The 57,671-nt window shown below is 44.1% G+C and carries 56 protein-coding genes and 1 pseudogene (2 of these 57 cut by a window edge); 18 read left to right on the top strand and 39 right to left on the bottom strand.

What is annotated here, in order from left to right; genetic code table 11:
• Positions 1–675, bottom strand: the 5' portion of a protein-coding gene (locus DFP75_RS16310; RefSeq protein ID WP_110577109.1) for a peptide ABC transporter substrate-binding protein. 936 nt of this gene lie to the left of the window's left edge; the window shows 675 of its 1,611 coding nt (coding positions 1–675); the start codon lies at positions 673–675; the stop codon falls past the left edge of the window.
• Between the two features lie 318 nt (positions 676–993).
• Here DFP75_RS16310 and cysZ point away from each other — a divergent pair, with 318 nt between their 5' ends.
• Together cysZ and DFP75_RS16300 are read left to right on the top strand one after the other, a co-directional pair.
• Positions 994–1,773 carry a sulfate transporter CysZ gene (cysZ, locus tag DFP75_RS16305; RefSeq protein WP_110577108.1) on the top strand — a complete coding sequence of 260 codons (780 nt, stop codon included), beginning with the start codon at positions 994–996 and terminating at the stop codon, positions 1,771–1,773.
• Positions 1,773–2,618 carry a response regulator gene (locus DFP75_RS16300; protein WP_110577107.1) on the top strand — a complete coding sequence of 282 codons (846 nt, stop codon included), beginning with the start codon at positions 1,773–1,775 and terminating at the stop codon, positions 2,616–2,618. The genes cysZ and DFP75_RS16300 overlap by 1 nt, the downstream gene beginning before the upstream one ends.
• 126 nt (positions 2,619–2,744) lie before the next feature.
• Here DFP75_RS16300 and phoR read toward each other — a convergent pair whose 3' ends face one another.
• From phoR to DFP75_RS16255, 9 genes are all read right to left on the bottom strand, one after another.
• Positions 2,745–4,091, bottom strand: a complete 1,347-nt coding sequence (gene phoR, locus DFP75_RS16295) for a phosphate regulon sensor histidine kinase PhoR (protein WP_110577106.1) — start codon at positions 4,089–4,091, stop codon at positions 2,745–2,747.
• Positions 4,088–4,783, bottom strand: a complete 696-nt coding sequence (gene phoB / locus DFP75_RS16290; protein ID WP_110577134.1) for a phosphate regulon transcriptional regulator PhoB — start codon at positions 4,781–4,783, stop codon at positions 4,088–4,090. Before phoB ends, phoR begins: the two co-directional genes overlap by 4 nt.
• 84 nt (positions 4,784–4,867) lie before the next feature.
• Positions 4,868–5,722, bottom strand: a complete 855-nt coding sequence (gene ubiA, locus DFP75_RS16285; protein ID WP_110577105.1) for a 4-hydroxybenzoate octaprenyltransferase — start codon at positions 5,720–5,722, stop codon at positions 4,868–4,870.
• Positions 5,719–6,294, bottom strand: a complete 576-nt coding sequence (locus DFP75_RS16280) for a chorismate--pyruvate lyase family protein (RefSeq protein ID WP_245927078.1) — start codon at positions 6,292–6,294, stop codon at positions 5,719–5,721. Before DFP75_RS16280 ends, ubiA begins: the two co-directional genes overlap by 4 nt.
• 6 nt (positions 6,295–6,300) lie before the next feature.
• Complete coding sequence (locus tag DFP75_RS16275; RefSeq protein WP_110577104.1) at positions 6,301–7,569, bottom strand: HDOD domain-containing protein; 1,269 nt, start codon at positions 7,567–7,569, stop codon at positions 6,301–6,303.
• Between the two features lie 98 nt (positions 7,570–7,667).
• Entirely contained in the window at positions 7,668–8,447 is a 780-nt protein-coding gene (locus DFP75_RS16270; RefSeq protein ID WP_110577103.1) for an amino acid ABC transporter ATP-binding protein, read from the bottom strand.
• Positions 8,448–8,469: 22 nt separating this feature from the next.
• Positions 8,470–9,570 (bottom strand): amino acid ABC transporter permease, encoded by a 1,101-nt coding sequence (locus DFP75_RS16265; RefSeq protein WP_110577102.1) that lies wholly within the window; start codon positions 9,568–9,570, stop codon positions 8,470–8,472.
• Positions 9,571–9,580: 10 nt separating this feature from the next.
• A complete protein-coding gene (locus DFP75_RS16260) occupies positions 9,581–10,756 on the bottom strand; it encodes an amino acid ABC transporter permease (RefSeq protein WP_110577101.1) in 1,176 nt (391 codons plus the stop codon).
• 102 nt (positions 10,757–10,858) lie between these two features.
• Entirely contained in the window at positions 10,859–11,884 is a 1,026-nt protein-coding gene (locus DFP75_RS16255) for an amino acid ABC transporter substrate-binding protein (protein WP_110577132.1), read from the bottom strand.
• Positions 11,885–12,439: 555 nt separating this feature from the next.
• Here DFP75_RS16255 and lrp point away from each other — a divergent pair.
• Positions 12,440–12,916, top strand: coding sequence for a leucine-responsive transcriptional regulator Lrp (gene lrp / locus DFP75_RS16250; protein WP_110577100.1), 477 nt, complete (start codon positions 12,440–12,442; stop codon positions 12,914–12,916).
• A 39-nt stretch (positions 12,917–12,955) separates the two neighbouring features.
• Here lrp and recG read toward each other — a convergent pair whose 3' ends face one another.
• Entirely contained in the window at positions 12,956–15,037 is a 2,082-nt protein-coding gene (recG, locus tag DFP75_RS16245) for an ATP-dependent DNA helicase RecG (protein WP_110577099.1), read from the bottom strand.
• A 9-nt stretch (positions 15,038–15,046) separates the two neighbouring features.
• Positions 15,047–15,952 (bottom strand): hydrogen peroxide-inducible genes activator, encoded by a 906-nt coding sequence (locus DFP75_RS16240; protein ID WP_110577098.1) that lies wholly within the window; start codon positions 15,950–15,952, stop codon positions 15,047–15,049.
• 110 nt (positions 15,953–16,062) lie between these two features.
• Between DFP75_RS16240 and DFP75_RS16235 the strand changes: the two genes are divergently transcribed.
• Positions 16,063–16,911 (top strand): NAD-dependent epimerase/dehydratase family protein, encoded by an 849-nt coding sequence (locus DFP75_RS16235; protein ID WP_110577097.1) that lies wholly within the window; start codon positions 16,063–16,065, stop codon positions 16,909–16,911.
• A 75-nt stretch (positions 16,912–16,986) separates the two neighbouring features.
• Here DFP75_RS16235 and DFP75_RS16230 read toward each other — a convergent pair whose 3' ends face one another.
• From DFP75_RS16230 to DFP75_RS16210, 5 genes are all read right to left on the bottom strand, one after another.
• The gene (locus DFP75_RS16230; protein WP_012072047.1) at positions 16,987–17,373 is read right to left on the bottom strand and encodes a RidA family protein; all 387 of its coding nucleotides are present in this window, start codon (positions 17,371–17,373) and stop codon (positions 16,987–16,989) included.
• A gap of 54 nt (positions 17,374–17,427) precedes the next feature.
• Complete coding sequence (locus tag DFP75_RS16225; protein WP_110577096.1) at positions 17,428–19,545, bottom strand: RelA/SpoT family protein; 2,118 nt, start codon at positions 19,543–19,545, stop codon at positions 17,428–17,430.
• A gap of 62 nt (positions 19,546–19,607) precedes the next feature.
• Entirely contained in the window at positions 19,608–19,832 is a 225-nt protein-coding gene (gene rpoZ / locus DFP75_RS16220) for a DNA-directed RNA polymerase subunit omega (protein ID WP_110577095.1), read from the bottom strand.
• A 57-nt stretch (positions 19,833–19,889) separates the two neighbouring features.
• A complete protein-coding gene (gene gmk, locus DFP75_RS16215; protein WP_110577094.1) occupies positions 19,890–20,513 on the bottom strand; it encodes a guanylate kinase in 624 nt (207 codons plus the stop codon).
• A gap of 470 nt (positions 20,514–20,983) precedes the next feature.
• Complete coding sequence (locus DFP75_RS16210; RefSeq protein WP_110577093.1) at positions 20,984–22,186, bottom strand: MFS transporter; 1,203 nt, start codon at positions 22,184–22,186, stop codon at positions 20,984–20,986.
• 96 nt (positions 22,187–22,282) lie between these two features.
• On the opposite strand from DFP75_RS16210, the gene DFP75_RS16205 reads away from it, so the two are divergent.
• Complete coding sequence (locus tag DFP75_RS16205) at positions 22,283–23,092, top strand: AraC family transcriptional regulator (protein ID WP_245927077.1); 810 nt, start codon at positions 22,283–22,285, stop codon at positions 23,090–23,092.
• Positions 23,093–23,115: 23 nt separating this feature from the next.
• Here the strand turns inward: DFP75_RS16205 and DFP75_RS16200 are convergent, their stop codons facing one another.
• The 3 genes from DFP75_RS16200 to DFP75_RS16190 all read right to left on the bottom strand — a co-directional run bounded on the left by DFP75_RS16200 (position 23,116) and on the right by DFP75_RS16190 (position 25,131).
• On the bottom strand, positions 23,116–23,730 hold the full coding sequence (locus tag DFP75_RS16200; RefSeq protein WP_110577091.1) for a LysE family translocator: 615 nt from the start codon (positions 23,728–23,730) through the stop codon (positions 23,116–23,118).
• A gap of 74 nt (positions 23,731–23,804) precedes the next feature.
• Entirely contained in the window at positions 23,805–24,734 is a 930-nt protein-coding gene (locus DFP75_RS16195; protein WP_110577090.1) for a LysR family transcriptional regulator, read from the bottom strand.
• A 79-nt stretch (positions 24,735–24,813) separates the two neighbouring features.
• The gene (locus DFP75_RS16190; protein WP_110577089.1) at positions 24,814–25,131 is read right to left on the bottom strand and encodes a DMT family transporter; all 318 of its coding nucleotides are present in this window, start codon (positions 25,129–25,131) and stop codon (positions 24,814–24,816) included.
• A 107-nt stretch (positions 25,132–25,238) separates the two neighbouring features.
• Between DFP75_RS16190 and DFP75_RS16185 the strand changes: the two genes are divergently transcribed.
• Positions 25,239–26,132, top strand: a complete 894-nt coding sequence (locus DFP75_RS16185) for a LysR family transcriptional regulator (RefSeq protein ID WP_110577131.1) — start codon at positions 25,239–25,241, stop codon at positions 26,130–26,132.
• Positions 26,133–26,197: 65 nt separating this feature from the next.
• On the opposite strand, the gene DFP75_RS18720 is transcribed toward DFP75_RS16185, so the two are convergent.
• Entirely contained in the window at positions 26,198–26,332 is a 135-nt protein-coding gene (locus tag DFP75_RS18720) for an entericidin EcnAB (RefSeq protein WP_110577088.1), read from the bottom strand.
• A 316-nt stretch (positions 26,333–26,648) separates the two neighbouring features.
• Between DFP75_RS18720 and DFP75_RS16175 the strand changes: the two genes are divergently transcribed.
• Positions 26,649–27,476 carry an ion transporter gene (locus DFP75_RS16175; protein ID WP_110577087.1) on the top strand — a complete coding sequence of 276 codons (828 nt, stop codon included), beginning with the start codon at positions 26,649–26,651 and terminating at the stop codon, positions 27,474–27,476.
• A 57-nt stretch (positions 27,477–27,533) separates the two neighbouring features.
• Here the strand turns inward: DFP75_RS16175 and phnE (DFP75_RS16170) are convergent, their stop codons facing one another.
• The 4 genes from phnE (DFP75_RS16170) to phnD are packed head-to-tail and all read right to left on the bottom strand — an operon-like array spanning position 27,534 to position 30,863.
• On the bottom strand, positions 27,534–28,343 hold the full coding sequence (gene phnE / locus DFP75_RS16170) for a phosphonate ABC transporter, permease protein PhnE (RefSeq protein ID WP_110577086.1): 810 nt from the start codon (positions 28,341–28,343) through the stop codon (positions 27,534–27,536).
• Entirely contained in the window at positions 28,331–29,119 is a 789-nt protein-coding gene (gene phnE, locus DFP75_RS16165; RefSeq protein ID WP_110577085.1) for a phosphonate ABC transporter, permease protein PhnE, read from the bottom strand. Before phnE (DFP75_RS16165) ends, phnE (DFP75_RS16170) begins: the two co-directional genes overlap by 13 nt.
• Positions 29,119–29,913 (bottom strand): phosphonate ABC transporter ATP-binding protein, encoded by a 795-nt coding sequence (gene phnC, locus DFP75_RS16160; protein WP_110577084.1) that lies wholly within the window; start codon positions 29,911–29,913, stop codon positions 29,119–29,121. Before phnC ends, phnE (DFP75_RS16165) begins: the two co-directional genes overlap by 1 nt.
• Positions 29,914–29,921: 8 nt before the next feature.
• Positions 29,922–30,863: a phosphate/phosphite/phosphonate ABC transporter substrate-binding protein gene (gene phnD / locus DFP75_RS16155; RefSeq protein WP_110577083.1), complete on the bottom strand. Its 942-nt coding sequence runs from the start codon at positions 30,861–30,863 to the stop codon at positions 29,922–29,924.
• Between the two features lie 260 nt (positions 30,864–31,123).
• Here phnD and DFP75_RS16150 point away from each other — a divergent pair, with 260 nt between their 5' ends.
• A complete protein-coding gene (locus DFP75_RS16150) occupies positions 31,124–32,554 on the top strand; it encodes an amidohydrolase (RefSeq protein ID WP_110577082.1) in 1,431 nt (476 codons plus the stop codon).
• Positions 32,555–32,943: 389 nt separating this feature from the next.
• The gene (locus DFP75_RS16145; protein WP_110577081.1) at positions 32,944–33,243 is read left to right on the top strand and encodes a hypothetical protein; all 300 of its coding nucleotides are present in this window, start codon (positions 32,944–32,946) and stop codon (positions 33,241–33,243) included.
• A gap of 217 nt (positions 33,244–33,460) precedes the next feature.
• Here the strand turns inward: DFP75_RS16145 and DFP75_RS16140 are convergent.
• Positions 33,461–33,607 (bottom strand): annotated as a pseudogene (locus DFP75_RS16140) (AAA family ATPase); the annotation flags it as partial.
• A 534-nt stretch (positions 33,608–34,141) separates the two neighbouring features.
• Here DFP75_RS16140 and DFP75_RS18465 point away from each other — a divergent pair.
• Positions 34,142–34,306 carry a hypothetical protein gene (locus DFP75_RS18465; protein WP_181417044.1) on the top strand — a complete coding sequence of 55 codons (165 nt, stop codon included), beginning with the start codon at positions 34,142–34,144 and terminating at the stop codon, positions 34,304–34,306.
• Between the two features lie 47 nt (positions 34,307–34,353).
• On the top strand, positions 34,354–34,560 hold the full coding sequence (locus DFP75_RS16130; RefSeq protein ID WP_110577079.1) for a hypothetical protein: 207 nt from the start codon (positions 34,354–34,356) through the stop codon (positions 34,558–34,560).
• 343 nt (positions 34,561–34,903) lie between these two features.
• Here DFP75_RS16130 and DFP75_RS16125 read toward each other — a convergent pair whose 3' ends face one another.
• From DFP75_RS16125 to DFP75_RS16095, 7 genes are all read right to left on the bottom strand, one after another.
• Positions 34,904–36,199: an McrC family protein gene (locus tag DFP75_RS16125; protein ID WP_110577078.1), complete on the bottom strand. Its 1,296-nt coding sequence runs from the start codon at positions 36,197–36,199 to the stop codon at positions 34,904–34,906.
• Positions 36,196–37,764 carry an McrB family protein gene (locus DFP75_RS16120; RefSeq protein ID WP_110577077.1) on the bottom strand — a complete coding sequence of 523 codons (1,569 nt, stop codon included), beginning with the start codon at positions 37,762–37,764 and terminating at the stop codon, positions 36,196–36,198. Before DFP75_RS16120 ends, DFP75_RS16125 begins: the two co-directional genes overlap by 4 nt.
• A gap of 9 nt (positions 37,765–37,773) precedes the next feature.
• Positions 37,774–38,892 carry a DNA cytosine methyltransferase gene (locus DFP75_RS16115; RefSeq protein ID WP_110577076.1) on the bottom strand — a complete coding sequence of 373 codons (1,119 nt, stop codon included), beginning with the start codon at positions 38,890–38,892 and terminating at the stop codon, positions 37,774–37,776.
• Positions 38,893–38,930: 38 nt separating this feature from the next.
• A complete protein-coding gene (locus tag DFP75_RS16110; RefSeq protein ID WP_220032649.1) occupies positions 38,931–39,125 on the bottom strand; it encodes a plasmid-related protein in 195 nt (64 codons plus the stop codon).
• A gap of 618 nt (positions 39,126–39,743) precedes the next feature.
• The gene (locus tag DFP75_RS16105) at positions 39,744–41,072 is read right to left on the bottom strand and encodes an ATP-binding protein (RefSeq protein WP_110577075.1); all 1,329 of its coding nucleotides are present in this window, start codon (positions 41,070–41,072) and stop codon (positions 39,744–39,746) included.
• A gap of 117 nt (positions 41,073–41,189) precedes the next feature.
• The gene (locus tag DFP75_RS16100; RefSeq protein ID WP_110577074.1) at positions 41,190–42,428 is read right to left on the bottom strand and encodes a type II toxin-antitoxin system HipA family toxin; all 1,239 of its coding nucleotides are present in this window, start codon (positions 42,426–42,428) and stop codon (positions 41,190–41,192) included.
• A gap of 12 nt (positions 42,429–42,440) precedes the next feature.
• Complete coding sequence (locus DFP75_RS16095; protein ID WP_110577073.1) at positions 42,441–42,755, bottom strand: helix-turn-helix domain-containing protein; 315 nt, start codon at positions 42,753–42,755, stop codon at positions 42,441–42,443.
• Between the two features lie 598 nt (positions 42,756–43,353).
• Here DFP75_RS16095 and DFP75_RS16085 point away from each other — a divergent pair.
• A complete protein-coding gene (locus DFP75_RS16085; RefSeq protein ID WP_425451241.1) occupies positions 43,354–43,677 on the top strand; it encodes a helix-turn-helix domain-containing protein in 324 nt (107 codons plus the stop codon).
• A complete protein-coding gene (locus DFP75_RS16080; RefSeq protein WP_110577070.1) occupies positions 43,667–45,016 on the top strand; it encodes a type II toxin-antitoxin system HipA family toxin in 1,350 nt (449 codons plus the stop codon). Before DFP75_RS16085 ends, DFP75_RS16080 begins: the two co-directional genes overlap by 11 nt.
• 47 nt (positions 45,017–45,063) lie before the next feature.
• Here the strand turns inward: DFP75_RS16080 and DFP75_RS16075 are convergent, their stop codons facing one another.
• Positions 45,064–45,669 (bottom strand): LysE family translocator, encoded by a 606-nt coding sequence (locus DFP75_RS16075; RefSeq protein WP_110577069.1) that lies wholly within the window; start codon positions 45,667–45,669, stop codon positions 45,064–45,066.
• 114 nt (positions 45,670–45,783) lie between these two features.
• Here DFP75_RS16075 and DFP75_RS16070 point away from each other — a divergent pair, with 114 nt between their 5' ends.
• Positions 45,784–46,758: a GlxA family transcriptional regulator gene (locus DFP75_RS16070; protein WP_110577068.1), complete on the top strand. Its 975-nt coding sequence runs from the start codon at positions 45,784–45,786 to the stop codon at positions 46,756–46,758.
• Between the two features lie 47 nt (positions 46,759–46,805).
• Here the strand turns inward: DFP75_RS16070 and DFP75_RS16065 are convergent, their stop codons facing one another.
• The gene (locus DFP75_RS16065) at positions 46,806–47,672 is read right to left on the bottom strand and encodes a YicC/YloC family endoribonuclease (protein WP_110577067.1); all 867 of its coding nucleotides are present in this window, start codon (positions 47,670–47,672) and stop codon (positions 46,806–46,808) included.
• A 213-nt stretch (positions 47,673–47,885) separates the two neighbouring features.
• Here DFP75_RS16065 and rph point away from each other — a divergent pair, with 213 nt between their 5' ends.
• From rph to DFP75_RS16045, 4 genes are all read left to right on the top strand, one after another.
• A complete protein-coding gene (gene rph / locus DFP75_RS16060; RefSeq protein WP_110577066.1) occupies positions 47,886–48,605 on the top strand; it encodes a ribonuclease PH in 720 nt (239 codons plus the stop codon).
• A 274-nt stretch (positions 48,606–48,879) separates the two neighbouring features.
• Entirely contained in the window at positions 48,880–49,671 is a 792-nt protein-coding gene (locus DFP75_RS16055) for a substrate-binding periplasmic protein (protein ID WP_110577065.1), read from the top strand.
• An 18-nt stretch (positions 49,672–49,689) separates the two neighbouring features.
• Entirely contained in the window at positions 49,690–52,104 is a 2,415-nt protein-coding gene (locus DFP75_RS16050) for a putative bifunctional diguanylate cyclase/phosphodiesterase (protein WP_110577064.1), read from the top strand.
• Positions 52,105–52,229: 125 nt separating this feature from the next.
• Positions 52,230–52,763, top strand: a complete 534-nt coding sequence (locus tag DFP75_RS16045; protein ID WP_245927076.1) for a hypothetical protein — start codon at positions 52,230–52,232, stop codon at positions 52,761–52,763.
• A 92-nt stretch (positions 52,764–52,855) separates the two neighbouring features.
• Here DFP75_RS16045 and ushA read toward each other — a convergent pair whose 3' ends face one another.
• The 4 genes from ushA to DFP75_RS16025 all read right to left on the bottom strand — a co-directional run.
• A complete protein-coding gene (gene ushA / locus DFP75_RS16040; RefSeq protein ID WP_110577063.1) occupies positions 52,856–54,463 on the bottom strand; it encodes a bifunctional UDP-sugar hydrolase/5'-nucleotidase UshA in 1,608 nt (535 codons plus the stop codon).
• Positions 54,464–54,714: 251 nt separating this feature from the next.
• Positions 54,715–55,824: an ABC transporter ATP-binding protein gene (locus tag DFP75_RS16035; RefSeq protein WP_110577062.1), complete on the bottom strand. Its 1,110-nt coding sequence runs from the start codon at positions 55,822–55,824 to the stop codon at positions 54,715–54,717.
• 99 nt (positions 55,825–55,923) lie between these two features.
• Complete coding sequence (locus tag DFP75_RS16030) at positions 55,924–56,808, bottom strand: carbohydrate ABC transporter permease (protein WP_110577061.1); 885 nt, start codon at positions 56,806–56,808, stop codon at positions 55,924–55,926.
• Positions 56,801–57,671, bottom strand: partial view of a carbohydrate ABC transporter permease gene (locus DFP75_RS16025; protein ID WP_175404971.1) — the 3' portion only. Its footprint extends 59 nt past the window's final position; the window shows 871 of its 930 coding nt (coding positions 60–930); its start codon lies beyond the right edge, outside the window; it ends in the stop codon at positions 56,801–56,803. Before DFP75_RS16025 ends, DFP75_RS16030 begins: the two co-directional genes overlap by 8 nt.

The raw sequence follows: 57,671 nt of genomic DNA, 5'->3' as shown, positions 1-57,671 counted from the left end.
CATTTTTTCGTTGACGATCCACTCGTCCATTTTGTACGCGCCGTTAGACACCATGTGTTCTGGTTTCGTCCAGTCATCACCCCATTTTTCGACCACTTTTTTAGGTACTGGGAACATAGTCTGGTGAGAGGTCATTTTCACAAAGTAAGGCACAGGGCGCTCAAGTGATACTTGGAATGTGTGGTCGTCTAGTGCTTTGACGCCAAGAGTGGAAGGATCCGCTTCACCAGCAATGATTTTCGATGCGTTTGTAATCGCAGGAATTTCCATGAACCATGCGTATGGAGACGCCAATTTAGGGTCTACAGCACGTGTGAAAGCGTAAACAAAATCTTCGGCTGTTACAGGGTCACCGTTAGACCATTTTGCATCTTTACGTAGGTGGAAAGTGTATTGCGTGTTGTCTGCGTTTACATCGTAGCTTTCAGCTACACCAGGAATTTGGTTGCCATCGCCATCTTGGTTATACAAACCTTCAAAAAGATCTTTTGAGCGAATAGAAGCTGGCGTACCTTCCATTTTTTGTGGGTCCATGGTGCTAGGCTCTGAACCACCACCACGAACCAATTCTTGTTTAGCGGCTAATTCGACGCCAGCGGGTACCTCTGCAGCCTGAGCTTGCAGAGCGAAAAGAGAAGTAGCCATGATGGCACTGGCGAGCAATGTCTTTTTCATTGGAATGTGTCCCTATATTGTTAGTTAACTTTTGAGTGCTTTTTTATAGTTAGACGCTTACCAGCACTGGTGAATAGTCGTCTTAAGGTTGCATAGTTCACCAATTTACAAAAGGTCACAATCGAAATTGCGTATCAGCCCATACGTCTAATAAATGTAAATTTTGGATAATCGTTATGGAAACGAGGCTCGAAATGTAAAAGGGGCTTGAATGCTATAAGGGTTGAGCTTATTGCTAACAGCATTGTGGAGCCACGAAAGCCCTCGTGGTACTCTGTGGCTCTTTAAATAAATTAGATGAAAGGTTAGTTCGCCATCGTGATTACTCATCCATTTAAAGCCGCAGGGGCTTTTTTAAAAGCATTCCCTTTGGTTCTGTCAAAAGAGTTAAGAGTGTTTATATTGGTTCCACTGCTGGCAAATTTTGTGCTGATGGGATTACTTTATATGGTGGCTTTTAGTTATTTTCAGTCCTTAATGGACTCCGCTATGAGCTATTTGCCCGAGTGGGTCTCGTTTCTAAATTGGCTGTTTTACATTATCTTTGGGGCCATTATTAGTGTGTTGCTGTTTTACAGTTTTTCGGTTGGGGTAAATATTTTAGCCGCGCCTTTTATGGCGTTTCTGGCCGAAAAAGTGGAAGAAAAAGAAACAGGTAAAGTCTTTGATGAGGCGCTTAACACCAGTGTTATTGTGTCCATAATTGGCCGTAGTTTGCAGCGTGAGTGTCAGAAAATACTGTACTTTTTACCTCGCTTTGTTCTGTTGCTGTTATTGTCTTTTATTCCTATTGTTAATGTTATAGCGCCTGTATTACTGTTGTTATTCTCGGCTTGGATGCTGTCTTTGCAATATATGGATTATGCGTTTGATAATAATAAAGTGAAATTCCACGATATGAGAATGGCATTACGTGCCAAGCCTTTATTATGCTGGACGTTTGGCGGGATTGTTATGGTGTCTTTGACCATTCCGTTTTTAAATTTATTTATGATGCCGATAGCTGTTGTGGCGGCCACGTTATTGTGGATTTCGGTTTTCAGATCACAGCACGGTGATTATTCTGCCTTGTTAGATCGCACTAATGGAACCTTGTGATGTCTTTAAAAATATTGGTTGTTGATGATGCCTCTTTTACTCGTGATTTGATCCGACGGACATTGCGAAAGCAGTTTCCTGCGGTCGAAATTGAAGAAGCGGTAAACGGAAAAAAAGCCCAGCAAATGTTAACCAAAACGCAATTTGATATTGTTTTGTGTGATTGGGAAATGCCTGAAATGACAGGGGTTGAGCTTTTAAAATGGTGCCGCGAGCAACCAAAATATAAGAAAGAAGATGTTCCCTTCGTGATGATCACCAGCCGTGGTGATAAAAGCCATGTGGTGGAGGCCGTTCAGTCTGGTGTAACGGATTACCTTGGTAAGCCGTTTTCTAGTGAGCAGTTGATTAATAAAGTCATTTCAGCGGCGAAGAAACATGGTATTGAGCGCAAACTGGCGTCACAAAAGCCACGTGAATCCGCGGCGCCCGGCGGCGTGAGTTCAGCGTCACTTGATGTCTTGATGGGAGCGGGTAAAGCGTCTAGTCCTGTACAAGCGACCAAGTTTACCAATCCTGATGTGCCTGCAGTGTCAGTGAAAGATGTGAAAATTCCGACCTTGGTGCGTTTTGAGAGTAAACAATTCCGTTGCATGGTTATTCAGTTCAGTAAGACGGAAGCCACGATGTTTATTAAAAGCGATGACATTGTGCCGCAGGTTTTGGGCCAAGCCGTATTGGATTTGGAATTTGGTGGGAAAGTTAATCGGTTGAACTATTATATTCAATCCGTGGCAACCACTGAGAAAAAACACGATTCGACCTTTTTGACGGTAACCTTAAGTTTGATCGACCAAGACAGCGAAAAAGAAACCTTCATTAGTCAGTTGTTTGATAGTTTATAACTCCTCACTTACAGCACCCTCCATTACTATTATCGCCATTTCCGCCTTTGCGGAAATGGCCTACGAACAAACCCTATTGTTATCTAACGAAACAGCGATGCCTCGCTTTTGGGGTGGGTGGATCATTTACTTTGTGAAATCTTGGTTTTCGTCTGTTGTAATCGCAATAGCTGCCGTGACGGCATCATTGCGGGTTCGGTTAGCAGGGAAGTGACACGAGAAGGTACTGCCAAGCCCTGGTTGGCTGCGAACCTGTAGCTTGGCTTCATGATGCAAAAGAACATGCTTCACAATTGCGAGACCTAAGCCTGTGCCGCCTGTTTTGGATCCTCGCCCTTTATCCACCCTAAAAAAGCGCTCAGTAAGTCTTGGAATGTATCTAGGGTCAATGCCGATTCCGCTATCTTGTACCGAGAATACGCCATTAAATTCGCTTGATTCCCACTTAATGGTAATGGCTCCGCCATCGGGTGAATATTTAATAGCGTTGACGACAAGATTCGAAAATGCGCTGTACAGCTCTTTATAGGAACCGTATAAATGTGCTTCTTCAGGGATGTTCACAGACAGTGAATGCGAGTCTTTGAGGATAGGTCCCATAGCACTGGTGATAGAGCTTATGATGCTGGATACTTTGTGCCATTGATTTTCTTCACGCTTGTCGTTGCTTTCTAAGCGTGAAAGCAACAACAGATCTTCGATAAGCTGTTCCATACGTTCTGACTGCTCAGACATATTGACGATGCCTTTCTGCATACTCACTGGCAAGCTATCACGAAACATATCGAGGGTTTCTAAATACCCTTTAATTACGGTCAGTGGCGTTTTTAATTCATGGGACGCGTTGGCGACAAAGTCTTTACGCATCTGTTCTAGTAAGTGCAAACGCGTGACATCGCGAACAAAAATTAAGTGATCATTTTTGTCATACAAAGTGGTTTGAATTTCTAAATACACACCGTCTTTGGCGGGAGATTTGATGATTAAAGGCTCTCCGAAACGCTTTTGACTAAAGTAACGGAAGAAATCTGGGTTGCGGACAATGTTGGTAATGACTTGGCCACGGTCTGTGTGACGAATTAAGCCAAGGAAATGCCCCGCAGAATTGTTCCACCATTCTAAATTGCCTTGATTGTCTGCCATGATCACGCCTTCTTTTAAGGCCGTGGTCGAGCTTTCAATGCGTGTTAATGCTTGGCGCATGCGACGTTTAGATTTACGTTGTTTTTTCTGCAGACGATAGACTGCATCAAACACATCCCCCCAAATGCCACTGGCTTCTGGGGGCGCTGCACGCCCTGAATACCGTAACCAATTATGGAATTGATAAAGCTGATACAGCTGCCAATACAAAGACGCCAAAACATACAGCAGCAAAACACCTAACAATTGCCCAATGATGAGGCCGATGACAACGCAGGCTGCTAACCCTGCTAGCCAACTAAGAATAGTGTTTCGCCAAATGGTTTTCATACGGACCTTTTTGCTGAAAAGCGGTAGCCTGTTCCTCGTACAGTTTGTATCAAGAAATCATGGGTACTACCAATGGCTTTGCGTAAGCGACGGATATGGACGTCTACCGTACGCTCTTCAACGTACACGTTACCACCCCATACCTGATCTAATAATTGTGCTCTAGAATAAGCGCGCTCTTGGTGAGTCATTAAGAATTTGAGCAAACGGTATTCTGTTGGCCCCATTTCCAAAGGGCGACTACCAATGGTGACACGTTGGCTGATTGGGTCAAGCGTTAGACCTTCGATTTCGATCGGTTCATCAACACCCTGTGGTGTTGCGCGACGCAATACGGCTTTTAGGCGTGCGACCAACTCTCTTGGTGAAAAAGGCTTGGTAATATAATCATCGGCACCGACTTCTAGGCCTTGTATTTTATTATCTTCTTCGCCTTTCGCCGTCAGAATAATGACGGGAATTTCAGCCGTGGTTGTATCTTTTTTCAAGCGGCGTGTTAATTCGATACCGCTGCCGCCAGGCATCATCCAATCGACAAGCACTAGGTCTGGTCGATGATCCACAATGATCTCATGGGCTTGCTGGATATTTTCGGCTTCCAAATACTCGTAGCCCGCCATTTCAAGGGCGATGGCTATCATTTCGCGTATGGAAGATTCATCATCAATAATTAATACTTTTTTACCGGTCACAGGATTCATCCTCATCTCAGGAACGGTTTTATTAAAGCGATCAATTGTGACAATTCGGTTACATTGTCACAACTTTGCCACATATTACATTAAATAGCTTAGTACTAGGCCAATAAAGACGCAGTATCCAATGCGGTTATTGTCTAAGAAAGAACGAAAGCAAGCTTGCCTATCGCGCTCTTTTGCTTGTTTAAATTGTTGATAGAACAATCCAACACAGACAACAAGGGACACAAAGTATAACCAATGTAGCCCAGCGAGTAGGCCAATCCAAGTCAATAAAGACAAGGTTAGTCCTTGTAGGCAAACAATGACGAATAAATCATAGCGACCAAACAAAATCGCAGTAGATTTAATACCCACTTTTAGGTCATCCGGACGGTCTGTCATTGCATAATAGGTGTCGTAAGCGATTGTCCAAAAGCAGTTTGCGACAAACAGCATCCATAGCTCGGGATCGGTTAAATCGCCTCCCTGAGCGCTGTAGGCCATGGGAATGGCCCATGAAAAGGCTAAGCCAAGAAATAACTGTGGCAGATGTGTGTAGCGCTTCATAAACGGGTACAGAGCAGCCAGACCCAAGCCTGCAAACGACAATAGAATCGTTCTTAGGTCAGTAAAGAGGACCAAGATAAAACTCAAAATAGACAAAGCACTGAAGAGGAGAAGTGCTTCTTTTTCAGACACTCGCCCCGACGGTAACGGGCGGTTTTTCGTACGTTCAACATGACCGTCGACCTTCCTATCAGCGTAGTCGTTAATCACACAACCTGCTGAACGCATACTAAAAACACCTAAGACAAAAATAATCACCAGATGCCACTGCGGCATGCCGTCGGCGGCCAGCCATAAAGCCCATAATGTGGGCCACATGAGTAAAAATGAGCCAATAGGGCGGTTGAATCGTGTTAATTCTGCGTAGTCTTTAAGTTTGTTCATACTATTCCAAACGGTGATTTTAGCTGGTGTATTTCATCAAAAAAAGCTTCATTAACCAATATCCCAGGACCAAATTGGTGGAAGACAGAGCGCCGCGCCCAGAGTGATTGGGGCTGGTTTGGAAACATATGCTTCGGTAATTGAGTGACTTCGATAGCGCTCCGCTTGAGCTGCCTATGTTGGAACAAATAGCCGCCTAATGGCTTGTTTTGTAAATGTTTTACTTGTCGCCAATGTCCTTTCAAGGACTTTGCAGGAATAACTGAGCGAGCATAAATCACGGCGATTCCGTCAACCTTGAGCAGTACTGTGCGAATACGTGCTGCGTCTCTTGGGCTGAGTTTTAGGCGCTTTCGTTCTCTTACTGTTGGCGTTCCCCAAGCGTCATCAAGGACTTCAACAGTTAATGCTCCCACGCTGTGTAGTTTTGCGGTAAGGGAGTCTTGTGTGATCAGCCAAGGCCAAAGCTTTTTCGGCACTTTCATTTTATTAATTTGATGTACTGGAGACCAGCGATAGTCAAACTGTTGTGCGGCAGATGGGTTCATTACCGCCTGAGGCATCTTCGTCATATGAGATTAGGCGTTCATTTTGTTGATTAAGGCGACCATCTTATGCAACTCGGCAGACTTCTGATAAATCGCATCACGGCAGTCTTCTGCTTCTTCCAGCGTCAATCCGATTTCGACTAATACCGATGGCTCTATGGGATTGTTATGGCGTAGCTGATTAGAGACAAAAAGTAATTTCGCTAATATCGCGTGTTCTCCATAGTAGTGAGGCTTTTTACTGTATCTTATCGCCATCCAAATGTTGTCCGGTAGACTCCAGTAACGCAGTAGCCAAGAACCCAGTTGCTCTTTGGTGAAATGCAAAATTTGCATCTCAACCAGTTCAGACGGCAAGTGTGCATTTGCTTCTTGGTAGCGTGAAAGAATGGAAAAGTGTGGTGGTAAAATAGTGCTAATGCCCAAGTAGCCAAAGTTATGTAACAAGCCGGCAAGATAAGCATGGCCAAGTTTAGGGCGATTTTGCATCGGCATGGCTTTCACCAATGACTCCATCAATACAGCATTGGACACGGAGTCTAGCCAAAAGTCTTCATAGTGACGTGGGCCGTCTTCAGGTGGTTGAAAGCCATTCCCCATGGATAAGCCAAGCGCTAGGTTCATCACCATGTCGTAGCCTAATACGCGTATGATGGCATCTTCTACGGACTCTATAGAACCTGGAGCACCATAGTAGGGTGATGATGCCCAGCTAATAACTTGAGCTGCCAAGCTTGGATCGAGGGCAATGACATCACACAACTCATCCGTTCCCGCGGATTGATCAGTAGAAAGGCGGATAATTCGGTGAGAGGACGCGGGTAAAGGCGGAATTTCTAATGTTTCTTCAATACGTTGTTTAAGACGGATGGACTGAAACCGGCCAAGCGCCTGAAGAATTTGTTCTTCATCGTGCTCGTGATTATCAACAGGGCGGTTGATGAGTGAGGTATCAATAGAAATAGCTTCAAAACGATTAAGAGGGCCCGAAAACATCGACTCTAATTCAGCGGATGTAATGTCGTGATAGGCACCATCCACTTTTGTACGAATCGAAAATACGGCCTCTTTTAACATGCTTGCTTCTAAAATGGTGGTCACACTGTTTGGTTTAATCAGTGGGTCACCAGAGCTGTGGTAATGATTAACCGGCTCAAAACGGCGTTTCGTCAGCCGTGATACCGCGGATATATCCAGCATATTGCTCTCAGGGAAAATAACCTGCAAACGACCAGTGTGATCGGCTAGATGTACTACGCGTAATCTAGGGGTTGTTTTAGGGTTGATGGAAGCGCCCATGTATTTTCCTGTAGTGAAGACCTATATAAAAAAAGCCCCTATAAAAGGGGCTTTGTGAATATAACAGATTTTAAGTTCTAGTTCTGAATAGTAAGTGATTAGTGATTCAGAATTTGACTTAAGAACATCTGAGTACGGTCGTGCTGAGGGTTGTCGAAGAATTCGTGAGGCTTATTCGCTTCTACGATTTCGCCAGCATCCATGAACACAACACGGTCAGCGACGGTTTTAGCGAAGCCCATTTCGTGTGTTACACACACCATGGTCATGCCTTCCTCAGCCAACTGAACCATTACGTCCAATACTTCTTTGATCATCTCAGGGTCAAGTGCAGACGTTGGCTCATCGAACAACATGATACGAGGCTGCATGCACAAGCCACGAGCAATTGCCACACGTTGTTGCTGACCACCAGATAACTGACCTGGGTATTTCAATGCTTGGTTAGCGATTTTGACTCGCTCCAAGTAATGCATCGCCATTTCTTCAGCTTCTTTCTTAGGTGTTTTACGAACCCAGATAGGTGCCAATGTTAGGTTTTCTAAAATGGTCAGATGAGGGAACAAATTAAAGTGCTGAAACACCATCCCCACGTCTTTACGAATCGCTTCGATGTTTTTCAGGTTGTTATTCATCTCAACGCCATCAACCAGAATGGTGCCTTTTTGGTGTTCTTCTAGGCGGTTGATACAACGCGTCATAGTTGACTTACCAGAACCAGAAGGACCACATACAACGATTCGTTCGCCTTTCTTGATGCTGAAGTTGATGTTTTTAAGTACGTGAAAATCACCGTACCACTTGTTTACATCGTTAAATTCGATGATTGCTTCTTCGCCCTGCGCTAGCTGGGCACGAGCCATGTTTGTATCTGTCATAATAAAGACCTTTAATTCTTAACTAATTTCGCTTGTGCCCAGTTTCTAACTTACGCTCGAGAGCCATACTATAACGAGACATACCAAAGCAGATAGCCCAATAGACAAAACCTGCAAAGGCATAACCTTCGACAGTCGTTCCTAACCAGTTTGCATCATGGTTAGCGGCTTGAATTCGACCTAAGAAGTCAAACATACCAACGATATAGACTAAGGTTGTGTCTTTAAACAAAGCAATGAAAGAGTTCACTATTCCAGGGATTACCAGTTTTAGTGCCTGCGGCAAAATAACCAGAATCATAGATTGCCAATAGGTTAAGCCCATCGCATCTGCGGCTTCATACTGGCCTTTAGGGATCGCTTGTAGACCACCACGAACCACCTCAGCCATATACGCAGCAGAGAACAAAGTGATACCAATCAACACACGTAATAGTTTGTTAAAGTTCAAGCCTTCAGGCAGGAATAACGGAATCATTACGGATGCCATAAACAAAATAGTGATCAATGGTACAGCACGAATCGTTTCGATGAAGACCACACACACAGATTTTGCTATTGGCATGTCTGAGCGTCGACCAAGAGCCAATACCACCCCTAATGGGAAGGAGGCAACGATACCAATGACCCCAAGCAGCACAGTAAGAAACAAGCCGCCCCACAAAGAGGTTTCTACAACTTCTAAGCCAAAGATGCCACCAGCGAACAAGAAGTAAGCGACGATGGGATAAGCAAAGATAATGGCGATAGAAAGGTACAGCTTATTGATCGTTTTAATGGCAAAAGCACCCACCATAACGATTAACAGAATAACGGCTAAATTAATGCGCCATGTTTCTGCTTCAGGGTATAACCCGTACATAAACTGGTCAAAATAGACGACAACAAATGCCCAACAAGCACCGCCACCAGTACAAGCGGCTTTTGAAGTCCCTTCCCATGTTGCATTGATGAAACCCCACTCAATGACAGGTGGAATAAGCAAATACAACAGGTACAAGCTAAAAAGAGTGAGGAATATATTCAGCGGGGACGAAAATAAATTCTGACGTACCCATGCCACAGGACCAACCGATGTAACTGGTGGTGGGAGGCTTGGTGATGGTTTAAAGATAATAGCCATGATCTGCCTCCTAGCGCTCAATTAATGACATTTTGCTGTTGTACCAGTTCATGAATACCGAAATCGATAGACTCAATGAACCGTAAACCAACATACAAAGACCGATGGTTTCAATCGCCTGACCTGTTTGGTTGAGCGTCGTACCCATGACCACTGCAACCAACTCTGGGTAAGCGATAGCGGCACCCAACGAAGAGTTCTTCGCCAAATTCAAATATTGGCTAGTGAGTGGCGGGATAATGACTCGCAATGCTTGAGGCAATACGATCAGTCGCTGAGTGAGGTTGTCACGAAGGCCCAAAGAGCGAGCTGCTTCGGTTTGTCCCCAGTTAACAGACAATATGCCAGCTCGCACGATTTCAGCAATAAATGCCCCTGTGTAAGTAGATAGAGCAACTAACACAGCTACGAACTCAGGTGGAAGAACCATACCGCCCGTTACGTTAAAGCGACTTTTTTGCGGTAGGTCGAACTCTATCGGAAACCCAGAAACGGCCAAAAATAGAAATGTCACACCAACAATAACGCCAAGAGACGACCAGTAAGCAGGGAACCATAGCCCTGTTCTTGTCTGGCGCTTTTTCGCCCAAATAATCAAGCCAATGGAAGCTACAATCGACAAAACAAAGCCGAAAATTACCAAGCCAAAGCCATCTTGAGCGATTGGGTTAGGTGAATAAATGCCGCGTTTATTTAATAGGAAATCGGCAAATTCATAACTATTTCGTGGTGCTGGCAATGCCGCGAGTACAGCAAAATACCAGAAGAACATTTGCAGTAGTAATGGAATATTACGCAATGTTTCGATGTAGACAGTGGCTAAACGTGCCACTAGCCAGTTTTTGGATAATCGAGCTAGCCCCATTATTACGCCAATAATGGTGGCTAAGATAATCCCTAATAGGGAAATAACAAAAGTATTGATTAAGGCAACAAAAAACGCTCGCCCGTAGGTATTCGCCTCAGTGTATTCAATTAGGTGGATAAGAATTGGAAAGCCAGCTGGTTCATTGAAAAATGAGAAACCAGTTGAAATTCCACGGTTATCGAGGTTGGACTGAAGGTTACTGAATAAGTAATAACCCGCAAAGACCACCATCACTAGTAGCACAATTTGAAATATTAAAGCGCGATTACCCGCGTCATTCAAAAAGCTGTTATTGCTTGGAGTTGTTTTATCGCTCATCTTGTTTCAGGCAATGGAATGCTCGTCAGATGTGTAAGAAAGGGGGGAGAAACCCAGCGGCATTTGCCGCTGGGTAAATACCCAAGCAGGTTGCTTTAGGTATTAGCGAACTGGTGGCGCATACATGATGCCGCCAGCTTCAGTCCATAGTGCGTTAAGGCCACGTGGCAGATCTACAGGAGTAGATGGACCTACGTTACGCTCAAACACTTCACCGTAGTTACCTACGTTAGCGATAATGTTGTAAGCCCAATCCGCTGGAAGACCAAGTTGTGCACCCATGTCACCTTCAACACCTAGTAGACGCTTGATACCTGGGTCATTTGTTTCACTTTTGACCTTAGCAACGTTTTTAGATGAGATATTCATTTCTTCAGCGTTAACTTGAACAAACATTGACCAAGTTACGATGTCTTTCCATTGGTTGTCGCCGTGACGAACAACAGGGCCAAGTGGCTCTTTAGAAATAGTTTCTGGAAGAATTAAGTGAGCAGAAGGATTTGCAAGTTTAGTACGGTGAGCCGCTAGACCAGATTTATCTGTTGTGTAAACGTCACAACGGCCTTGGTCGTATGCAGATAGTGCTTCGTCTGCTTTTTGTACAACAACTGGCACATAAGACAATTTGTTTTTACGGAAGAAATCCGCCATGTTCAATTCTGTTGTTGTACCTTGTTCTGTACAAACCGTTGCACCGTCAAGGTCCAACGCAGAAGTAACACCTAGATCTTTACGAACCATGAAGCCTTGACCGTCATAGAAGTTCACTGCTGTGAAGTCTAAACCCAAAGACGCATCACGCGTGTAAGTCCAAGTTGTGTTACGAGCAAGGATATCAATTTCGCCAGATTGTAGGGCGGTGAAACGCTCTTTAGCAGAAAGAGGAGTGAATTTAACTTTTTGATCATCGCCAAAGATTGCAGAAGCAACAGCGCGACAAGCATCCACATCTATACCTGACCAGTTGCCTTTATCATCGGCATTGGAGAATCCTGGAACACCATTACTAACACCACACTGAATAAATCCTTTTGACTTAACGTCGTCAAGTGTTGCGGCAGCAGCACCGGTGCTTATGGTTGCTGCGATTGCAGCAGTCGAAAGTAGCTTACAAACATTCGATTTCATTATATTGAGCCTCCCAGGCGTTTTTTTATATATGTTGTTATCTTGCTGAAATTTACCGTTCAGAGTGTTACGTCTGTGATTAAAACGAAGCAAACTTGATGCCAACATGTAATTATTCTTGTTGTTAGGTATATGCAGATGATTCCTCTACAAGATCATCACATGCCCCTATAGAATTACTCTTTTGAGGCGTAGTCAAGGATAAACTGTAAGAAAATAGCTAGGAGATGCTTATTTTTTACACCTTTTGCACTGCTAAATCGCGGTATTTATAAAAATGTAAACAAGGCATTTTTCTGATGGATGCTAGAGAATTCAGGGCTTCCCATAACGTGAGTTGTGTTTTATTGCTCACTTATGGGGCGTTAACAGTGAGTTTGTAAAGAATTATTACGCTGAATGATTTTTTTGCATCATTTTGGTGCTTTGATGAAATCTACTGTGCTTCGTTTAAATACCCACATGTAATATATTGAATAAAGCACTTTCCATAATTTGTAATCTGCATGGTAGACTTAGTCATAAATTGAAGTCATGTAAGGAGATCCATATCAGATGGATAACTCAGCAAAGCCACTCGATCGCTTAGATAAAAAAATTCTTCGAGAATTACAAATTAACGGCCGTCTATCCAATGTAGAGCTGGCAAGTCGCGTAGGACTTAGTGCAACACCTTGTTTGGAGCGAGTGCGTCGGCTTGAGCGTAATGGCTACATTACGGGCTACTGTGCCTTAGTTAACCCTAAAAAAGTAGACGCTGGACTACTGGTGTTTGTTGAAATTCGTCTTAAAACAACGTCTCCAGAAGGGTTTAATGAATTCAAAGCCGCGGTAACGGAAATTCCAGAAATACTAGAATGTCATCTTATTGCTGGGGATTTTGAATACCTTCTTAAAGCACGAGTATCGAACATGGATTCGTATCGCCTTTTGCTTGGTGAAACGTTATTGACGCTACCGCATGTTCGCGAATCTCGTACCTACGTTGCGATGGAAGAAGTCAAAAATACCACGGTTGTTAATATCCCTTAATGTTATCCACATTGAAGATGCGGATAAGTGTGCACATCTTTAGACGTTCAAATACTGATCGTGGTTAGGTAGCCAGCGTGATAACAATGGCGAAACACGCTCAGGGTAGTGGCGGTACAATTGTGCTGCGGCTTTTTGAACGTCATCAAGCAAGTTTTTATCACGTTGTAAATCGGCTACTTTAAATTCCCAAAGCCCAGTTTGTCTGGTGCCAAGTAATTCCCCTGGCCCTCGTAACTCAAGATCTTTTTCGGCGATTTTAAAACCATCACTGGTCTCTCGCATGGTGGCAAGCCTTTCTTTACCCTGTTGTCCTAATGGCGCTTTATAAAGTAGCACGCAATGGCTGGCGGTTTGCCCTCGACCCACACGACCACGTAACTGGTGAAGCTGAGCAAGGCCAAGACGTTCAGGGTTTTCTATTACCATTAAGCTGGAATTAGGCACATCCACACCCACTTCAATTACCGTGGTGGCAACCAATAACTGAATGTCTCCGGCCTTGAATCTGGCCATAATATCGGCTTTCTCTTGCGCTTTAAGTCGCCCATGTACCAAGCCAATGGATAAGCCGCCGAGTTGTTCCTGCAGCAAAATAGCGGTGTCTTCTGCAGCTTGGCATTGCAAGGCCTCTGATTCTTCAATCAAGGTACACACCCAATAAGCTTGCTTTCCTTCTTCACAGGCGCTTTTCACTCGATCAATGACTTCTTGGCGTCGCTGATCCGATACCACAATCGTGTTTACTGGGGTTCGTCCAGGTGGCAGTTCATCAATGATGGAGCAATCTAAATCAGCATAGGCGGACATGGCCAACGTTCTGGGGATCGGTGTGGCGGTCATGATCAGTTGGTGAGGCTGGAAGCCATGCTTCATGCCTTTTTCTCGTAATGCCATACGTTGGTGCACGCCAAAGCGGTGCTGCTCATCAATAATGGCAAGCGCTAGGCGATCAAATTCGACAGTGTCCTGAAATAAGGCATGAGTGCCAACGACAATTTGCGCAGCACCTGAAGCAATATCAGCAAGCTCTTTTTCGCGGGTTTTCCCTTTAAGTTTGCCTATCATCCACGCGACTTTTAAACCGAGAGGCTCAAACCATTGGCTGAAATTAATATAATGTTGTTCAGCGAGAATTTCTGTGGGGGCCATGATGGCAACTTGATAGCCAGCCTGTACAACAGAGGCGGCCGCTAATGCAGCGACCAAGGTTTTCCCTGATCCTACGTCGCCTTGCACCAAACGTAGCATAGGATGCCCTGAACCGAGATCTTTAAGGATTTCCTGAAACACGCGATTCTGCGCATTGGTTGGCGAAAAGGGCAATTGCTGTAATAGTCTTTGGCTGAGTTCGCCTGCGGTTTGTACTTGGATCGCTGTATCTTGTTTGGCTTTCACCCGTTTACCAATCAGAGAAAGTTGATGCGCCATAAGCTCTTCAAAGGACAGGCGATACTGAGCGGGATGGCTTCCTGAGCGTAACAGTTCTAAGTTCGCTTCTCTGGATGGGTGATGAAGAAAGTGAATGGCGTCGCTTAGTGGTGGCAAACTGAATTGGGTGCGAATTTCGTCAGGCAGCCATTCTTGTAGATTGTAGGGCGTTAAACGCTCTAATGCTTGCTCACACAGCTGGCGAATCTTGGTTTGCGTTAAGCCATCTGTGAGTGGATAGATAGGCGTAAGCTGAGCTGTTTCTTCCTGTGTTTCGTTGTCACCTATTACCTTGTATTCAGGGTGATAGATTTCAAAGCCTGTGCTGCCGCGACGGATTTCACCAAAGCAACGCAACCGTTTACCGGACTCTAGCTGCTTCTTTTGCGCTGCGGAAAAATGGAAAAAACGTAAGCAAAGCGTGCCTGTATTGTCTTTTATTCGGCACAGTAAACTGCGTCGTTTGCCCATTTTTATTTCACAGCCGGTAATTTGGCCTTCGACGACAGCTTCGTCACCGAAGCGTAGATGTCCAATTGGCACAACGCGCGTTCTGTCTTGATAGCGAATGGGTAAATGAAACAGCAAATCTTGTACTGTATTCAAATGCAACTTGGCTAGCTTTTCAGCCATCGCATCGCCAACGCCTTTAAGCTCTCGAACGTCCTGTGAGTCTAGTCCATCGATCATTCAGAGGCTCTATAACTTTAAGTGCTTGCTAGCATCGCGGATGGATTGGCTTAATGCTTCAATGGCCTTAGGGCGAGGGAAGCTAGCACGCCATGCCAACGCAACGGTACGCTTTGGCGCAGGCTCGGTAAAAGGCCGAACTTCTAGTAAATCGTTATTAATATTGGTGACAGCGGACTTTGGTAACACTGTGACTCCCAAGCCTGACGCAACCATGTAACGTATGGTTTCTAATGAGCTGCCATTAACGATGGTTCGACCGTCACCGTATTCCCCTTCGTTTACTAGAGGGCAAGCTTCTAATACTTGCTCACTAAAGCAGTGGCCTTTACCCAGCAGCAGCAAGTTATCGGTAGAAAGCTGATCGGTCTCAATGTGCGACAGTTTTGTCCACGGATGAGTCTTTGGCATCAGCACAACAAACTCTTCTTCGTAAATTGGTTGAGTGACGACATCTGGCTCGCGGAAGGGGAGCGCGACAATAATGGCGTCTAACTCGCCATTACGCAGCTTAGGGCGTAAGTTTTCGGTGAGGTCTTCTTCGATGGACAATGGCATATTAGAGGCGGCATTATGCAAAGAAGGAATCATAGCTGGGAACAAATACGGCGCGATGGTAAAAATAGCGCCGACTCTTAGAGGGCCTTTAAGTTGATTCTTTCCTGATGCCGCCAACTCTTTGATCATGTTGGCTTGATCCAGTACTCGCTTGGCCTGAGTAATGATTTGCTCGCCTAAAGGTGTGATGTACACGGAGCTTTTGCTGCGCTCAAAAATAGCGGTGCCGAGTTCTTCTTCAAGCTTTTTCACCGCAACACTTAACGTTGGTTGCGATACATAGCAGCGATCGGCAGCACGGCCAAAATGTTTTTCATCCGCTAGCATTACAATGTATTTCAATTCCGTTAATGTCATAGCACACCTTTCACCTTGGCTGATTCATTGTTAATAACTATGATAATACATAATTTGATAAAGTATACTCGAAAGCAAAAAATTCTGTCTAAGCACCCAGGAGAAAATATATGGCAAAAATTTTGATCGCTGGCTGCGGGGATCTAGGTTCAGGTGTGGCCACTGAGTTGGTAGCACAAGGTCATAGTGTCATTGGGATTCGTCGCACCTTGTCGGACTTTCCTGCTGGCGTTGAAGGTATTACGGGTGATTTGGCGGAAATGTCTGATGACAGGCTGCCTGATGATGTGGATGTGGTGTTTTTAATCATGACACCAAACGGGCGCACAGAAAGCGCCTATCGTAGGGCCTACTTCGACACGGCCCAAACATTGATCCGTCATTACAAAGACGTTGCCAAACCACCTAAGGTGTTTTTCGTCTCTAGCACTAGCGTCTATGGGCAAAGCCAAGGTGAGTGGGTGGATGAAACCACGCCAGCACAACCGACATCCGCCACGGCTAAGGTGTTACTCGAAACGGAACAATCGCTAGCGGCGGTATTTTCTAGTATATCTGTACGTTGCTCTGGTATTTATGGCTCAGGGCGTTATCGGTTGTTAGAAACCGTATTAAGCGAAAAAGAGTGGGGAGCTAACAGCTGGACCAACCGCATTCATCGGGACGATGTGGTGACAGCGTTGGTGTTACTGGCAAACTGTGCGTTAAGCGAAAAAAATGTGCCAGCGCACGTAATAGTGACCGATCAAACGCCTGTTTCTATGTGGGAAGTGAAGTTGTGGCTGGCAACTTGCCTTGGCGCTAAAGTTGCTGTGAGCAGCGGTGAAGGCTTTGTTCCGACTTCAGGTAAGCGCCTTCAAGGCCAGTTCCTTTTATCACAAGGTTGGCGACTGCAGTACCCAAGTTATGTAGCGGGTTATCATGGGCTTTTAGAAGAGTTTCGCGCTTTGCGTAAATGAGCAGCGTTAAGAATATAGCACTATAAAAAAAAGAGGCCGAAGCCTCTTTTTTTTATAGTGATCACAGCGAAGATCTTAGTCTTCCAATACCATGATGCCTTCGATTTCCACTTGAACGCCTTTTGGTAAAGCGCGAACGCCCATTGCCGCACGAGCTGGGTAAGGCTGTTTTACGAATTGAGTCATCACTTCGTTTACTGTCGCGAAATTACCTAAGTCAGTCATGAAAATGTTAAATTTCACAACGTTTTCTAAAGAACCGCCAGCGGCTTCACACACTGCCTGTAGGTTTTTGAAAACTTGTGTTGTCTGTTCAACGATGTCTTCGCTGATGATTTCCATGGTTTCAGGAACCAGAGGGATTTGGCCAGACAAATACACAGTATTACCAGCACGTACGGCTTGAGAATATGGACCGATAGCGGCTGGTGCGTTTTCAGTGTGAATCACTTGCTTTGACATAAATACGTATCCTATTTTCTAGACGGTGATAAACAAAAGATAAATCGAGGTCGACTAGCGTCCTACAATGGTTTCGCGAGAGACTTTCTCGACACAACGAACCGCTTTTATACGACGCATAACATCCGCCAAGCCTACGCGACTAGAGATGGTGATGCTTAACCGTAAACGACTTACTCGGCCTCGTTCAATAATATCAAGGTTAGATACTTGGAAGTCAGTATCGCTGATTGAGCTAGCGATTTTCGCCACAGCACCGCGTTCATTGATGTAGGTAACAATCAGGCTAATGTGCAGCTCTTCTTCAATCTCTTTGCCCCATGCCATATGAATAAAGCGTTCAGGGTTGGACAAATGGTCTTGAACGTTCGGGCAATTAAGGTGGTGAATGATGATGCCTTTATCCACTTGCACATAACCCACAATTGGGTCGCCAGGAATAGGGGCGCAGCATTTGGCATAAGAAATAAGCATGCCTTCAGAGCCATTCACTTTAAAGGACTTCGGCGTAACGAGCGTGTCTTCATCAATGTTTGGGAAGAGCTCGCGAGCCACCAAATAGCCAACATGACGACCTTTACCAATAGACTCTAATAAGTCATCTAGAGAAGCCAGCTGGTGGGTTGCTAATACTTGCGCAATTTGCTCTGTGGTTAGTTCTTCAATATTGGTTTTAAACGCATTTAAAGAGCGAGTTAACAGACGGTGCCCAATCGATATGGCATTTTCTCTCTGTTTGTCTTTTAAGTAATGGCGGATGTTGGTGCGTGCTTTACCCGTAATGGCGAAACTTAACCAAGCAACGTTCGGCTGCGCATTTTTCGCTGTAATGATTTCAACTGTCTGTCCGCTTTCTAGTTGTGTGCTGAGTGGAGCAAGACGACGGTTTATTCGACACGAGATACAGGTATTGCCGATTTCTGTGTGGACGCCATAAGCAAAATCGACAGGTGTTGCGCCAGAAGGCAATTCAATGATCTGGCCGTTCGGTGTAAAGACGTATACTTCGTCTGGGAATAAATCACTTTTCACGTTATCAACAAATTCGACGGGGTTACGTGCTTTTTGTTGAATTTCTAATAGGCTTTTCACCCATTTAGTCGCCCGATCATGATTGCTTGGCATGTTAGACGAGCCACTGACTTTATAAGCCCAATGAGCTGCAATGCCGTTATTCGCCACTAGGTCCATTTCTTCGGTGCGTATTTGAACTTCCATCGGAATGCCGTTGGTGCCTAATACTGTGGTGTGAAGAGATTGGTAACCGTTGGATTTTGGAACCGCGATATAGTCTTTGAAACGACCTTCAATCGGTTTGAAGATAGCGTGAATGACACCAAGAATTCGATAACAGCTATCATGACGATCTGTCACGATGCGTACGCCCATCACGTCCATGATTTCATCTAAGGAGCGGCGTTTCTTGTCCATCTTCTGATAGATGCTGTAAATGTGTTTTTCTCGAACGCTGATGCTGGCTTCAATGTAATCTGCTGCCAGTTCGGATCGGATCGTGTCTTCAAGCTTTTGTGTGTCTTTGATGCGCTGTTGGCCATATTTTTTATGGATGGCTTTTTGCAGCATGCGAGCACGCATTGGGTAGTAGGCTTGGAAGGCAAGGGATTCTAAAGCAACCCGAACGTTGTACATGCCCAGACGATTTGCAATCGGAGCATAAATGTCTAATGTTTCGCGGGCAATACGGCGCTTTTTGTGGGCCGGCATGGCATCAAGAGTTCGCATATTGTGTAAACGGTCAGCCAACTTCACCAAAATGACACGAATATCATCGGCCATGGCCATGGCCATTTTTTGGAAGTTATGGGCTTGTTTTTCGACTTGGCTATTGAATTCCAAATGGGTAAGTTTACTTACGCCATCGACTAACCCCGCTACGCCTTCACCAAATTGTTCGGTGAGCGCTTCACGGCTGATGCCTGTGTCTTCAATAACGTCATGCAGTAATGCCGCTGTCAGTCCATCACAATCCATTCGAAGTTCCGACAGAATTTCGGCGACAGCGAGAGGATGGGTGACATAGGGCTCGCCACTTTTACGCTTTTGCCCATCGTGGGCTTGCTCGGCGTAATAGTAAGCGCGTTTTACTTTGGCTATTTGCTCATAGGGCAAATACTGACTGAGAGTCAGTGCTAAATCTTCAATGGTATACATCGCTCACCTCACTAGGCCGAACAGAAAGTGCGATGGATGTGATATGAGCGACACCATAGAGATTAAAACTCGTGTAATGGACGCTTTTGTTGATCAACATTATGCAAATTGATCAAGTTCTCAGCAATTTCACGAAGTGCAACTACAGTCACTTTATCGCCTTCTAAAGGCACTTTTGCGTCTTCGCCGCCAGTAGCAAGTTGACGAGCGCGTTTTGAAGCGACCATCACTAGTTCAAAGCGGTTATCAACGTTTTCTAAACAATCTTCTACGGTAACTCGAGCCATTTTGACCTCTGTGTTCGGTTATCTATTTTTCCAAGGGTAATTCTACTTAACGGCTTCTTATAATGACAAGAGATCATTTATAAGATTGCCATGTTTTTCACGCATTACTGTGGTTTTCGAGCGCATTGCGGTGAAAATCGACTGTAATTGCGAAAGCGCCGTATCAAAGTCATCATTTACGATAGTAAAATCGTATTCATCGTAGTGTGACATTTCGTTTATCGCTTTACTCATACGTCTTTGAATCACGTCGTCAGAGTCGGTTCCTCTTCCGCGCAAACGTTCTTCTAACGCCTGCAAAGAAGGAGGGAGAATAAAGACGCCAATTGCTTCCGGATAAAGTTGACGAACTTGGCGAGCGCCTTGCCAATCGATTTCTAAAATGACATCTAAACCTTGTTCCAGCATGCTGAAAACAGAGTTTTTTGACGTGCCGTAATAGTTATCAAACACTTGAGCATGTTCGAAAAACGCGTCTTCGGCAATCATATCTAAAAAGTCTTCGACGTCAGTGAAATAGTACTCTCTGCCATGCTCTTCGCCTTTTCTCGCTTCGCGCGTGGTATGAGAAATGGAAATTCGCACATTGGTGTCTTGACTTAGCAACGCCTTATACAAGGTCGATTTACCCGCACCAGATGGCGCTGATAAGATGAATAAATTGCCTTTATGTTTGTCCATAGGGTTCTTTTAATCCGCCTGTCGATGTCTTTTCAACGTTTTACTATACCACAAACATTTGCTTTAAATGTCTGATATTGCCTTATCGGATTTTATCGAAAAATTCATGTTTTTATGTGCTTTGTGAAAAATTCTTCTATGACAAAAAACTTTCCATTTAGGGAGGCTTTCTTAAAGGGTATGTGAATAGGTCATTACCACGAGACAATCATTCTAAGACTTTAAGTCTAACAATGTCACATTAACTTACCTATATTAGCAGCGAATTTAAAAGTTCTAGTGTGGGGGGTAAGGTAATTAATATTTGAAGTGGTTAGCTTAATGACGAATAAGGCTAAAGAAATCCCCTGAAATGTATCGAACTCAAAATGGTAATCAGTGGCTCTTTGCTCTAAAAAGCCATATTAACCATTCCCTTGGAGCAAAAGATCGTAGAAGAAGAGTCTTAATTCTACGATCTTCCGGGGAATTTAATGGTTAGGCTTAGGGCTTGCCATCCAGCCTAATGCCATCCAAATGACGCCAATGCTCAGCATGACATAAAGTGGCGCAGTCCAGGATTGGTGCCAATCGTAAAGCGCACCAATCAACACCGGACCAATGGCCGCAAGTGTATAACCAATTAATTGTGCCATACCAGACAGGGCCGCCGCTTGCTTTGGACTATTCGTTCGCAAACTGACGAATGACAAACCTAAAATAAAGCCCATACTAACGCCGAAACCAAAAGATACGGACCAAACACCAGACCAACTAGGGATGAACAAAAAGCCAGCTAAGCTTAACGTTGTTAATCCAGTGGCAAACAAACATAAGCGCCTATGGCTGCCTAAACGATGAATGAAGGGGGCCAAAATAAGCGATGGAATCGCGCCTGCTAATTGCAAGTAACCTTGGTATAAACCTGCGGTTGAATCGGTATAGCCATTATTCATTAGAATTGCAGGAACCCAAGCCACAACCACATAATTGACCAAGGAATTGACCGCCAAAAAACTTGCTACTTGCCATGCAGTGACAGAGCGCCAAACGGACGTTGATATTTCAACGTTACCAGTTTGCGGTGGTTGATGCTGGGTTATTTTGCAGCTAAACCAGACTGCCAGAGGCAACAGAATCAACAAACTCTGACAGGCCAGAGCAAACGACCAACCACTCATTGGCAGATCAAAGCTGGGCTGTTCGGCATATAAACTCAACGGCACAGCAAGGCTCGACATCAAAAAGCCGCCGATACTCATCATCAGCACATAAATGGCCGTGAGCTGAACCACATAATTTGGGAACTCACGTTTTAGCAAACTTGGTAGCAAAACATTACCAATGGCAATCCCAGCGCCAATAAATATCGCGCCCACATACAAACTACCGATTGAACCAAAAGCGCGAATGATCATGCCAATGGCGATCAATCCAACGCCTGATGCCAAGATCCGCTCAATGCGAAAGTGGCGAGTTAGCCAAGACGCCACCGGTGCAAAAAAACCAAAGGCCAACAATGGCAAGCTAGTGAGCAAGCCAGATTGGGAGCTGCTTAAATGGAGATCTGCACTGATTCTATCTAATAATGGCGGCAAGCCTGTCACTGGCCCGCGCAAACTCAGCGCCACCAAGAAAATGAACAAGAGTAAAAAGGCTGCGTCGTGTTGCGCTAATTTTTGTAATCGTTTCATGGTGTCCGTTTCGAAAAAGAGGTTTTCTGGAAATATTGTCGGTTCGCTATTATATGGGTTACTCTGCTTGCTGAATTAAGCGACTTGGACAATAAATTGCGAAATACAGACAAAAGCATTTTTGAGACACTGACAGACCTTTGTTTTGCGGATCATTATCCGCATCGCGTTCTTGTCTTGCGCTCGCAATCCGTTCCACATAGCGAGGAAACACCTTGGCATAAACATCAAAAAGGCCAACTTGTGTTACCGCTCACGGGCGTTGTCACTAGCTTTATCGATGACAAAATGTGGCTTGTGCCGCCTCGTTGCGCCGTTTGGATTCCCAGTAATGAAATGCATCGTAACCAGATCTCGCCCAATGCCGATGTCTGCATGCTGTTTGTCGATGGTCGTGATTTACCTTTGCCAGAGACGGCTTGTACCTTGACGGTTACGCCCTTTGTGCGGGAGCTAATATTACATCTGCATTCGCAACAGCGTTATGAAGAAACCGACCCAGCGACAGATCGACTTGTTGATGTCTTGATTGATCAGCTCATTCAGCTGGAACGGGAAGAGTTTGATTTTCCCATACCTGACGAGCCAACATTGAATCGTCTCGCACTTGAGCTGATTGCCAGACCGAATGAAAAGCGCACATTAGGTGAATGGGCAAGCGATTTTGCCATGAGCGAACGTACGTTGGCGCGAATGATTAAGCGCCATGTACAACTGACTTTTGGTCAATGGCGGAGTCAGTTGCACATTGTCCTTGCCCTGCAAAAATTGGCGATCAACTTGCCTATCCAAACCATCTCTGAAGAGCTGGGCTACGATTCCGTCAGCGCTTTTATCACCTTCTTTAAAAAAGCACTGGGCAAATCCCCAAGGCAATATCGAATTGAACGTTGGGGCAAGGAATGACACAGCGCCTCATCGTGGTGGGCTTAGACCGTCTTCAGAATATACAGCGCCAAGAAAATTAATGACAAGCCAGATAGACGATCAATCCACATGGCTTTGCTGCGCAATTTTTCCAAGAAATGCACATTCGATAACAGGCATGCTATCAAGGTGTACCAAAGACCATCCACCAGCCAAGGTGTTGCTACCATAAGCATTTTTCCACTGACCTGATGGACTTCGGCAACAAAAGGGCTGAATAGCGCGGCAAAAAACAAGGCTATTTTAGGGCTTAAAATCGAGACCAGAAAACCTTCTTTGGCTGACTGAAACACACTAACGCGAGTGCCGGATTCCAGTTTGGCCGCAATGCCACCTTTGGAACGCAGAGCATTCACACCAAGGTAAGCCAAATACGCCGCCCCCGCGTAACTGATGATATTAAATAGCAAAGGCAACTGATGGAAAATCACCGCCAAGCCAAGCATAGACAGCAATGCGTACAAGCCAATGCCCGTTGCGTGCGCCCAAGACGTAGCCAAACCGTTTGCTCGACCACCCGCTAAACTGTGTTTAATGACCATCGCGAGACTTGGCCCTGGTGAGATGGCGCCAAGTAAACAAATGGTGAATAGGGAAAACCAAATAGACAGTGACATACGCTTGCTCCTTAATGATGGAAGCAGATTAGCAAGCCCTTAGTATTATATGAAATCATATTTTCTCATGATGGCTATGATTTTGCGTCATAACCAATGGAGTAAGTGGCTTCTGACATTACCTGCAAAACAAGGCTTCTGATCCATAGGTGAGAAGGGTCGTTGTCGTATTTAGCATGCCATAAGAGCCAGTACTTATGACGTGGTGTAGTGATGGGAAGGGGTTTATAGGTAAGCGAGAAGTGCTTTTTTAAGTTTCGGGCAATGTGCTCTGGAATCACCATGAGGTGCTGACTTTGACACAGCGATTGCGCCGCCGCATAGAAAAATGGCACTTTTAGCGCAAAACGGCGCTGCTTTTGTAGATTGGCCAATGCTTCATCCACGTAACTGTCTTTGTCGCCACCACCGATCACTTTAATATGCGCGTAAGCGAGTAGATCGGTCACACTTAAAGAGTCTTGCTTAGCCAAAGGGTGGGCACGGCTCATTACGCAAACTGGGACGTCTTCACCTATTTGAATAGAAGACACACCTTCTGGTTGTGTCGGAGACATGCTTGATGCCAATTGAATATCCGAGGTAGCAAGTTGAGGCAATAAATCCGGCTGCCACAAACGATACTGTATGGATACATTGGGGGCTTGTACCGCCAAGGCTTCGAAAATATTGGGCAAAATATACTGCGCCACATAATCGCTGGAAGAGAGCACAAATTCCCCATGCCACTTTTCCGGATCGAATGCTTCTTCCACCAGTAAATCATCCAACTCCAGAAACCAATGCGCTAACTTTGCTTGCAGCTGCAATGCTTTGGGTGTGGGAATCAAGGTATTGCCTTCGCGAATGAGCAATGGATCGGCAAATAAGCTTCGTAGTTGACTGAGTTGGCGGCTCACCGCCGATTGCGTCAGATTCAATTTATCGGCCGCGTGGCTAACATGACGCTCCTCTAGCAACACCTTTAAGGAACGCAACAAATTTAGGTTAACACGGTGGATCATCTCGATAGGCTCACAGGCTGAAGAGTGGTCAGCTTATTTTTCGGCTTTACTCACCATAACGCAAGGTGAATTGCCCAACTTAATGGGCAAACTTTAACACCACCACGCCAAGGATAATCAGCAGTACGCCCATGTAGCGAAGCAAGGATGTCGGATCGCCATAAAACCAAATACCTAGCAGAAACGTACCAGATGCACCGATTCCTGTCCAAACCGCATAGGCGGTTCCCATGGGAATTTCTTTCTGTGCCAACCAAAGCAAGGTACCACTGACCGCCATAAAGAAAATGGCAATAGAAATCCCCAACAGTTTTGATCCTCCTGATTGCGCCATCTTTAGCCCAACAGGCCAACCGATTTCTGTTAATCCTGCCAGTAGCAAATACAACCAACTCATTTCCATTACTCCATACTAAAAATATTCGCATTCATGTGGGCGAAGTTGCTTTTTATAGTATCGATATTTATGATGATAAAAAGTTATTAACTATCGATATTTTTCATATGTTAAGTCTTGAACAAATTAATATGTTGGTGTTGTCCGCTGAATTAGGGTCTTTTTCAGCGTGCGCGAGAAAACTAGGCAAGGTTCAGTCCGCCGTGAGCCACGGCATCAGCAGCTTAGAAATAGACTTGGGGGTTGAACTGTTTGATCGCACCTCTCGCAGTCCAAAGCTAACATCAGAAGGGGAGCGCTTAATTCGCAGTGCGAAAGCGCTTTTAGCCCAGTCCCATGAGTTTGAAAAAATTGCCGAATCCATTCATCGACGCGAAGAAAGTGCGCTCACCATTGCCATTGATGATGCGTTAATCGCCCCTCATGTGTCGTCGATATTTGCGCTATTTGCTCAGCAATTTCCTTATGTCCAGCTAGACATCGTATCCCTTGCTTCTCCCGATATTACCGAAGCCGTGGCGAATGGTAATATTGATATGGGGATTATGTTTTCAGAGGTAGAAGCGAACAAGCAAGTTGATTTCTGCTACGTGGGCGGTGTGGACTTTATTGCTGTTTGCCACTGTGACTTTCCTTTGGCAGAGCTGAGCTTATTGTCGGAATCTGACCTTGCACCCTATCGGCAAATAGCCGTTCGTGGTTTTTTTAAAAAAGAGTCGCAAGCCTTAATCAGCATGACGCCAAACGCATGGTGGTGTACAAGTAACTACGCGGTTTTAGAGTTGATACAACAAAAAATAGGTTGGGCGTATTTGCCCTTATCCTTGGTTCAACCATTCATCGAAACCGGTGATATTCATAAAATCGACGTGACTTTTGACCACAAGCCTTGGTCTGTTCCTGTGGATTTGGTCTCCAAAAAAGGCGCGAACCGCGGCCCCGCTTACCAATGGTTATTTGATGCTTGTAAAAATGCGTTTTCTGCGGACCTTTGTATGTGAAAAAGCCCGCTTTTACATAGCGTAAAAGCGGGCTTTAAAATACGGTCATGACTTATAAAAGTGACTTATTCAGTCGCTTCATGAATCGTTTCTTTCGTGCTGTTGTACGCTTTTGAGGAGTCTTCTTTCACGCCTTCCCAAGTATTTGCGCAGCCAGCTAATGCAAGTGTTACCGCAATGACTAATAATGGAAACTTCATGTTCAAACCTCTTTTTGTTTGGAGTTTTTACAGAGTAACAAAAAGCTTTGTAAAGGGTAATCCACTATTTTGATTTAACTTAGGATAAGGCGTTTTAACGTTCTACTGACCAGTTTGACTGAATATCACGAGGATATTTCTTTGATCAGTAGACTGTTTTTGTGTGTGCTTGGTATCAAAAGATTAAGCAAAAGCGGGCAGTCATAATCCTCTAATTGCCTAATTTGTTTACATCAAAATAGATTGATCTTCTTTGGCCTTGCCATAGAATGGCATCCATTTACTCCCTGTTTAGAATGTTTAAATTGAGGTGATCATGTCCAGTACACTGTTTGTGCCTGCGAATTCAATTCGTCAGCGTTTAAAGGTGTTTATTGAAAACATCACGGTACAGCGTATTTTGCTGGCATTTATTTTAGTTAATGCGGTGATTCTAGGGTTAGAAACCTCGTCAGATATCATGGCTGCTGTTGGTCCGTTTTTAATCGCCTTGGACAAAGTTATATTGGCGGTGTTTGTGGTGGAGTTAACCATCCGTTTATTTGTGCATCGCTTGGCTTTTTTCAAAGACGGCTGGAATGTGTTCGACTTCATTGTGGTGGGCATCGCGCTGGTTCCGGCGAGTGGGCCTTTCGCTGTATTGCGTTCACTCAGAGTATTGCGAGTGTTGCGTGTTCTGACTTTTGTCCCATCGATGAAGAAAATAGTCGGAGCTTTGATTAAATCCCTGAATGGCATGTTATCTATCGCTATGGTGCTGGGGCTTGTGTATTACGTGGCTGCGGTCATGGTGACTAAGTTGTTTGGTGAGGCGTTTCCTGAATGGTTTGGCAGCCTAGGTGCTTCGCTGTATACCTTGTTCCAAGTAATGACTCTAGAAAGCTGGTCAATGGGGATTGCGCGGCCTGTCATGGAAGCTTTCCCTTATGCTTGGGCGTTTTTTATTCCATTCATTCTGATCGCCACTTTTACCATGCTTAACCTCTTCATTGCCGTTATCGTCAATGCTGTACAGACCATGCATGATGATGAACACAAAGACGAGATGGATGAAGAAAAAGCGACTCAAAAACAGCTAATGGAGCAAATGCAGCAGCTCCAGCAAGAATTACAGGCACTGCGTCGCGATATGAATAAATCGTAGGAACGAAAAGGAACCCATTTGCACCATTAGGCCGTGAGATCTAATGGTGCTTTTGGTTTAGATAAGTAAGCTGCGTACTTTTGCCGAGAAGTATTCCGATACGACCACGGTGGCAAGGATCACAAGGATGATCAGCGTCACTTGAGGCCACGCCAAAGTATTCAGTGACGAAGACAAGAACAGGCCGATGCCGCCCGCGCCAACAAGCCCTAAAATCGTCGATTCACGAATATTAATATCCCAACGGAAAATCGCGATGCTCAAAAAGGCTGGCAATATCTGCGGGATGATCGCGTAATTGATCACCTGAAAGCGTGATGCGCCCGTGGATTCGATGGCTTCTACGCTGGTGCCATTGGTTTCTTCAATGCTTTCATAAAGCAGCTTGGCGACAAAGCCAATAGAACGTAAACCGATGGCAATGATGCCCGCCAAAATCCCAGGCCCTAAGATAGACACCAGCAGCAATGCCCAAATCAAGGAATTGATAGAGCGCGATGCCGCGATGATAAACAGCGCCACAGGGCGAACAAACCTAGTTGATGGTGTGGTGTTTCTGGCGGCCAAAAAAGCAACGGGAAACGCCAGTATCACACCAAGCAATGTCCCCAACGTGGCGATATTGAGCGTGTCCCACAAGGCTTCATACAGCTGATTGATATAAAGCCAGTTTGGCGGAAACATGCGGCTAAGAAGATCTGCGCCTTGCTCGGGAGCATCGTAGACAAATATCCACATGGTTTCTTCGTTCATCACCTGCCAGCAGTAAACGGTTAGCAACACAGTGATAAACCAGAACCCCCAGACGATCCGCGCGTGGCGACGGTTATTGCTATGCCAAAGCGTCGATTGATCTAACTGACCCATTTTCTAATCCATCCTGATAAATATTCGCACGCCATAACAATGACAATAATGATAAGAAGAATGGCGCCTGCGGAATCGTATTCGTAGCGATCGATAGCGGTGTTCAAAGTCGCGCCTATGCCACCCGCACCGACGATGCCGATAACCGCCGATTCACGAAAGTTGATATCAAAACGATAGAAAGACAGACCAATCATACGCGGCATAACTTGCGGCCAAATTGCCATGTGAACGCGCTGCAACCAAGAGGCGCCAGTGGCACTGATGGCTTCTAACTGCTTGCGGTCAATGCCTTCGATTTCTTCGGCCAGCAACTTACCAAGAAAGCCGATGGTGGCATAAGTCAGCGTTAGGAAGCCGGCAAACGCACCGAAGCCAAACAAGGCAACAAGGAATATCGCCACAATGATTTCTTGCATAGAGCGCGACAAAGCAATGAAAGCGCGGCAAAACAAATAAATCGGCTTAGGCGAAATATTGCGAGCGGCGCCAACGCCAAAGGGCAGCGAGAGCAAAACACCCACCACGGTGGATGTTACCGTCATCGTCAGGCTTTCTAAAATGCCTGCGTAGATGTCTTTTGCTCGGCTGGTAAAGTCGGGCTGTAAAAAGCCAGAAAGAAATTTAGCGCCACGATCTAACCCTTCGTAAGCGCGCATCCAGTTCACCTCGACACTGCCAATACCAACGACTAAATAGGCGATAAATATTGCCCAAAGCGCTAAGCGCCAGCGCTTATTTGGGACGAGGTAATGCGGCCTTTGCCAAGTGCGCATTAAGCCACCTCCGCCTGTTCAAGCTCTTCCACATCATCCTGAGGCGTAGGGTGCCAGTCTTCGTCACCATAAATGCGTGTCAGCACTTCTTCGGTCAGCTCGTCTGGTTTGCCATCAAAGACGACCTCGCCCCCTTGAAGACCGATAATACGATCCACAAATTGCTGAGCTAATGGAACATCGTGAATGTTGATGATCGCCGGTAAACCGTTTTCACGGCAGATGGACTGGATTAGTCGCATGATTTGACGTGAGGTTTTCGGGTCTAAACTGGCCGTTGGTTCATCGACCAGAAGAAGGCGTGGATCCTGCGCGAGGGCACGAGCAATACCAACACGTTGGCGCTGCCCACCGGACAGTTCATCCGCACGTTTGTTGGCGTGATCGATTAAGCCAACACGGTCTAAATATTCAAAGGCATTGTCTATGTCGTTGCTCGGGAACTTACGCAAGAAGCTGCGCCAAAACGGCAAGTAACCCAAGCGACCAGATAACACGTTTTCCATCACGCTTAATCGTTCGACCAGTGCATATTCTTGGAAGATCATGCCGATTTTACGACGTTGGGTACGCATTTGGCTGGTGGATAGCTTGCTAAGACAAGCGTCCGCCAAGTAAATGTTGCCTTCGGAAGGTTCGATCAAACGGTTTATACAGCGGATTAAAGTAGATTTACCGGCCCCACTGGGGCCGATTAATCCAACAATTTCTCCTTCAGGTACTTCAAAACTAATGTCTTTCAGTACCCAAGGGCCAGTTTTGTAGCGTTTCTTTAAATGTTCAAGTTTTAACACGTTATCGCCTATTTGCAGCTGTAAGAAACGCCATTGGCAGTATCAATTTTACGAATGACATTCCAATGTTCTTTGAAGGTGATAGGCAAGAATTGATCTTCATTTTTGAATTCTTGCTTCAGCTTGCTGCCTTCCCAGTTAAACGTGAAAAACGCTTCTTTGATCTTATCTTGCAGCTCTGGTTTTAGGTTGTATGCCACGCCATAGCCTGTAGTCGGGAAGGTTTGTGATTTGTAGATGGATTTAATTTGTTCAGATTGCACTACATCACGAGAGATCATGCGTTTTAACACAGAGTTGGCGACGGCCGCAGCAGGGTAGTCTTTGTTGGCAACACCCAAAATAGAGTTATCGTGTTTGCCAGAGAAAACGGGCTCAAAGTCACGTTCTGGCAGCATGTCAAAATCGGCTTTCAAGATGGCAGAGGGTGCTTTAAAGCCGGAATTGGATGTTTGAGACGTGAATGCCAGCTTCTTACCCTTAATGTCTTCAGGTGAATTGATGCCTGAGCTAGGGTAAGTGATGATTTCCATCTCATAACCAAATGAACCGTCGGCTGCTGCCATCATAGCGAAGGGACGAAAGCCTGCACACGCAACAGCTAGAGGGTTTGAACCTGTGTTGAAACCCGCAACATGAAGACGACCTGCACGCATTGCTTCAATTTGCGCCGCGTTGGACTGTACTGGGTAGAATTTTACCTTCTTGCCCGTTACGTCTTCCATGTGCTCAAGAAAGTCGGACCAAACATCTTCGTATACCGCTGGATCTTCTACTGGTGTGTAGGCAAATATTAGCGTGCTAGGGTCAGTTAGCTGCGATTTGTCCGTTGGGATATCCGCCACGAGATCGTTATCGTTATCAACGTAGCGGCTATCTAAAGAAAAATCCGCATACGCAGCGTTAGCCGCGATAACAGAGGAAAAAGCGAGAGTGCAAAGGCGTTTCATAAAGTCTTCCTTACCCATGAGAGTGTATTGAATTCGATTTAGTAGATCGGGAGCGTGACAGCCACTCTAGCGTGAAAATATGACACTTTGGTGACGATATGCTGACAGGGGAAAAGCCTAGATTGTTTGCAATATTAATTAGCTAGGGCGAGGTGTAAAAATATTATCCCTATATATCAACTGTCTATATTATAAATAGTTATATAGGTATTATTAAAATACCGAGTTACCTAAAGATTAAAAAACAGTAAGGTTTAGCAATGAAGTTTCAATATTTGGTTGGGATCGCCAGCGTGTTTTTTCTCGCTGGTTGTACAACAATGCCTCGCGGCGACAACGCCGATCTTATTATTCACAATGGTCAAGTTTTAACCATTAACACCGAGATGGAAGTGATTGATGATGGGGTTGTGGTGGTGAAAGATGACACCATTATCGCCGTCGGTGGTCATGAACTAATGCAACAATACCAAGCGCAAAAGGTGATTGATGCCCATGACGGAATCATTATGCCGGGAATGGTGAATGCTCATAACCATCTTCCTATGATTGCCTTCCGAGGACTGGGGGAAGAGGGGATCTCGAATCGTCTATTTGCCTACTTCTTTCCGCTTGAAGCACAAAAACTCAGCCGTGATTTAATTTACAACGCCACCAAGCTTGGAGCGATAGAACTGGCTCAAAGTGGTGTGACGACTTACGCCGACATGTATTACCACATGGATGAAATGGCTAAGGCCACCAAAGAAGTGGGCTTGCGTGCTGTGCTGGGCGAAACCGTGATTAAATTCCCTGTGGTTGACGCAAAAACACCCTACGGCGGCGTGGAGTATGGCAAGAAGTTTGTCGAAGAATACAAGGGTGACGCTTTGATCACACCGGCTTATGCGCCGCATGCGATTTACACCGTCAGTAAGGAAAAACTACAAGAGATTCATGCACTTTCAGAGCAGCAAGATGTTCCTGTATTAATACATGTGGGTGAATTTCCTAACGAAGAAAAACGCCTAGAAGGCGAAACTCAAGCAAAAACGCCCATTGAGTATCTATCTGAAATAGGCGTACTGGATCAACGCCTTGTGATTGCTCATGGTATTCATTTAACGCCAAACGATCAGAAACTCTTAAAAGAGGCCGACGTTGGGATTGCATATAACCCAATGGCGAATGCCAAAGGCGCTACAGGGATTGCACCCGCTTGGGAAATGTATCGTGCAGACATGAGAATAGGTTTGGGAACCGATGGCCCTATGAGCTCTAACCAAGTGGATTTGGTCAAAACCCTAAGCTACGCCGCCAATATGCAGCGCCTAAAGTATTCTGATCGTACTATTATGATCCCTGAGCAAGTGATAGAAATGGCCACCTTAGGCGGCGCCAAAGCGCTTCATATGGAAGACCAAATTGGTTCTTTGGAAGTGGGTAAAAAAGCCGACATTGCCATTTTTGAAACCCAGTCTGCCAACATGATGCCCAACTACAACCCATACGCGACCTTGGTGTATCAAGCTAATCCAAGCAACATAGATACCACGATCGTGAATGGAAAAGTGATCATGGAAAACCGAGTTATGCAGACAGTTAAACTGGACGATATTCGTGACAACGTCGATGCCTTTGAAGCAGACATCGCAGAATTCGCCAAAGAACTCGCCAAAAAAGCCATTAAATCAAAAAGTTTAATGGACTGATTTTCTCGTCATAAGACATCAGTGAACAAAGGTGACAGGCTCAACGTCCTAACAAAGCTAGGGCACTGGATCTGTCACCTTTTTTAATGAAATATTATTCGATTTCTTGAATCTGCGCTTATTGAGTAGAATCCTAACCCCACTTAACTCAATACCTAACCTAAAATTAACCATTAGAAAATGTCCGCTATTCCATTCAAAATGGATATTATGGTGTTTCTTTCTTACCAGTGATGATTGACGAGACAGAGCTGGTCAACAGGTTGTTGGCTATAAAAAATTTTGTGTGGATCTCAGGTAGCTATTTTTTCCTTGAGTTGTAAAAAGGGCCTGGTTTTTATGGAAGAATGCTTTATTCTGTATGTATATACAGTATGGAGGCTGAAAATATGGAAAATTTAAAACTTGGCTTTAACGCAAGCGATTTGCCTGTCGCACTTACGAACAATACGTCACCAAACGATATTTGCACGTCGTTCTACTTTCAACAGAACGATGCTTATTACCTCCTTTGGGTGGAACACCAGAACCCACAATACCGCGAGAACGAAGACTCCCCGAGATATGCCATCAGCTATGCTGTCAACGAGGGCGACGATGAATCGCCGGAGATCTACAGCGATTCATCAAGGGCTGATCTTTTTCAGTCTGAGCATGTTAGTGAGTTGGTTAGGTATTTTTCTGGCTAATTTACTTTGGAACAAATGGTAGTTTTCTTTTGTTCTTCCGCTTCACGTAAGGTTTGTACCATTTCCTGTGCAAGTAAGTGCGTTGATAACATTCACACATACCGAGTTGCCAAATTGTTTGTATATTTGCACTTGAGATACAGCATTAAAAATAAAACGGGTCAGAGTTAAATTAAGCTTAAAGTCACTTTGTGTCGACCTCGGCTCGCAACGTTTTTTACCAGTTCTGTGGTAAATACTGGGTGAAATACAAAGGCATCACGATATTGGTTTGCTCTAACGCTGATGAGCCTTGTGTGCCAGTGAGTTTGAATGTTTTGCTTGGTGCGCATTTATCGATGTAAGACGCGAGTGACTGCTTTTTTACGTGCATAAAAGTGTAAGGTTGTTCTAGTCGAGTATAAAGCAGTCCCTCAACAGTTCCCTTTCTTCTTTGCGGATACCCATTTGTTGGGCAATGCCGCATCGCTTCATCGCCAGAGTTAAATTCCAAACCAAATCATAGATCTTAACCAAACATGTCGACTTACGTAAGGTATGAGTAATGTTTGCTTCTACATAATGCGGTTTTATAGTCTTTAATACATTTTCATTCAGAATAACTATATTGGATTAGGTAAACTAGATTTGTTGGGCGGGGTAAAGATGAAAGGCTTGAAAGCATATAGTGATAAATTAAATAGTTCTTCAATAGCTGCTAGCCGCCTATGCGGGAATGCTACTTTGGGGTGGATACCTTTATTTTTTTATAGGAGTTAATACCTTCAATATCGCAGTAGTATTATACGCAAGTTTAGGTTTATTTTTTGTTTATACCCCGACTAGTGGCCTTTCTAAACTGGTTGGCAAGTTAGGGTTTGTTGGAAGCGCTTTTTTAGTGTTGATTCTAGGTATTCTTTTGTCGATTTTTAAAGTCGATAATACTTTTGCCATTGTAGGCGCATTGTTTGTCGCTATGGTGCTGGGTTTGGTGTCAAAAGTGTTTGTCTCTTTTGTGCCTTCATCTACAACAAATGGTGCGACTCTATGGGGAATGACTGCGCTATTTTTAACGCCTTTCTAGGTATATTCTGCCCTTTCAGTTTTGCAATCGCTTTGTATTGGATGAAAATGGTAAGCCAAGAAAAAGCCTATGGTGAGCAGCATCCAAATTATTCTAAAAACAGAGCAAGAATGAAATTGGAGGAATGCAGTCATTACAAAGCAACTCCAACGGCTTTTGTTTCGGTCAAAAAAAGTGATAGTCAAACAACATCAGACTCTGCCCCTTACATTAATGATTATAATAATTTTACTTTCGATTATACTGAACATTAAATTAATGAACGCTGGTAGAAACTATTCTTTTATAAAAAAGGCTTTCTTTTGAAAGCCTTTTTTATTTTAACTCTATTACTCTTTTTTACCGTTTAGTTTACCGCTTCGAATGTTCGATTGCCTCACGGTAATTTTGGAGCAATATTCCTTTTGTCTGTTCGTCACTTCCGAAGTAATCCCTGTCGTAGCTGCGATTCATCCTAACTTAATCGCTGTGTACAAGGCTGAGTTGTGGAATGAATTTTGGCATTAATGCTTGTCTACATCACTCAATATTCTGAATCTGAATGTTGATATTCTCACTAAGCTTTTGATAACAATAGATTTGTTTTTTTATTTTTTGCTATATGTCACCTATGATGTCACCACTTATCGTGTTGGCGATCAATTGCATTAGCTTCTCTTGCTCTAGTTGCAAATTTTCGGCTGATAAATCGATGAATATCTCGTACACGTCTATTGTGTTTTTGGAACCAATACTTCCTAGTTTTTCAATATAAGTTTGTCCGTTCTTAGATGGTAGAATTAGAGCTGCTGTTTTACAGCTAAAACTCAGAGCGTGTGAGATAACTTGGTAGCGATCACTCTCTTTTGATGAAGGCTTGTACTTCGCATCTGCAATGAGCAGAGTTCTATATTGATCTTTTATGATTATATCTGGCTTTGCCGTTCCGGTTGCGGTGCCAGGAGGGTCTAAAAACTGCTTTTTACCCTCATCATTACCATCGAGAATTAATATATCTTCCCCAATTACAGTTTTATACTCTCTCGTTGTGTTTAAGAGAAACTGCTCAAATATATTTTCCATATCTACGACAAAGCTGTTTAAGTTCAGTGTAGTACCATGGTTGTCAAAATCTATTCCTGTTCCTGTAATTATCAAACGACAAACTTCGCATATATTAATGTAGTAGCTTCGTAGCATTGGTATCTTATTATTTTTTATGATGGAGAATACCTCTTCCAAAAAATTAGAGTCAATTGGAAATTCAACTTCTTTGAATCCATCATAGAATTGGATAAGGGGCTTGTAAATATGCTCTTGTTTTAGTAAGTCTGGAGGAAGGTTTGTCAGGCAATAATGAATAGTGAACTTTATTAGCTGGTTAAGGGGAGTGTTTGAAGTATGTTCGAAAAAGGAAGAATATGCTTTATGAAACTTACCATGTCCCCACAGCTTCCTGATGGAATTAGCTGTATCCAATCGACCTTTTATATTTGAAAGCTCATCATTTCTAAGCAGATATTCTTTGTAAATACCTTCATCGTATAACGTTTGTAATTCCGCAATAAAGCTTTCAACTAGAAACTCATAGACTATTTCTGGGGTGTTTTCTTTCTCATTGTATTTGCGGGAAAAATAGCTAAGTGAACGAAATTTACCTTGGGCGACAGACACCATCGTCGTAAGGTTTTTGATAGAGAACTTAGGTCTGATATCTATCGCTAAATCTGTTGTTACAGGTATTACACCTATATAACCTTTAGCTGCAAGACTTAGTTTATTGTCTCTAGGTTTATAATCTATACTAAAGTAATTTTTAACTTGAGGGAGAATATTTAATTTCCCCCCATCTTTAATAATTTCTGATATATCTACGTCAATTGGAGAGCGTTCGGTTCCAATTATGATCTTCACTTGATTCTTTCCTTTCCATCCTCACTTATGATTTCTAAATAAGAGTTACGAATTTCTTTAAAGGCGTCCTCTTTGTATTTGAACATTTTCTCAAAAATAAATTTTAACTTATGATTCCAAAGAATAATTAGATCCTCTTCAGATTTGATGTCTTTAAAATATGTATGTCCGAATCCATGTTCTGAAAACTTATTGAGAGTAATGAAAAAGTTAACTAATTTCCCAATTGTAACTCCTTTAACAGAGTTATTAGTCAAAAAAGACTTGAGGATATCTTTATTTGGAGCTAACTCAATGACCTCAAATCGTCTTTCCATAGCTGCATCTAGGTCGATAACAGATTTATCATATGGATTCATAGTCGCCAAAATTATGACATTTTGAGGAACGTAAAACTTTTCTTCGGAATAAGGAAGTATGAACTCAATATCTCTATAGTCAGCTTCTATGTATGTTAACAGTTCGCCAAATATTCTACTTGGGTCACCGCGAGTGAACTCATCTATAATTAAATAATAATTATTGTCTATATCACTTTTAGCTTTTAGGCAAAGATTTACAAAGGTCTTAAACTTTGGTTTGAAAAGTGGTTCGGTTCCACCTATAGAGCCTGTTGCAACCAGCCCTTCAATGAAATCTTCATATGAATAAGATTGATGGAACTGTACTCTGGATATTCTATTGAAATCACCATCAGCCAGTTTCATAGCAAGCTTCAGGGCATACCATGTTTTACTCGTGCCGGGTGGACCACTTAGAAGAATTCCTTTAGAGCCACGTTCTAGAAGTTTACTAGCCGCTATATAAACCTCATCATCATCACTTAAATTGTTTTTAAGTACATGAGCTTTCTCTTTTACTGTGTTCTCGTCAGTTGCTTCTGTTTGCAAAGAAAGAATATTTTCTAGACTTGATTTCCCATTAGCTAAATGAGTTGTGCATGCATTGATAACTATTGCCAACTCCGACTCGGTAGGAAGAAGCTGTTCAGCTATACTGGATGTGTAAATTGATCTGAGTTTTTTTTCTAATTCGACCGCGAGTTCCGAAGTAGTGACCTTTTCGGATGTCAAACTAAAGTCTTCGCCTCTAAATAGCCAAAGGGAAAGATAAGCTCTTATTTTCTCAATATTGAAAGCTGATTTTAAGTTCTCAGTTATGTCTTCTGTGAGGCTTACTACTTCGTTATCCATGTGAAGTAATGGCTTTGGTCGACCGGGGTACTCTATGCTATGAGAACGACTATCTTTCAATCTAGTTGTATAAAAGTTGCTGCGAACGCCAAAATCGTTCCGCTTTGCGAATTCTACATCAAAGTCAATTGTGTAATCACCGTCATCACTTAAGGATACAACTCTACTAACTGCATTAATAAAATCTGTCCTAGCTTTGTTGTCATTGACTTGAAGGCTCACTGAGTCGGTATTGTTTTTTTTCATTAGTTCGCAGGAAGCCAATAAGTGTCGTAAAGCGCTTACTTTTTCCTGCCGAGATTTTCCCACCGAAGGGTCTATTTTTTTTAAACCCTTATATGCAGCAAGAACGAATTCCTCAGAAAAGTACATCCATGTCCCCTAGAATAGTGAAAGAGATATTTTTTGGTTGCTAATTGGTTGATTAACATTGAGTAATGTACTTTCTATCTTGCTTCTCTTCAACTCTGTAACAGCAGTATTCTTAAAATAGCTTTTGAGTTGCATACCAATTTTTTGAGCAATCAGCGGTGGGACTGCATTTCCAATTTGTTGATACTTCGATTTGATCGTTCTACCTTCAAAAATAAATTCATCCGGGAAAGTTTGGAATCGAGCGATTTCTCGCACAGAATAGATTCGATCCTGAGTAGGATGCCAGACTCCAGCATTTTCAGGTTTGAACGCTGCTGTAATAGTCCCTTGTATCTCATCTCTAGCATATCGTCGAAAGAAATTTGGATAATGATATTTAGCCATATTATCTCTAATTTTCTTCCATCTTTCAGGCAGTACATCGTAAGCGAGACTCTTCCAAGATCCACCTTCAGGAATCATAGAGCCATAGTGCAAAGCTTGAGGATTTAACTTCATTAGCTCTTGCTGGTTAGGCAACTTATCGTTTATGCCCTTCAATGTTGCTTCAATGCACAAATCTTTATCATCAACAACCTCTGGGAAAACATGGTCAATATAGTTTGCATTTTTGATGGCAATTAGAACCACTCGAATTCGATTTTGAGGAACCCCAAAATGGCTCAGGTTCAGCAACCTGTAGGAAACATGATATCCATAGTCTTTTTCTAACCGACTTACTAACTCATCAATTAGTTTTCCGTTCTCGGTTGTAGTGCTAAGTAAGCCTCTAACATTCTCGAACACAACTGCTTTAGGGGATAATTTATCTATGAACTTAAACGTATGCTCATATAACATTCCACGAGGATCACTTGTTCCCTTTCTGGAACCTGCGTTTGAAAATGGTTGGCAGGGAAAACCAGCTACAAGAACATCCGTATGTTCGAAGGTTGGTATATCATATTGGGCTATATCGCCCCTATTTATAGGGCCTATATTCTTCTCGTAGGTATCACAAGCATCTTCATCAATATCATTGGCCCAAACAATTTCATAACCTGCCTGCTTAAAGCCTAGATCCATGCCACCACATCCAGAGAAAAGGCTCACTACTTTGTACTTGGATTCTATCTTATCGCTCATATTCAGTTCCCCAAAATATATACTGTCTATATATACAGTTATTTGTTAGTTTTTCCAATCTTTTTAGCCATTTCGAAAAGATCTTGTTGGGTATCAACGATATTTTCTTCCACAAAAGCTTTCATAAACTGTCTTAGGACCAAAGACGCTGGTAAATCCTGACTTCTGCATGCTGCCAAAAAGTCATCATGTAGCTCAGGTTCTACCCTAATTCTCATGGCTGCTGATTTCATTTCTGTAGATCCAATGTGATAACAATGTGTATCCAAAGTGTACACGTTTTCATGATTACTGTCTAAGGAATATGCGAACAAGTTGGTAAAAATATCTCAAGTTACTTAGTAGTAGAGATATTTTGCACTTTGAGGCTCTTTGATATTGAAAACTCTGGAAAGCCCACCTTGAGTAGCAGTCTTATCTTGTAAGTTTCCCTACTAAAGCGTTGTTTTGGAGAGGAGTAAAAATTGTGGAAGTGAGTAGTTATGCTAGCCTTCAGCTTTCGAATTATACTTCTCATTAAATTACTAAGAATTTTGCCGGGCGAGCAAGTTTGATCGGCCAACCATTCTTGCTAATAGGGTGAGTGTATTAGGAGAGAGTGTGTAGGCAGGTTTAGGATCATAGTTACGAGATGCTATGAGTTTTCATTGAGTTTGAGCGCAGAAATTTCAATTTGCCCAAATTGTAAAGTTAGGGCAAGTATTATAAAGGAACCCGCATGCTCCTCTATATTTGTTTTACTAGTACAGCCTGAAATCTTTGATATCGTTGTTTAGCACATTGAATAAAACGGGTCAGAGTTAAATTACGCTTAAAGTCACTTTGTGTCGACCTCGGTTCGCAACGCTTTTTTACCATTTCTGTGGTAAATACTGGGTGAAATACAGAGGCATCACGATATTGGTTTGCTCTAACGCTGATGAGCCTTGTGTGCCAGTGAGTTTGAATGTTTTGTTTGGTGCGCATTTATCGATGTAAGACGCGAGTGACTTTGCGCGGGTACGTTTACCACTTTTGACTTCCACAGGGACGATATCGCCTTCATCGGTTGCCAAAATAAATTCGATCTCGGCGCGGGCGTCATTCCATGAATAGCTTGGGTCAACGCCAATAGCAGTGAGCTCTTGTTGCACAAAGTTTTCAGCCACATAGCCTTTGTAGTTATAAGCAGAGAGTTCGTAGTTTTGTTGCTTAATCTCTTTATAACTACTGCCTAGCATATGATTGAGCAGGCCCACATCAAACATAAACAGTTTAACCATATTTTCTTTTTTATAGGCTGCCAGTGGTGATCTTGGCAGCCCTTCAATAGGGTAGTTTGGCAAGGCTAAGCGGCAGCAGTGAAGCCAATGGATCGCGGTTTCAAAGTCGCTATAACGAGATTTGCGCTCATGCACATGCTTAAATTTAAAGCGTTTAACCGATTCATCGCTGACAAGTGATAGCTGGGCTGGAATGCTATTAAATACTGATTCAATCAGTGTGGCGTCTACCTTGCCCGCGTACTTACCAAAATCGCGACGATAACCTTCAAGTAAATCCGCATGAATTTTAGTGACTTTTTCAACCCGATCTAAAATGCTGGCGTCTTTAAACTGATACCAAGCAGAAACGGCTTCTGGCATACCACCGGTAAAAAAGTAGTCTGTTAGTTTATCCATCAATTTAGTGTGCACAGCGGGTGTGCTGGCTTGACTATCAAACGCTTTGATCAGCGCTTGCTCGTTGGATGCGTAAATAAATTCTTGGAAGGTCAGTGGTCGTAAATTGTATTGTTCTACCTTGCCCACAGGGAAGGTGTTGAGTAAGCCAATGTTTGAGCCGCTGGCTGCGACAAAATAGGACGGTGCTTTTTCAGCAAAATACTTAAGCGAAGTAACAGCGCGTTCACATTCGCCAATTTCATCTAATATCAGCAGATCGGTTTCTGGATTGAACGCCTGATTGGTTAAAAGCTCAATGTTCATTAATAGCTCATCAGGTGACAGTGAGCCATCGAACGCTTCTTTGTAGACGGGATTTTCAAGAAAATCGATACGAAGGATGTTGGCAAAGGTGTTACCAAACAATTCCTGCAGCAGATACGTTTTACCTGTTTGCCTTGCACCATCAATCAATAACGGCTTGCGAGCAGGTTGGTTTTTCCATGCTATTAGGACGTTGAGTAAGTTGCGCTGCATTGTTATTTCCCGCCAATTAAGATTGTTAACGGTCTATACTATAACTAATTACACACTTTTATGCGCATAAAAGTGTGTAATTTTGCTTTTTTACGCGCATAAAAGTGTAAATGTGTTCTAGTCGAGTATAAAGCAGTCTCTCAATAGTTCCCTTTCTTCTTTGCGGATACCCATTTGTTGGGCAAGGACTTCCCATTGTGAAACGGCCTTTAACAATCTTTTGTGAATGGCCTTGGCTTTACTGTCGCTAACGTGAAAATACTCTGCAACGTCAAATGCTAAGTCAATCGAAAGCGCATTGCTTACGTCATCAATATTAAGGTGTAGACCAGAGGCGTATAACATAGGGTTGATATCGTAGGCGGGAGATAGTCGCCAGCCAGTGGACTCCAGAATGAATCCGTGATTTCTCAGATGATCATCACAGTTCGAGACCATGATGTTAAACAGTATTCTGGTCCACAGTTGTTCGAGGTCTTGCCGAGTATTAGAACCGTGTTGGATCAGAAACTCAGCCAGCTCTAAGTAACTTGCTCCATCATCCTGACCATCAAAGTACTCTAGTTGAGTCATCGCAGAGCTGAAGTGTAGTCGCTTTCCTGTTTCGGTACGGTCGAACCTTTTTGTTAAAAAAGTATGATGTCTGCCAATGGCTTCGACTTTCGATTCAGCCATTTCGATGCCAGACTCTATGGCCATTTGATAAACAATGAACTCCCATAAGCCAATATCGTAATCATCGTGACGGCTAGGAAACTTAGCTAACCACAAACTGTTATCGTGATTTCTTATTGACGCCTTTGGCCTGGCTCCGCCTAGTGATGAACCCGGTGAGATCAGCATATTGAGCCATTTCAGATAATCTGGATTATCTAAATCCGGAGTTTCTTCGATTTTGTTGGCGGCATGTTGTAGCTCGGGTAAGCTGGTTATTGCAGGTGCTGCCAGCTCATGGCTATCGTCTAAAAATGGGCCCGTTGGTGATGTACAAAAGCGCAGTGCTCCCATGCGAAATGAATCGTGAACACCTAGTAAGTAATCCGTCTCGTATAGGTTTTTTGCTCGCCGTTTTTCCTGTCTAGCAACCACCGCTTCTCTGCGTTGCATTAACAATCGACCCCAACGGTCAGGGCATGAGTCTAGAAATATTTTGAAATTCTTATCAGCCAGCGCATGTTGTTCGCCAACGAATAGTTTTAAAGAAGGGTCAATTTGGCGAACATAATTAGAAGTTAGCCATGTCCTGTCATAACTAAAGCTGAAATGTTCTTTGCCTCTAATTTCTGACGACCGTAATGTGCCAACTAATATAGGGTCGGTTGAATCAGTCCAATCAGCATAAACGTAGATTTCCATAATGCGACACTCTTATTTTTTGTTCAGCAATTGGATGTCTTGCAGCTTTCTTCCCAGCTCGTCATCAAAGGCGACTTTGGCTAGGTCTTCCAAGAGACCTAAAGAGGCTAATACGTTGACATAGTGACCAAGCGAAACGGAAGGATCACCCTTTAGGATTTTTCGTAACGTTGGTTTAGACAGACCAGTTCTGTCGTGCAGCATTTCTTGGGTAATGCCGCGTCGCTTCATCGCCAGAGTTAAGTTCTCGCCCAAGATGCTTAACACCTTTTTGTGCTTTGGAAAAACGACTGCGGTGCGTTTTGCTGTTGATTTGATGGTATTCATAGGGAAACTATATTTTCTTAAATCTTCAGATAGTGAAAGTATAGCTTCATTTTTGACTTTGGGTAAAGGTTCGTTTGATATTATCAAGCAGGTTAAAGTGAAACTATATTTTCATTTTTCAGTGTATAAAGAATTTATAGCTTCACTTTCATTCTTTGTCTCACACTTTCTTTGCTGTAACACATCGCTTACCCCTTGGGCATTTGGGGCAAAGCTGCCAGTATTACGGCAGCTGTGCCTCTAAATAGCTCACCATGGTGTCTACCACTTAACAGGTTGTGGTAACGGATTTCTGCAAACGGATTTGGGCGGGAAAAATAAAAAAGCCCTGTATTTTCAATGCTCTTCACAAGGTAATACAGGGCTTCTAGATGTTCTTCGACGGGGAACTTTCTACCTAGGAATCTATTCGATGTTTTGAATCTGCTCATTGAGTACCAGCCTAGACCCTAACAAACCCAATAAGTTATCGAAAAGAAACCGTTTGAAAATGCCTGTTTACCCACCAAACTGCCCACTACTTGCCTATGGCTTTTACTAAATATTAGTGGTTAGTAATGGATATAATAATACCCACTTTCTGTTTTATTTTGCTATTATGGATATAACTGTATCCATTTGGTCTTTGCTGATGAATTTTACCTTACTTGATGATACCGATGTAAGCCAAGCCTATGCGGCTTATTTACGTGAGTTACGAAAGCAGGCAAAGCTGTCACGAGCGGCGCTTGCTGAGCGAAGCTGTGTACCTGCGGCCACCATTAAGAAATTTGAGCTGACCGGGCAAATTTCATTTCGCCAATTGCTGTTGCTATGGCAGACCCTTGATTCGCTAGATAGGTTTTATCAGCTCACGCAACCTAGCAAAGAACGCGCTGCTATACCCACGAGTATTGATGAGGTGCTAAAAGATGAGTTTTAAACCCATTCAGAAGCTTAATGTTACTCGAACGCTAAGATCAGGTGAGCAGGTTGCTGTAGGGGTCTTGGCGCAGAATCGGCAAGGCGTTTTTTTTCAGTATGCAGACAGCTATTTGCAGCAGTTTGGCAATTTATCACCTTTTACCTTGCATCCGAACGCGCAAGTTCAAGTCGCTCCTAAAGCGCCGCACCAAGGTGTACATGGCGTATTTGGAGATTGTTTGCCCGATGGCTGGGGCATGCTGTTACAAGATCGTATTTTCCGGCAAAAGGGCATCCTGCCTAATCAATTAACGGCGATGGATAGACTGGCCTTTGTTGGTGATAAAGGCATGGGGGCATTGTCTTTTTCTCCGGTGTCTGAGTTTTCAGCCACCACGCACGCGGATATTGATTTAGCTACTTTAGGCTTAGAAGCGCAAACGCTGTTCGATGCTTCAATGTCAGATTATATGGATGATAATCACGATGAGTTAGATGGGCATACGCAAAAGGTGTTGGCCGCATTAGTCGCCGGAGGTAGTTCGGGTGGGGCAAGACCTAAGGCACAAATTTATATGCCTGCTGGGGAAACTCAGCATTGTCGAACCTTTGCAAAGCCTGGTGATGAAGCGTGGCTGATTAAATTTACTTCTAAAAATCTCGCGCTCGGCCATGAAGAAGGTTTGTGTGAGGCGGTCTATTTACAAATGGCTGAGCAAGCTAAGTGTCAACCACCGCTATGGCAGCTCATTGAAGCACCATCCTCAAGCGGTGCGCCTGCTTGGTTGGCGCTCGAGCGTTTTGATTATGTCACAGAGCAGTCCAATTTAAGCAGCAATCGTAGTTCAGGTCGATTGCATATGCACAGCGCGTGTGGGCTGCTGGATGCAGACTTTCGAACACCAAGTTTAGATTACATTGATTTAATTAAAGCCAGCCGTCAGTTGTGTAAATCTCCAGCGGCTGGACAACTGCAATTTCGCCGCGCCATTTTTAACCTGCTGTCGTCTAATCAAGACGACCACAGTAAAAACTGGGCGTTTTTGCAAGCAGACGACGGTCAATGGGATCCTGCACCTTTTTACGATGTTACCTACAGCCCGCATCCATTTAACGAACACGCCACTGCGTTCGGAGGTTATGGCAAAGCGCCACCGCTTAAGGTGATGCAAAAACTTGCTACCAGTGCTGGCTTTTCGAATTGGAATGATGCAAGGCAAGTCATTGAAGAAGTCGCAGAAGTCATCAGTCAATTTACGTATCTGGCACAGCAGCAAGGGATCAGTAAAACAACAGTGTCTGCGATTGCTAAGACATTGGATCAGCGCAAACAGGAAAATGCAGCGCTTTTTCAATGACAGTAAAACAAACTTTTCAATTCACAATAAAAGAATAGCTTTGCCATTCACAATAGAATAGCCATTATCGCTAACAGTAAGAATAGCGCACCACAACACTGATTGAAAATTCGCCCATTGGCCAAAAGTAGCGTTTGAACCCTATCAGCTAACCTCGCCACGCAAAACTCTACGGCGAATTCGATGCAAAGAAAGCTCAATGTTATCACCAGAAACTGTGGAATAAATGCCTCGTCTGGGTTTATAAACTGAGCTAAAAATGCAGTAAAAAATAGCAAGACTTTCGGGTTAGACAATGCTGCAAAATAACCTTGTTTAAATAGCTCTTTAGGCAAAGTAGAAACCACTGTTGTTTGCTCTAAGCTACTTGCAGACGCGAAAAACAAATTGAAACCTAACCATGCTAGGTATAATGCGCCCAGCCATTGAAGACCAATCATTAACTCAGGATTGGTTTTTAGTAGCGTGCCTAATCCGAGCATTGCTATCGTGATCAATATGAAGAAGCCACTAATACCTCCACATATCGTCCAAATTGTTTTTTTATAACCATATCGAGCACCATGGCTCAGTGCCAATAGTGAGTTAGGGCCCGGTACACAAGCAAGCCCTAGAGCAGATAAAGCAAATACACACCAAATTTCAAACGTCATAACTCACCAAATAATTGAGAAACTGAATTGGGTTTAGTATCTCTCAGCTTTAACATTATATATGGTATTATTTGGACGCAAAGTACGACTATTTAGACAAAGGGTGGGCGACAAATGAATGATGAAAATGGTGTCCGCTTTCTATTGATACCTCTAAATAATTTTAACATGCTTCCGTTTGGTGGCTTCTTGGATAAGCTCCGTTTTTCAGCAGATGAAGCCGATAACAGTCAACAGCGGTATTGTTCATGGAAAATTTTATCTCACACCAAGGGATTAATTGTTTCTAGTAGTGGGATTCCAATAAATGTAGATCTCGAACCTAGTGAGGTGCAGCTTGCGAATTTTGACTATGTGGTGTTCTTTGGTAGTCGCACTGCGATTGAATCACAGCAACAGGCAGCTTGTTACCGCTCTTTTATTCGAACTGTTGCCGCCAAAAGAATACCAATAGTAAGCATCGATAATGCTTGCTTTACCCTTGCAGAGTTGGGGCTACTAGATCGTCATCAAGTCGTGGTTCATTGGCGACATCACAGTGAATTCAAAGCGACTTATCCGAAAGTAGTCGTAAGAGATGAACAGCTTTATCATTTTGATCGCAAGCTGATCAGTTGTACTGGTGGAAGCGCAGCTATCGATCTTGCAGTGGCAATTTTGCAAAACCATGTTGGTCAGACGAGAGCAGAAAAAGGCTTAGCGGATATGCTGGTTGATGGAAATCGCAGTATGCAACACCGCCTGAAATCGTCAGAGCAAGGACTATACAGGAATCGTCATATGGATAGAGCGGTTTCTTTGATGCAAGAAAACTTAGAACAGACAATAACCGTAGAACAGGTTGCTTCGCTCATTGGCATTAGTCGACGTCAATTGGACCGCTTATTTCAGCAAAAGCTCGGTGTTTCCGCGCGTCATTATTGGCAAGAGTTACGATTACAACATGTCTACTGGCGATTGACCCATTCTGGCCATGACCTTGCGCAACTCGCAGATGAAGTTGGTGTCAGGGATACCAGTTATTTGTGTAAAATATTTAAAAAAAGATTTGGAATGACGCCAGGGCAATGCCGCCGCGACCCGATATAGTGATAGCGAAGAAGTGGATAGCATCGCCACCCACTTACCATTCGAAATTATTCGATGTTTTGAATCTGTTCTCGCATTTGCTCAATCAAAACCTTTAATTCCACAGCGCTTTGCGTTGTCTCTACCACAATGGATTTCGACGAAAGGGTGTTGGCTTCGCGGTTGAGTTCTTGCATTAGGAAGTCGAGGCGGCGGCCGATGGGGCCTTTTTGTTGCAGCTGTCGGCGCACTTCTTTGGTGTGGGTCGCTAGGCGATCCAGTTCTTCGGCGACGTCGGCTTTTTGTGCCAGTAGGACGATTTCTGCTTCTACGCGCATTGGGTCGAGTTCGACTTTGGCGGCTTCCAGTTTGTCCAGTAGGTTTTGTTTTTGCGCGGCGATGATTTCCGGCAGTTTGGCTTGCACGTCTGCGACGATGGCATCGATGGCGTCTAGGCGTTGTTCGATGATGTCTTTTAGTTGTGCGCCTTCACGTAGGCGAACTTGGATGAGTTCGTCGACGCTTTTGTTAAAGAGTTCCACGACCGCTTTTTTGATGATTTCAAAGTCGTTGCCTTCGTCGCTTAGGATGCCTGGCCATTTTAGGATGTCTAATGGGTTGGCAGGGTCGAGGTCTTTGAACCAAGTGCCTAGGGTTTCGATGGCGTTTGCCAAGGCTTGAGCGTTACTTGGGTTGATTGTCAGGTTGGTGGCCGCTTTGTCGACGCCTTGGAAGCGCAGTTGGCATTCTAGTTTGCCGCGGTTTATTTTTTTGCGAAGCACGTCACGAAACGCAAATTCAAGCTCGCGGAAGTTTTCAGGTAGACGAAAGTTGGGTTCTAGGTAGCGCTGGTTTACGGAGCGCACTTCCCAGCTGATGGTGCCCCAATCGTATACGGCTTCTTGGCGTGAGAAGGCGGTCATGCTTGCTGTCATGTTGAGTACCTAAGTAAAAAATAAATAGAGAGGCCTTTGCACGATTACTGTGCTTGCCAATACTTTGTTAAAAATAGAGGCGACATTGTAGCCTAACCAGACTTTGTTCGACAGGTGTGCTCAATGTCATGTTTTCCTTTTGTCGGGGGCGCAATTTTGCGTGGGTTCGTTATAATTGCGCCTTTATGATGTTTATCGATAGAGAGAGCAAATATGCGTCCAAGCGGAAGAGAAGCTGATCAATTACGTCCACTTAAAATCACACGTAATTTCACTAAGCATGCCGAAGGCTCTGTGCTGATCGAATGTGGCGACACGAAAGTTATTTGTACGGCGACTGTGGTTTCTGGCGTGCCGCGTTTTTTGAAAGGCAAGGGCCAAGGTTGGATTACAGCAGAATACGGTATGTTGCCTCGTTCTACGCACAGCCGTATGGATCGTGAAGCGGCTCGTGGTAAGCAAACGGGTCGTACGGTTGAGATTCAGCGTTTGATTGGTCGTTCTTTGCGTGCGGCTGTGGATCTTAAAAAATTAGGTGAAAACACCATCACGATTGACTGTGACGTTATTCAAGCGGATGGCGGTACTCGTACTGCTTCTATTACTGGCGGTTTTGTGGCGTTGGCGGATGCGATGCGTGTCTTGGTGGAGAACAAAAAGGTCAAAGCAAATCCAATCGTATCGCAAATCGCAGCGATTTCTGTGGGCGTTTATCAGGGTGTTCCTGTGTTGGATTTGGATTATCCAGAAGATTCTAATGCTGAAACGGACATGAACGTGATCATGAACGATAAAGGCGGTTTCATTGAAATCCAAGGCACTGCAGAAGGCGAAGCGTTCAGTGATGAGCAGATGGCTGGTATGTTGGCTGTGGCTCGTAAGGGCATCAATGAAATTATGGAAGCGCAGCGCGCGGCTTTGTTTGAAAAGTAGAAGCGTATAAATAATATTTATCGCTGTGGTTAATGGAAGTCGGTAGAGAGTCCGGGTTTCTTATTAAGCATTTCTAAAATCTAGCTTCGGCTAGATTTTTTTTGCCTGTCATATCCCAAGGCGGTGATTTTTTGTTTTGTAACAATTTGCAAAGCAGCCGCTATTAGGGCGTTTAAAGCTTGAGTCACTTTGTGTTCTGCTGCATATTTATACAATGGTAAATCGGTGATGTTTTGGTCAAATTCCCCTGAATAGAGCAGAGAACAGCGTCAATATGAAAGGATTCCCTCGTTTTCTTATTTCGTGTCTTTTGGGCTTCCTATTCATACCTGCTACGGCTATTCATGCCAAAGAAATCGTTTTACACACCATTCACTTGCCGCCTCATATTATTGATCCTGACATTATTCCGCCTCCGGAAGGTTTTGATGAGGACGCTGTGTACGGTTTTGATGTGGATATATTACGTGCGGCTTACGCAACGCAAGGCGTGCAGGTACGAATAGAGCTAACACCTTGGAAGCGCATAATGCGTGATGTTGAAAAGGGTTTGGTACTGGGGGCTGTGTCTTGTCGGAGGCTTCCAGGGCGTGAAACTTTTGCGCTTTTCTCTGCGCCGTTAAGCGATTCATCTAATGCGTTTGTTACTCGGCGCGGTTTTCTGGACGGTGAAACGCCGAACTTAGCTTTGCTCAATCAATATCATGTTGCGGCAGTAAATGGTTGGTCTCAGACTGATATTTTGCAGGGGGCCGATATTCCGTATTACTCGGTTCCTGGATTAGATCAAGGTATTAACCTCGTGCTGCGTCGCAACAAAGAAATTTTTATGACAGAGCGTGATAGCGCGATGTTTGCTGCAAGGCGCATGGGCGTCATTGATCAGCTTAGTTTTTATGATGTTTTTGGGGTTGGCTTAGATCATTATGCCGTCTGCTTTAGCAAGAAATACCCGAACGCTGAAAAGTGGCGCGACCTTTTGAACAAAGGGTTAATGGAATTGAATGAAAGTGGAGAGAGGGATGTGATATTCGAAAGATATGGTCTTCCGTCTCTATCACATTAGCGCATAGCGTGAGGAATTATGTTACCACTTCGTAAGCGTCTTTCTTATAAACAAGCCAAATGGGCATTGATGCTGATTTTATTGCTCAGCTTGTCGATGAGCGCTTTGCAGATCTTTGTGGATTGGCAAGACGAGAAAGCGGCCATTCAATCTCATGTTATGTCGACCTTGTATATCGCCGAGAATGCAGCGACGGAAGCGGCGTATTCATTGGATGAGGATTTGGCCAAAAAAGTACTTGTTGGGTTGATGCGTTCGAATAGTTTTTATAAAGCGCGCTTGGAAGATGATTTGGGTTACGAACTGGCGAGCACCTATCGCCCTTTGGAGCCCATGTTTTTTCGCGGGTTATCTGAAAAAGTATTCAGCGGATTACCACAGGACTTCCAACTGACATTAAGGCGCGGCCCTCACTTCATTGTGGGGCGTGTGATTGTCACCATAGACAGCGGCGCTGTAACAAATGGTTTCTTACGCCGTAATGTCCGCTTACTGGCGACGTCAATGGTATCGGCATTGTTGCTTGGTGTGGCAATGTTTATGTTGTTCTACGTGCAAATTTCTCACCCGCTTTCTCGAATGATTGAACAGTTAGGCAAGCTAGATCAAGAGGATAATGGCCCAGCTCAGTTGAGTTTCGCTCAGAATGCTCGCGAAGATGAATTGGGCATTTTAGCAAGAACGATTACGGCACTCTGGCATAAACGTAAGAAGGTTGAGACAGAGCTGGCGAAAAGTGAAGCCTATTTCAAAGCGGTACTGCACCAGTCCAGTGAATGTATGTTACTGACCAATTTAAAAGGGAAGATTCTCGATTGTAACGACGAGGCTTGTCGATTATTGGCTTATGATAAACACACATTATTGACGTTAAACATCCAGCAAATCGATTTTGATCATACACCAGAGCGATTAAAAGAGTGGGCTGAATGGTCTCAAGGTGAAGCTCAAGTTTATGAGACTAATTATCGTCGCAGTAATGGCGTCGATTTCCCTGTTGAAGTGTGTGGGAACATTATTATTTTGGATCATGAGGCGCGCTTTCTGGCGTCATTTCGTGATATCACACAGCGTAAACTAGACCAAGAGCAAGTTCAGTTTTTAGCCTATTACGATGCGTTAACCAATTTACCTAATCGACGCTTTTTAAATCAGAACATCGACAGTGTGATCTCGACGGCACAGAACGATGGCCACATTGGTGCTGTGTTGTTTATTGACCTAGACCGCTTTAAAAACGTCAATGATTCTATGGGTCACCATATTGGTGATGCGCTGTTGATTGAAGCGTCAAAGCGTATTTTATCGTGTTTATCTGATGCTGATATTGCGGCTCGAATGGGGGGCGATGAATTCGTTTTGTTGGTTCCAGTGCTCGCTGATGATTTGGAAAGAGCACAAAATAGAGTGACCGTATTAGCAGAGACGTTATTGCTGCAGTTGTCTCAGTCATTTCGTTTGGAGCAGACGGATTTATTTATCTCTGCGAGTATTGGTATTAGCTTGTTTCCACAGGATGATGCCAATGGTGTGCAGATCTTACGTTATGCCGATACGGCCATGTATGAAGCCAAAGAAAGTGGCCGAAATGCCTTCCGTTTTTATCAACAAGGCATGCAGCAACAAGTCACCGAGCGTGCGTTACTTGAAAAGGCGCTGCACAGTGCGATTAGCAATGATGAGTTGTATTTGGCGTACCAACCTCAGGTCAATGAAAATGGCGAACTGATAGGCTTCGAAGCACTGTTACGCTGGTTTAATAAAGAGCTTGGTTTGGTGCCTCCAAATCGCTTTATCCCCGTCGCTGAGGAAACAGGTCTCATTTATGACATGGGTAATTGGGTGCTTGAAACGGTATGCCAGCAATTGAAAGTTTGGCAAACCATGGGCTTGCCAGCCGAATTTAAAGGGGTGGCGGTGAATATCAGCCCGCACCAATTTGCCAAAGAGAACTTTGTCGAAACCGTCCAATGTGTCATAGAGGCGGCTCAAATAGATTCGGATTTACTCGATCTGGAAATCACGGAAGGCATGCTGGTCGAAAATATCTCTTCTGTTGCAGAGAAAATGTGGCGTCTGAAAGAACAGGGTATCCGTTTTTCTATTGACGATTTTGGCACTGGCTATTCGTCGTTACGTTATCTGCAGCACTTCCCCATTAACCAATTAAAAGTGGACCAATCTTTTGTCCGAGATCTTTCTTGCGACCCTAAGAGCCATGTGATTATTAACACTATCCTCTCAATGGCAGCGCATATGAACGTGACGGTTTTGGCAGAAGGCGTGGAAAGGCTCATTGAAAAAGAGATCTTAAGCAGCATCGGTTGCACAACGTACCAAGGTTATTATTTTTCGATGCCAGTAAGAGAAGATCTTGCCACTGAATATCTGCGTAGTGCGACGATTTTTCCGCTACAAACCGAAAGCGTTTAACCTGTCGCTCTCTCTCTTTTTAATGATTTTGGCGCTAAATGTCAGTCATTGTGCGCGTTTTTGCGCCTTACAAGCGCTGAGTTCTTTGCCATTATCAGTTCACAATAAAAATAAGGAGAAGCAAGGTGAACAAGCTGATTGGTGGTGTTGGTGTTTGTGCTGGAATCGTTGCGGTCATGGGGTTTAGCGCAGCAGCGCAAGCGTCAAGTGATGACTTAGCGGGTAAATGGGTTCTGCAAAACGCAGGGAGCACACAAGCTACGTTGGATGAAGCGGTTGAAAACGTGGCGCAGGAGATGAATTTCTTTATTCGTGCGTTGGCGCGACCGGTATTGAAAAAACAAACACAGATTTGCCAGCAGTGGACATTAGGTTGGCAAGCCAAGCAGTTTCAATGGCAATGTGACAGTGCCGACATGGATTCCATGCCGATTGCGGCAAAGGGCGATGTGTTTAAGCAAGATGAAGAAGGCATTGATATATCCGGTACTTATCAGCAAACAGCTGACTCTGTGGTGTTGGTATTAGAGTCAGAGCGTGGCAAACGCACCAATACCTGGAAGCAGGTAGGCGAGAATGAATTGCTGTTTACTGTTAAGTTGGAATCCGAAAAACTACCGACACCCCTGACTTGGTCCTTGTCCTATAAAAAAGAGTGACCCTGTCGCTAACCTGTTTTTAAGACTACTCATAAAAAGCCCCAATAGACGAATCTATTGGGGCTTTATTGTGGTTACGTTTTGTCTTTTGATTAACGCTTCACAGCACCAGTTGGCGCAAATTTCGCGCCATCAAGTGGGTAGTTATTACGGATGTATTCCACCAACACATCGGCATCTACATAACCAGAGTTTACGTAGTTTGGATGATTGACGATTTTAGGGTAACCATCACCGCCTGAAGCCGAGTAGTTATTCATCGCAACACGGTAGGTTTTGTCTGCGTCTAAGGCTTTACCGTTCACCATGATGTTGGTTGCTTTGCCGTCTTTTAATGTTAAAGACACGCCACTGAACTGAGCGAATGCGCCTGTACCCGCTTGTTTAGCAGCCAAAGCTGAAAGGTAATCGGTTAGCTCGTCCGCGGTGAAATCAACATAAGACACCATGTTGCCGAAAGGCTGAACTTTCAACACGCTCTTATAGGTTACGATGCCTTTTTCTAGATTGTCACGAATGCCGCCAGAGTTCATTACGCCAATATCGGCGTTCACTTTTTGCTTCATTGCGAAGGCAATCAGGTTACCTAAGTTGGTTTCTTGGCTGCGGACAATGCTGCGCTCACCAACAAAATCATCATTCGAGAAGCCAATTTCGATGTTTAGCTCTTTCTGACCCTTTTCTTGGAAAGGCGTTAGCATTTCAAGCATGGTTGGATCTTGGGCGATTTCTTCTTGGATGAAAACGCGCTCAGATTTGCCATCGGCATTGGTGATCTTTTTCTTCAAGTTGACCGGAATAAGTTCGTATTCAGACCAAACAATCGCTCCGTTTTTGTAGACAAAGTCTAGGCGGCCAACGTATTTACCCCATTCGTGCGCTTGAAGGATCAGCGTGCCGTTTTGCTCGTCTGGTTCAGTCAATGGGTTTTGAGAGTGACCACCAACGATGACATCTATGCCAGGAACGGTTCGAGCCAAGGTGACATCGCCTGGTGCATTGCCACCATAATTGCCGTCTTGGTAGTGTCCCATGTGAGTGACTGCAATCACTAGGTCCGCTTTTTTGCGTAACTCAGGAATCAGTTTTTTGGCTACCGTGATTGGCGATTCAATCTTGATACCCTCTAAAAATTCAGGGTTACCTAGCTTAACCGTGTCGTCGGTAGTGAAACCCACAACCGCGATTTTAAGGTCATCTACTTGGAAAATTTTGTAGGCATCAAATAATGGTTTGCCTGTTTTTTCATCAAGAATGTTGGCAGAAAGGAAAGGGAAGCCTGCCCATTCTTGTTGTTGTCTCAATACAGAAAGCGGGTTGTCGAATTCGTGGTTACCCAGCGCCATTGCATCGTATTTCAGCATGTTCATGCCACGGAAATCTGGCTCTGCGTCTTGTAGATCAGACTCTGGAACACCGGTATTGATGTCACCACCAGACAGTAATAATGAATTACCATCGTCTAGCGCTACTTCTTCACGAATATTGTCGATTAAGGTTTTGCGAGCGGCCATGCCGTATTCGCCCTTGTCGTTTTGCCAGAAACGACCGTGATGGTCATTGGTGTGCAAAATGGTGACTCGATATTCTTTGTCTGCTTGCCAGTCTGGCTTTTGAGGTCCCATCATTGAACAAGCCGTTACAGAAAGAGCAACGCCTGTAATGGCAAGATTCGTGATCAAACGCTTGGTAAATTTCATGGATTCGTTCCTTACATGATATTAGTCGACCGTTCTTGGATTCTGAGTAATCAAATGGTCGCTTTAGGGCGACTTATTTAATTGCAGTTGTGAAAATGTATCGCATATTTATGACAAGTTCGAGAGACTGTGCAGTAATTTTGACCATTTGTGCAATATCTTACGCTTTTCAGGTAAAAAAAAGCCTGCGATAGAGTTTCACTCTTTCACAGGCTCGCTTATAAAAGCTAAAACGTTATAAATGGTAACTATCAAACATCAAGACGTTTGCCAGACTCTTGATCAAAAACAACGGCTTTGGAAGTATCAAACATCATTTTGATGATTGAGCCCGCAGCAGCTGGGTACATAGGGTTAGAACGACAGTTGATTTCTGCATCGTTAACACGAGTCAAAATCATTGTATCGGCACCCATAGGTTCTGTTACTTCCACTTCTATGTCTGTGGTTGTGACAAATGGTTGGCCTTCTTTGTGTGGTTGCGGCTCTGTGATCATTTCTGGGCGCAAGCCAAGCAATACTGTTTTGCCAACGTAATCTTTGAGAGACTCTGGTTTCGGGAATGGCAGTGCAACCGTTGTGCTAGTAGCCAGTTCCAACATTGGCGTGCCATTTTGTTCAACGACATTCGCTGGAATGAAGTTCATCGCTGGAGAACCCATGAAGCCTGCAACAAATAAGTTTGCTGGGTTGTCGTAGATTTCTTGTGGCGTACCAAGCTGTTGCACTTGTCCGTCTTTCATTACTGCGATGCGATCGGCCAATGTCATGGCTTCGATCTGATCGTGTGTTACATAAACGATGGTTGTACCCAGCTTTTTATGCAGCTTCTTGATCTCTGTACGCATTTCTACGCGCAGTTTTGCATCAAGGTTAGACAATGGCTCATCAAACAAGTAAAGCTGTGGACGGCGCGCTAAGGCACGACCCATAGCAACACGCTGACGCTGACCACCAGACAATTGTGCGGGTTTACGGTCAAGCAGGTGGCTGATTTGCAACAATTCAGCAACGCGTTGAACTTCCACATCGCGCTCTTCTTTTGGCACTTTACGCATTTCCAAACCGAAAGAGATGTTTTGCTCTACTGTCATGTTTGGGTACAAGGCGTAAGACTGGAACACCATCGCGATATCACGATCTTTTGGGCTGGTGTAAGTTACGTCTTTATCTGCGATTAGGATGCGACCTTCGCTAACGTCTTCAAGACCGGCAATAGAGTTCATCAGGGTGGATTTACCACAACCAGATGGTCCAACCAAAATGAGGAATTCACCTGTTTTGATGGAAATGTTGATGCCTTTTAAAATCTCAGTCTCGCCGTAGCGCTTTTTAACATTATCAATGACTAGGTTTGCCATGTTATTACTCCGAATTTTTTAGTTCACTCGCGCTGTGTTAGGTAGAAGGCGCGAGTGCATTTTGTCTTTATCGTTGTTCGCTAGGTTGCTAAACCACTGTTAGCCTTTTACAGCACCAGCTGTTAAGCCACGGACGAAGTATTTTCCTGCAAACACGTAAACGGCCAGTGTTGGTAGGGCGGCGATAATGGCTGCTGCCATGTCGACGTTGTATTCCTTACCGCCGAAGCTGGTGTTTACCAAGTTGTTCAAGGCCACCGTTACTGGCTGAGTATCAAAACCAGAAAAGGCCACGCCAAATAAGAAGTCATTCCAAATTTGCGTAAACTGCCAAATGACGGTTACGACGATGATCGGCGTAGAAACCGGCAAAATAATGCGGTAGAAAATAGTAAAGAAGCCTGCGCCATCAAGACGAGCCGCTTTTACCAATTCACCCGGGATAGACTGATAAAAGTTACGGAAGAACAAGGTTGTAAAGGCGATACCGTAAACCACGTGTACGAACACCAATCCCGATGTGGTATTAGCAATGCCTAACCAACCTAGTGTTTGTGCCATTGGCAACAAGATCACTTGGAACGGAATGAAACAACCAACCAACATAGCAGCAAAGAAGAAATCACTACCACGGAACTTCCATAAGGAAATAACGTAACCGTTTAGCGCACCCACCAAAGTTGAAATAGCGACCGCTGGTAAAACGATTTGAAACGAGTTCATAAAGTAAGGCGAAATACCACCACAGCTACCGCCAGTACAAGCACTTGACCATGCTTTTGACCAAGACTCGAAATTCAAGGTAGCAGGCAAAGACAAGAGTGTGCCTGTACGAATTTCTTCAACATCTTTTAGAGAGGTCAGTAACATGACGATAAACGGCATCAGATAGAACGCAGCGACGACAAGTAATACCGTGTACAGGGCAACGCGTAGTGCTTTGTCTAGGCCAGATGTTTTACGGCCAACGGCTTTATTACTCATGGCGTTTACCTCGCAACTCAGAATACAAATAAGGAACCAAAATCGCCAAGACACAACCTAGCATCACCATTGCAGACGCTGAACCTAAGCCGATTTGGCTACGGGTAAAGGTGTAGGTGTACATGAAGTTAGCCGGTAGGTCGGAGGCGTAACCTGGTCCGCCATTGGTTAACGCTGCAACCAAGTCGAAACTCTTAATCGCAATGTGCGACAGAACGACCAAGGCACTGAAGAATACAGGTTTTAATGATGGCAAGATGATACGACGATACGTCGTAAATGTGCTTGCACCATCAAGATGTGCCGCTTTGATAAGGTCGCCATCAACGCCACGAAGTCCCGCTAGGAACAAGGCCATGACGAAGCCAGAGGCTTGCCAAACGGCGGCGATAACCAAACAGTAGACCACCATGTCAGGGTTGATTAACCAATCGAATTTGAAGTTTTCAAAGCCGAAGTCGACCATCATTTTTTCTAGGCCGTTGGTTGGGTTAAGCAACCATTTCCAAGCGGTACCGGTTACGATGAAAGAAATCGCCATTGGGTATAGATAAATTGTACGGATCGCGCCTTCAGCACGAATCTTTTGATCCAAAAAAATGGCCAGTGTTACGCCAAGGAACAAACAGATAGCAATAAACAAACCACCGAAGATCCCAAGGTTGGATAGGGCTACCATCCAGCGGTCGTTGTTAAATAGGCGCTCGTATTGATCAAAGCCGACAAAGTTGTACGACGGCAACATACGAGAACCAGTGAAAGAGAGAACGGCTGTCCAAATCATGTAGCCGTAAATGCACACCAAGGTAACGATTACCGTTGGGGCCATGACAATTTTCGGCATCCAATCTGCCAGACTGAGG

Source organism: Marinomonas alcarazii (assembly GCF_003208215.1).
In the GTDB taxonomy this organism is placed as follows: Bacteria; Pseudomonadota; Gammaproteobacteria; order Pseudomonadales; family Marinomonadaceae; genus Marinomonas; species Marinomonas alcarazii.
This window is presented reverse-complemented; position numbering and strand designations above follow the sequence as displayed.

Bases quoted from the DNA above. Each gene is read 5' to 3' on its own strand.
- DFP75_RS16255 (WP_110577132.1), bottom strand. From the start codon at position 11,884: ATGAAATCGAATGTTTGTAAGCTACTTTCGACTGCTGCAATCGCAGCA.
- DFP75_RS16270 (WP_110577103.1), bottom strand. From the start codon at position 8,447: ATGACAGATACAAACATGGCTCGTGCCCAGCTAGCGCAGGGCGAAGAA.
- rpoZ (WP_110577095.1), bottom strand. From the start codon at position 19,832: ATGGCTCGAGTTACCGTAGAAGATTGTTTAGAAAACGTTGATAACCGC.
- DFP75_RS16030 (WP_110577061.1), bottom strand. From the start codon at position 56,808: ATGAGTAATAAAGCCGTTGGCCGTAAAACATCTGGCCTAGACAAAGCA.
- DFP75_RS16110 (WP_220032649.1), bottom strand. From the start codon at position 39,125: ATGAAATCAGCAGCCATGAGAATTAGGGTAGAACCTGAGCTACATGAT.
- DFP75_RS16085 (WP_425451241.1), top strand. From the start codon at position 43,354: ATGGATATAACTGTATCCATTTGGTCTTTGCTGATGAATTTTACCTTA.
- phnE (WP_110577086.1), bottom strand. From the start codon at position 28,343: ATGGGTCAGTTAGATCAATCGACGCTTTGGCATAGCAATAACCGTCGC.
- DFP75_RS16185 (WP_110577131.1), top strand. From the start codon at position 25,239: ATGTTAAGTCTTGAACAAATTAATATGTTGGTGTTGTCCGCTGAATTA.
- DFP75_RS16070 (WP_110577068.1), top strand. From the start codon at position 45,784: ATGAATGATGAAAATGGTGTCCGCTTTCTATTGATACCTCTAAATAAT.
- DFP75_RS16265 (WP_110577102.1), bottom strand. From the start codon at position 9,570: ATGGCTATTATCTTTAAACCATCACCAAGCCTCCCACCACCAGTTACA.
- DFP75_RS16150 (WP_110577082.1), top strand. From the start codon at position 31,124: ATGAAGTTTCAATATTTGGTTGGGATCGCCAGCGTGTTTTTTCTCGCT.
- rph (WP_110577066.1), top strand. From the start codon at position 47,886: ATGCGTCCAAGCGGAAGAGAAGCTGATCAATTACGTCCACTTAAAATC.
- ushA (WP_110577063.1), bottom strand. From the start codon at position 54,463: ATGAAATTTACCAAGCGTTTGATCACGAATCTTGCCATTACAGGCGTT.
- DFP75_RS16200 (WP_110577091.1), bottom strand. From the start codon at position 23,730: ATGTCACTGTCTATTTGGTTTTCCCTATTCACCATTTGTTTACTTGGC.
- gmk (WP_110577094.1), bottom strand. From the start codon at position 20,513: ATGGACAAACATAAAGGCAATTTATTCATCTTATCAGCGCCATCTGGT.
- DFP75_RS16235 (WP_110577097.1), top strand. From the start codon at position 16,063: ATGGCAAAAATTTTGATCGCTGGCTGCGGGGATCTAGGTTCAGGTGTG.
- recG (WP_110577099.1), bottom strand. From the start codon at position 15,037: ATGATCGATGGACTAGACTCACAGGACGTTCGAGAGCTTAAAGGCGTT.
- DFP75_RS16230 (WP_012072047.1), bottom strand. From the start codon at position 17,373: ATGTCAAAGCAAGTGATTCACACTGAAAACGCACCAGCCGCTATCGGT.
- DFP75_RS16105 (WP_110577075.1), bottom strand. From the start codon at position 41,072: ATGCAGCGCAACTTACTCAACGTCCTAATAGCATGGAAAAACCAACCT.
- phoR (WP_110577106.1), bottom strand. From the start codon at position 4,091: ATGAAAACCATTTGGCGAAACACTATTCTTAGTTGGCTAGCAGGGTTA.
- DFP75_RS16050 (WP_110577064.1), top strand. From the start codon at position 49,690: ATGTTACCACTTCGTAAGCGTCTTTCTTATAAACAAGCCAAATGGGCA.
- DFP75_RS16210 (WP_110577093.1), bottom strand. From the start codon at position 22,186: ATGAAACGATTACAAAAATTAGCGCAACACGACGCAGCCTTTTTACTC.
- DFP75_RS16280 (WP_245927078.1), bottom strand. From the start codon at position 6,294: ATGACGAAGATGCCTCAGGCGGTAATGAACCCATCTGCCGCACAACAG.
- ubiA (WP_110577105.1), bottom strand. From the start codon at position 5,722: ATGAACAAACTTAAAGACTACGCAGAATTAACACGATTCAACCGCCCT.
- DFP75_RS16120 (WP_110577077.1), bottom strand. From the start codon at position 37,764: ATGTACTTTTCTGAGGAATTCGTTCTTGCTGCATATAAGGGTTTAAAA.
- DFP75_RS16115 (WP_110577076.1), bottom strand. From the start codon at position 38,892: ATGAGCGATAAGATAGAATCCAAGTACAAAGTAGTGAGCCTTTTCTCT.
- DFP75_RS16175 (WP_110577087.1), top strand. From the start codon at position 26,649: ATGTCCAGTACACTGTTTGTGCCTGCGAATTCAATTCGTCAGCGTTTA.
- DFP75_RS16130 (WP_110577079.1), top strand. From the start codon at position 34,354: ATGGTAAGCCAAGAAAAAGCCTATGGTGAGCAGCATCCAAATTATTCT.
- DFP75_RS16095 (WP_110577073.1), bottom strand. From the start codon at position 42,755: ATGAATACCATCAAATCAACAGCAAAACGCACCGCAGTCGTTTTTCCA.
- phnD (WP_110577083.1), bottom strand. From the start codon at position 30,863: ATGAAACGCCTTTGCACTCTCGCTTTTTCCTCTGTTATCGCGGCTAAC.
- lrp (WP_110577100.1), top strand. From the start codon at position 12,440: ATGGATAACTCAGCAAAGCCACTCGATCGCTTAGATAAAAAAATTCTT.
- DFP75_RS18720 (WP_110577088.1), bottom strand. From the start codon at position 26,332: ATGAAGTTTCCATTATTAGTCATTGCGGTAACACTTGCATTAGCTGGC.
- DFP75_RS16300 (WP_110577107.1), top strand. From the start codon at position 1,773: ATGTCTTTAAAAATATTGGTTGTTGATGATGCCTCTTTTACTCGTGAT.
- phnE (WP_110577085.1), bottom strand. From the start codon at position 29,119: ATGCGCACTTGGCAAAGGCCGCATTACCTCGTCCCAAATAAGCGCTGG.
- DFP75_RS16275 (WP_110577104.1), bottom strand. From the start codon at position 7,569: ATGGGCGCTTCCATCAACCCTAAAACAACCCCTAGATTACGCGTAGTA.
- DFP75_RS16075 (WP_110577069.1), bottom strand. From the start codon at position 45,669: ATGACGTTTGAAATTTGGTGTGTATTTGCTTTATCTGCTCTAGGGCTT.
- DFP75_RS16035 (WP_110577062.1), bottom strand. From the start codon at position 55,824: ATGGCAAACCTAGTCATTGATAATGTTAAAAAGCGCTACGGCGAGACT.
- DFP75_RS16240 (WP_110577098.1), bottom strand. From the start codon at position 15,952: ATGACATTAACGGAATTGAAATACATTGTAATGCTAGCGGATGAAAAA.
- DFP75_RS16080 (WP_110577070.1), top strand. From the start codon at position 43,667: ATGAGTTTTAAACCCATTCAGAAGCTTAATGTTACTCGAACGCTAAGA.
- DFP75_RS16065 (WP_110577067.1), bottom strand. From the start codon at position 47,672: ATGACAGCAAGCATGACCGCCTTCTCACGCCAAGAAGCCGTATACGAT.
- DFP75_RS16195 (WP_110577090.1), bottom strand. From the start codon at position 24,734: ATGATCCACCGTGTTAACCTAAATTTGTTGCGTTCCTTAAAGGTGTTG.
- DFP75_RS16190 (WP_110577089.1), bottom strand. From the start codon at position 25,131: ATGAGTTGGTTGTATTTGCTACTGGCAGGATTAACAGAAATCGGTTGG.
- DFP75_RS16145 (WP_110577081.1), top strand. From the start codon at position 32,944: ATGGAAAATTTAAAACTTGGCTTTAACGCAAGCGATTTGCCTGTCGCA.
- DFP75_RS16225 (WP_110577096.1), bottom strand. From the start codon at position 19,545: ATGTATACCATTGAAGATTTAGCACTGACTCTCAGTCAGTATTTGCCC.
- DFP75_RS16100 (WP_110577074.1), bottom strand. From the start codon at position 42,428: ATGGAAATCTACGTTTATGCTGATTGGACTGATTCAACCGACCCTATA.
- DFP75_RS16260 (WP_110577101.1), bottom strand. From the start codon at position 10,756: ATGAGCGATAAAACAACTCCAAGCAATAACAGCTTTTTGAATGACGCG.
- DFP75_RS16055 (WP_110577065.1), top strand. From the start codon at position 48,880: ATGAAAGGATTCCCTCGTTTTCTTATTTCGTGTCTTTTGGGCTTCCTA.